The 56,766-nt window shown below is 56.0% G+C and carries 58 protein-coding genes (2 of these 58 only partly in view); 26 read left to right on the forward strand and 32 right to left on the reverse strand.

Translation table 11 applies throughout. The features are described from left to right. A protein-coding gene (locus FA92_RS07570; protein WP_033782969.1) for a methyl-accepting chemotaxis protein crosses the window boundary here: on the forward strand, positions 1-47 show its 3' portion. 1,612 nt of this gene lie to the left of the window's left edge; the window shows 47 of its 1,659 coding nt (coding positions 1,613-1,659); its start codon lies beyond the left edge, outside the window; it ends in the stop codon at positions 45-47. Between the two features lie 99 nt (positions 48-146). On the opposite strand, the gene katE is transcribed toward FA92_RS07570, so the two are convergent. Continuing rightward, on the reverse strand, positions 147-2,411 hold the full coding sequence (gene katE / locus FA92_RS07575; RefSeq protein WP_013357739.1) for a catalase HPII: 2,265 nt from the start codon (positions 2,409-2,411) through the stop codon (positions 147-149). 411 nt (positions 2,412-2,822) lie between these two features. On the opposite strand from katE, the gene zinT reads away from it, so the two are divergent. Continuing rightward, positions 2,823-3,449, forward strand: a complete 627-nt coding sequence (gene zinT / locus FA92_RS07580; protein WP_033782972.1) for a metal-binding protein ZinT — start codon at positions 2,823-2,825, stop codon at positions 3,447-3,449. A 64-nt stretch (positions 3,450-3,513) separates the two neighbouring features. On the opposite strand, the gene FA92_RS07585 is transcribed toward zinT, so the two are convergent. Beyond that, positions 3,514-3,879, reverse strand: a complete 366-nt coding sequence (locus tag FA92_RS07585; RefSeq protein ID WP_013357741.1) for an MmcQ/YjbR family DNA-binding protein — start codon at positions 3,877-3,879, stop codon at positions 3,514-3,516. A 101-nt stretch (positions 3,880-3,980) separates the two neighbouring features. Here FA92_RS07585 and FA92_RS07590 point away from each other — a divergent pair, with 101 nt between their 5' ends. Then, positions 3,981-4,991, forward strand: coding sequence for a UV damage repair endonuclease (locus FA92_RS07590; RefSeq protein ID WP_013357742.1), 1,011 nt, complete (start codon positions 3,981-3,983; stop codon positions 4,989-4,991). Here FA92_RS07590 and FA92_RS07595 read toward each other — a convergent pair. From FA92_RS07595 to FA92_RS07605, 3 genes are all read right to left on the reverse strand, one after another. Then, positions 4,984-5,847: a glucose 1-dehydrogenase gene (locus FA92_RS07595; RefSeq protein ID WP_033782973.1), complete on the reverse strand. Its 864-nt coding sequence runs from the start codon at positions 5,845-5,847 to the stop codon at positions 4,984-4,986. The two genes, FA92_RS07590 and FA92_RS07595, sit on opposite strands and share 8 nt — an antisense overlap. A 65-nt stretch (positions 5,848-5,912) precedes the next feature. Continuing rightward, on the reverse strand, positions 5,913-6,761 hold the full coding sequence (locus tag FA92_RS07600) for a manganese catalase family protein (RefSeq protein WP_033782974.1): 849 nt from the start codon (positions 6,759-6,761) through the stop codon (positions 5,913-5,915). A gap of 289 nt (positions 6,762-7,050) precedes the next feature. Further along, positions 7,051-7,308 (reverse strand): biofilm development regulator YmgB/AriR family protein, encoded by a 258-nt coding sequence (locus FA92_RS07605; RefSeq protein WP_013357745.1) that lies wholly within the window; start codon positions 7,306-7,308, stop codon positions 7,051-7,053. A gap of 551 nt (positions 7,309-7,859) precedes the next feature. On the opposite strand from FA92_RS07605, the gene FA92_RS07610 reads away from it, so the two are divergent. Beyond that, entirely contained in the window at positions 7,860-8,084 is a 225-nt protein-coding gene (locus tag FA92_RS07610; protein WP_033782975.1) for a hypothetical protein, read from the forward strand. A gap of 91 nt (positions 8,085-8,175) precedes the next feature. Here FA92_RS07610 and FA92_RS07615 read toward each other — a convergent pair whose 3' ends face one another. Then, positions 8,176-8,427 (reverse strand): hypothetical protein, encoded by a 252-nt coding sequence (locus FA92_RS07615; RefSeq protein WP_013357747.1) that lies wholly within the window; start codon positions 8,425-8,427, stop codon positions 8,176-8,178. Positions 8,428-8,764: 337 nt separating this feature from the next. Between FA92_RS07615 and umuD the strand changes: the two genes are divergently transcribed. The 5 genes from umuD to FA92_RS07640 all read left to right on the forward strand — a co-directional run bounded on the left by umuD (position 8,765) and on the right by FA92_RS07640 (position 11,989). Then, positions 8,765-9,184: a translesion error-prone DNA polymerase V autoproteolytic subunit gene (umuD, locus tag FA92_RS07620; RefSeq protein ID WP_013357748.1), complete on the forward strand. Its 420-nt coding sequence runs from the start codon at positions 8,765-8,767 to the stop codon at positions 9,182-9,184. Between the two features lie 2 nt (positions 9,185-9,186). Next, positions 9,187-10,455 carry a translesion error-prone DNA polymerase V subunit UmuC gene (gene umuC, locus FA92_RS07625; RefSeq protein ID WP_033782977.1) on the forward strand — a complete coding sequence of 423 codons (1,269 nt, stop codon included), beginning with the start codon at positions 9,187-9,189 and terminating at the stop codon, positions 10,453-10,455. 151 nt (positions 10,456-10,606) lie between these two features. Beyond that, the gene (locus FA92_RS07630; RefSeq protein WP_033782978.1) at positions 10,607-10,882 is read left to right on the forward strand and encodes a hypothetical protein; all 276 of its coding nucleotides are present in this window, start codon (positions 10,607-10,609) and stop codon (positions 10,880-10,882) included. A gap of 197 nt (positions 10,883-11,079) precedes the next feature. Next, positions 11,080-11,700, forward strand: a complete 621-nt coding sequence (locus FA92_RS07635) for a TetR/AcrR family transcriptional regulator (RefSeq protein ID WP_033782979.1) — start codon at positions 11,080-11,082, stop codon at positions 11,698-11,700. A gap of 148 nt (positions 11,701-11,848) precedes the next feature. After that, positions 11,849-11,989, forward strand: a complete 141-nt coding sequence (locus FA92_RS07640; protein ID WP_234366537.1) for a hypothetical protein — start codon at positions 11,849-11,851, stop codon at positions 11,987-11,989. A gap of 30 nt (positions 11,990-12,019) precedes the next feature. On the opposite strand, the gene ycgZ is transcribed toward FA92_RS07640, so the two are convergent. The 5 genes from ycgZ to FA92_RS07665 form a co-directional block, all read right to left on the reverse strand. Then, positions 12,020-12,259 (reverse strand): regulatory protein YcgZ, encoded by a 240-nt coding sequence (gene ycgZ / locus FA92_RS07645; protein WP_033782980.1) that lies wholly within the window; start codon positions 12,257-12,259, stop codon positions 12,020-12,022. 231 nt (positions 12,260-12,490) lie between these two features. After that, entirely contained in the window at positions 12,491-12,763 is a 273-nt protein-coding gene (locus FA92_RS07650; RefSeq protein WP_033782981.1) for a hypothetical protein, read from the reverse strand. A gap of 418 nt (positions 12,764-13,181) precedes the next feature. Next, positions 13,182-13,412 (reverse strand): YgdI/YgdR family lipoprotein, encoded by a 231-nt coding sequence (locus FA92_RS07655; protein ID WP_010245445.1) that lies wholly within the window; start codon positions 13,410-13,412, stop codon positions 13,182-13,184. Between the two features lie 15 nt (positions 13,413-13,427). Beyond that, positions 13,428-13,661 carry a YgdI/YgdR family lipoprotein gene (locus FA92_RS07660; RefSeq protein WP_010245442.1) on the reverse strand — a complete coding sequence of 78 codons (234 nt, stop codon included), beginning with the start codon at positions 13,659-13,661 and terminating at the stop codon, positions 13,428-13,430. Positions 13,662-14,032: 371 nt separating this feature from the next. Beyond that, positions 14,033-14,236, reverse strand: a complete 204-nt coding sequence (locus tag FA92_RS07665; RefSeq protein ID WP_013357757.1) for a hypothetical protein — start codon at positions 14,234-14,236, stop codon at positions 14,033-14,035. Between the two features lie 189 nt (positions 14,237-14,425). On the opposite strand from FA92_RS07665, the gene FA92_RS07670 reads away from it, so the two are divergent. From FA92_RS07670 to pdxY, 4 genes are all read left to right on the forward strand, one after another. After that, positions 14,426-14,740 carry an MliC family protein gene (locus FA92_RS07670; RefSeq protein WP_033782982.1) on the forward strand — a complete coding sequence of 105 codons (315 nt, stop codon included), beginning with the start codon at positions 14,426-14,428 and terminating at the stop codon, positions 14,738-14,740. A gap of 25 nt (positions 14,741-14,765) precedes the next feature. Then, complete coding sequence (gene pdxH / locus FA92_RS07675) at positions 14,766-15,422, forward strand: pyridoxamine 5'-phosphate oxidase (RefSeq protein ID WP_033782984.1); 657 nt, start codon at positions 14,766-14,768, stop codon at positions 15,420-15,422. Positions 15,423-15,562: 140 nt separating this feature from the next. Further along, positions 15,563-16,837 carry a tyrosine--tRNA ligase gene (gene tyrS, locus FA92_RS07680; RefSeq protein ID WP_033782985.1) on the forward strand — a complete coding sequence of 425 codons (1,275 nt, stop codon included), beginning with the start codon at positions 15,563-15,565 and terminating at the stop codon, positions 16,835-16,837. Between the two features lie 56 nt (positions 16,838-16,893). Then, the gene (gene pdxY, locus FA92_RS07685) at positions 16,894-17,754 is read left to right on the forward strand and encodes a pyridoxal kinase PdxY (RefSeq protein ID WP_033782987.1); all 861 of its coding nucleotides are present in this window, start codon (positions 16,894-16,896) and stop codon (positions 17,752-17,754) included. A gap of 32 nt (positions 17,755-17,786) precedes the next feature. Here the strand turns inward: pdxY and gstA are convergent, their stop codons facing one another. Together gstA and dtpA are read right to left on the reverse strand one after the other, a co-directional pair. Beyond that, on the reverse strand, positions 17,787-18,392 hold the full coding sequence (gstA, locus tag FA92_RS07690; RefSeq protein WP_033782988.1) for a glutathione transferase GstA: 606 nt from the start codon (positions 18,390-18,392) through the stop codon (positions 17,787-17,789). Positions 18,393-18,553: 161 nt separating this feature from the next. Continuing rightward, a complete protein-coding gene (dtpA, locus tag FA92_RS07695) occupies positions 18,554-20,035 on the reverse strand; it encodes a dipeptide/tripeptide permease DtpA (protein ID WP_033782990.1) in 1,482 nt (493 codons plus the stop codon). A 302-nt stretch (positions 20,036-20,337) separates the two neighbouring features. Here dtpA and FA92_RS23255 point away from each other — a divergent pair, with 302 nt between their 5' ends. Both FA92_RS23255 and FA92_RS07700 read left to right on the forward strand, forming a co-directional pair. After that, on the forward strand, positions 20,338-20,487 hold the full coding sequence (locus tag FA92_RS23255) for a hypothetical protein (RefSeq protein WP_156105688.1): 150 nt from the start codon (positions 20,338-20,340) through the stop codon (positions 20,485-20,487). A gap of 228 nt (positions 20,488-20,715) precedes the next feature. Further along, entirely contained in the window at positions 20,716-21,411 is a 696-nt protein-coding gene (locus tag FA92_RS07700) for a CTP synthase (protein WP_033782992.1), read from the forward strand. A 40-nt stretch (positions 21,412-21,451) separates the two neighbouring features. Here FA92_RS07700 and FA92_RS07705 read toward each other — a convergent pair whose 3' ends face one another. From FA92_RS07705 to ydgT, 12 genes are all read right to left on the reverse strand, one after another. Then, positions 21,452-22,795: an enolase C-terminal domain-like protein gene (locus FA92_RS07705; RefSeq protein WP_033782993.1), complete on the reverse strand. Its 1,344-nt coding sequence runs from the start codon at positions 22,793-22,795 to the stop codon at positions 21,452-21,454. Then, positions 22,773-24,116: an MFS transporter gene (locus FA92_RS07710; protein WP_013357766.1), complete on the reverse strand. Its 1,344-nt coding sequence runs from the start codon at positions 24,114-24,116 to the stop codon at positions 22,773-22,775. Before FA92_RS07710 ends, FA92_RS07705 begins: the two co-directional genes overlap by 23 nt. 240 nt (positions 24,117-24,356) lie before the next feature. Then, the gene (locus FA92_RS07715) at positions 24,357-25,076 is read right to left on the reverse strand and encodes an HPP family protein (protein ID WP_033782994.1); all 720 of its coding nucleotides are present in this window, start codon (positions 25,074-25,076) and stop codon (positions 24,357-24,359) included. Positions 25,077-25,282: 206 nt separating this feature from the next. Then, positions 25,283-25,915 (reverse strand): endonuclease III, encoded by a 633-nt coding sequence (gene nth, locus FA92_RS07720; protein WP_003849001.1) that lies wholly within the window; start codon positions 25,913-25,915, stop codon positions 25,283-25,285. Further along, positions 25,912-26,616 carry an electron transport complex subunit E gene (locus tag FA92_RS07725; protein WP_033782996.1) on the reverse strand — a complete coding sequence of 235 codons (705 nt, stop codon included), beginning with the start codon at positions 26,614-26,616 and terminating at the stop codon, positions 25,912-25,914. The genes nth and FA92_RS07725 overlap by 4 nt, the downstream gene beginning before the upstream one ends. Further along, entirely contained in the window at positions 26,609-27,241 is a 633-nt protein-coding gene (gene rsxG, locus FA92_RS07730) for an electron transport complex subunit RsxG (RefSeq protein ID WP_013357769.1), read from the reverse strand. Before rsxG ends, FA92_RS07725 begins: the two co-directional genes overlap by 8 nt. A 3-nt stretch (positions 27,242-27,244) precedes the next feature. Further along, positions 27,245-28,303: an electron transport complex subunit RsxD gene (gene rsxD / locus FA92_RS07735; protein ID WP_033782997.1), complete on the reverse strand. Its 1,059-nt coding sequence runs from the start codon at positions 28,301-28,303 to the stop codon at positions 27,245-27,247. Continuing rightward, a complete protein-coding gene (gene rsxC / locus FA92_RS07740) occupies positions 28,304-30,913 on the reverse strand; it encodes an electron transport complex subunit RsxC (protein ID WP_033782998.1) in 2,610 nt (869 codons plus the stop codon). Then, positions 30,906-31,484: an electron transport complex subunit RsxB gene (gene rsxB, locus FA92_RS07745; RefSeq protein ID WP_010245386.1), complete on the reverse strand. Its 579-nt coding sequence runs from the start codon at positions 31,482-31,484 to the stop codon at positions 30,906-30,908. Before rsxB ends, rsxC begins: the two co-directional genes overlap by 8 nt. Then, a complete protein-coding gene (rsxA, locus tag FA92_RS07750) occupies positions 31,484-32,065 on the reverse strand; it encodes an electron transport complex subunit RsxA (RefSeq protein WP_003853423.1) in 582 nt (193 codons plus the stop codon). Before rsxA ends, rsxB begins: the two co-directional genes overlap by 1 nt. Positions 32,066-32,188: 123 nt before the next feature. Next, positions 32,189-32,632 (reverse strand): DUF2569 domain-containing protein, encoded by a 444-nt coding sequence (locus FA92_RS07755; RefSeq protein WP_013357773.1) that lies wholly within the window; start codon positions 32,630-32,632, stop codon positions 32,189-32,191. Positions 32,633-32,742: 110 nt separating this feature from the next. After that, the gene (gene ydgT / locus FA92_RS07760; protein WP_033782999.1) at positions 32,743-32,958 is read right to left on the reverse strand and encodes a transcription modulator YdgT; all 216 of its coding nucleotides are present in this window, start codon (positions 32,956-32,958) and stop codon (positions 32,743-32,745) included. Positions 32,959-33,642: 684 nt separating this feature from the next. Between ydgT and ytfQ the strand changes: the two genes are divergently transcribed. From ytfQ to yjfF, 4 genes are all read left to right on the forward strand, one after another. Further along, entirely contained in the window at positions 33,643-34,599 is a 957-nt protein-coding gene (gene ytfQ / locus FA92_RS07770) for a galactofuranose ABC transporter, galactofuranose-binding protein YtfQ (RefSeq protein ID WP_013357775.1), read from the forward strand. Between the two features lie 76 nt (positions 34,600-34,675). Next, positions 34,676-36,196, forward strand: a complete 1,521-nt coding sequence (locus tag FA92_RS07775) for a sugar ABC transporter ATP-binding protein (RefSeq protein ID WP_033783001.1) — start codon at positions 34,676-34,678, stop codon at positions 36,194-36,196. After that, complete coding sequence (gene ytfT / locus FA92_RS07780) at positions 36,189-37,205, forward strand: galactofuranose ABC transporter, ATP-binding protein YtfT (protein WP_033783002.1); 1,017 nt, start codon at positions 36,189-36,191, stop codon at positions 37,203-37,205. Before FA92_RS07775 ends, ytfT begins: the two co-directional genes overlap by 8 nt. Next, positions 37,202-38,188 carry a galactofuranose ABC transporter, permease protein YjfF gene (yjfF, locus tag FA92_RS07785; protein ID WP_033783003.1) on the forward strand — a complete coding sequence of 329 codons (987 nt, stop codon included), beginning with the start codon at positions 37,202-37,204 and terminating at the stop codon, positions 38,186-38,188. Before ytfT ends, yjfF begins: the two co-directional genes overlap by 4 nt. A gap of 36 nt (positions 38,189-38,224) precedes the next feature. Here the strand turns inward: yjfF and FA92_RS07790 are convergent, their stop codons facing one another. The 3 genes from FA92_RS07790 to FA92_RS07805 form a co-directional block, all read right to left on the reverse strand. Beyond that, positions 38,225-38,692, reverse strand: coding sequence for a GNAT family N-acetyltransferase (locus FA92_RS07790; RefSeq protein WP_033783004.1), 468 nt, complete (start codon positions 38,690-38,692; stop codon positions 38,225-38,227). 681 nt (positions 38,693-39,373) lie between these two features. After that, a complete protein-coding gene (gene araA, locus FA92_RS07800) occupies positions 39,374-40,873 on the reverse strand; it encodes an L-arabinose isomerase (RefSeq protein WP_033783006.1) in 1,500 nt (499 codons plus the stop codon). A gap of 202 nt (positions 40,874-41,075) precedes the next feature. Beyond that, positions 41,076-42,779, reverse strand: coding sequence for a ribulokinase (locus FA92_RS07805; RefSeq protein ID WP_033783008.1), 1,704 nt, complete (start codon positions 42,777-42,779; stop codon positions 41,076-41,078). Positions 42,780-43,144: 365 nt separating this feature from the next. Between FA92_RS07805 and FA92_RS07810 the strand changes: the two genes are divergently transcribed. The 5 genes from FA92_RS07810 to FA92_RS07830 all read left to right on the forward strand — a co-directional run bounded on the left by FA92_RS07810 (position 43,145) and on the right by FA92_RS07830 (position 48,886). Beyond that, positions 43,145-44,128, forward strand: a complete 984-nt coding sequence (locus tag FA92_RS07810; RefSeq protein WP_013357782.1) for an arabinose ABC transporter substrate-binding protein — start codon at positions 43,145-43,147, stop codon at positions 44,126-44,128. A gap of 99 nt (positions 44,129-44,227) precedes the next feature. Next, positions 44,228-45,748: an L-arabinose ABC transporter ATP-binding protein AraG gene (gene araG, locus FA92_RS07815; protein ID WP_033783010.1), complete on the forward strand. Its 1,521-nt coding sequence runs from the start codon at positions 44,228-44,230 to the stop codon at positions 45,746-45,748. A gap of 12 nt (positions 45,749-45,760) precedes the next feature. Next, positions 45,761-46,744, forward strand: a complete 984-nt coding sequence (araH, locus tag FA92_RS07820; RefSeq protein WP_013357784.1) for an L-arabinose ABC transporter permease AraH — start codon at positions 45,761-45,763, stop codon at positions 46,742-46,744. A 76-nt stretch (positions 46,745-46,820) separates the two neighbouring features. Continuing rightward, positions 46,821-47,738, forward strand: a complete 918-nt coding sequence (gene araC / locus FA92_RS07825) for an arabinose operon transcriptional regulator AraC (RefSeq protein WP_033783012.1) — start codon at positions 46,821-46,823, stop codon at positions 47,736-47,738. A 101-nt stretch (positions 47,739-47,839) separates the two neighbouring features. Continuing rightward, positions 47,840-48,886, forward strand: coding sequence for an oxidoreductase (locus FA92_RS07830; protein ID WP_033783014.1), 1,047 nt, complete (start codon positions 47,840-47,842; stop codon positions 48,884-48,886). Between the two features lie 214 nt (positions 48,887-49,100). Here FA92_RS07830 and add read toward each other — a convergent pair whose 3' ends face one another. The 3 genes from add to manA all read right to left on the reverse strand — a co-directional run bounded on the left by add (position 49,101) and on the right by manA (position 53,084). Beyond that, complete coding sequence (add, locus tag FA92_RS07835; RefSeq protein WP_033783015.1) at positions 49,101-50,096, reverse strand: adenosine deaminase; 996 nt, start codon at positions 50,094-50,096, stop codon at positions 49,101-49,103. A 180-nt stretch (positions 50,097-50,276) separates the two neighbouring features. Then, positions 50,277-51,776, reverse strand: a complete 1,500-nt coding sequence (locus FA92_RS07840) for a YdgA family protein (RefSeq protein WP_033783016.1) — start codon at positions 51,774-51,776, stop codon at positions 50,277-50,279. Between the two features lie 132 nt (positions 51,777-51,908). Continuing rightward, positions 51,909-53,084 carry a mannose-6-phosphate isomerase gene (manA, locus tag FA92_RS07845; RefSeq protein ID WP_033783018.1) on the reverse strand — a complete coding sequence of 392 codons (1,176 nt, stop codon included), beginning with the start codon at positions 53,082-53,084 and terminating at the stop codon, positions 51,909-51,911. Positions 53,085-53,279: 195 nt separating this feature from the next. On the opposite strand from manA, the gene fumC reads away from it, so the two are divergent. Then, positions 53,280-54,677, forward strand: coding sequence for a class II fumarate hydratase (fumC, locus tag FA92_RS07850; protein ID WP_033783020.1), 1,398 nt, complete (start codon positions 53,280-53,282; stop codon positions 54,675-54,677). Between the two features lie 41 nt (positions 54,678-54,718). On the opposite strand, the gene tus is transcribed toward fumC, so the two are convergent. Further along, positions 54,719-55,648, reverse strand: a complete 930-nt coding sequence (gene tus, locus FA92_RS07855) for a DNA replication terminus site-binding protein (protein ID WP_033783022.1) — start codon at positions 55,646-55,648, stop codon at positions 54,719-54,721. A 186-nt stretch (positions 55,649-55,834) separates the two neighbouring features. Here tus and FA92_RS07860 point away from each other — a divergent pair, with 186 nt between their 5' ends. Then, positions 55,835-56,766 carry the 5' portion of an MFS transporter gene (locus FA92_RS07860; RefSeq protein ID WP_033783024.1) on the forward strand. Its footprint extends 268 nt past the window's final position, so 932 of the gene's 1,200 nt are visible here — the first part of the coding sequence; its start codon is at positions 55,835-55,837; its stop codon lies off the right edge, out of view.

A 56,766-nucleotide genomic window follows, 5' to 3' on the forward strand; every position in this document is an offset into this window, starting at 1 on the left:
GTCAGCCTGTCGCTGTGACAGACAATGAGAACTGGCAGACCTTCTGATAACGGAACGTCTGACGGATTACCGCGCACGCGACTGTGCTACGCTTTCCGGCATAAAAAAAACCGCCCCTGGAGGCGGTTTTTTATTTACTCAACGCATCAGGCCGGAACGGACTGTGCCTTCTGGCTACGGGACCAGACGCGGTGCGCTTTCATCGCCTGCGTGAAATCCGACATCAGCGCGATCTCAGCGGAGTCGCCCTGCACAATGCCTTCTTCCTGATCGGCATCTTCCAGGCCGAACTGCGCTTTAAAGCGGCGCGCGTCGCCCACCAGACCAATCACCTTGAGGTGTTTATAGGCTTCCAGCAGGAAGTAACGGGCATCGCCGCTTAGCAGCAGGGCATCGATATTGCCATTCGGCACGATGACCGCATCAAAGGTCAGAGAAGGCAGACCGGCAAAGGTGGCATCAACCGGCAGCACTGAGCCGTCATCCGCACGCACCTGGCCCATATGCGGTGCCAGCAGTTTGGTGTGCACACCTTCTGCTTTCAGCGCCTGCAGAATCGCCAGCACATCAGCCGCTTTCACGCCATCGCTCAGCAGCAGTGCCACCTGACGACCTTTGATCTCGCCATCCGGGATGGCATAAAGGCTCAGGCTGTCATCTTTGGTCAGGCCGTTCACTGCCGCCGGCGGCTGGATATTACGCTGCTCATCGGTCAGGGCGAGTCCAAGGTTATCCGCCACGCCCTGCGCCAGCTTAGTATCGATGCGTGCCAGATGATCGACTACGCGCTCACGGATATAGGCGCGACCCACTTTACTCAGCTCAAACGAGTAGGCACCAATGATGTGCTGCTGCTCAACCTCTGTCTGGCTGTTCCAGAACAGACGCGGCTGCGCATAATATTCACCGAACGACGGGCTGCGCTCACGCACTTTATGACCTTCAACCCGCTCCTGATAGCTCTCGAAGCCGCCACCGGTTGCAGCAGGTGGGGTTTCGCGCGGCCAGTTGTCGTTGATCGAGTTCGGCTCGTAGTTTGCCGGATTGGTGTCGATATCCTGACGATGCATGCCCTGACGCTGGAAGTTATGGTATGGGCAGGTCGGACGGTTGATCGGGATCTCATGGAAGTTCGGTCCGCCCAGACGACTGATTTGCGTGTCAGTATAGGAAAAGAGGCGGCCCTGCAGCAGCGGATCGTTGGAGAAATCCAGACCCGGCACGATATGACCTGGGTGGAACGCCACCTGCTCGGTTTCGGCAAAGAAGTTGTCCGGATTACGGTTAAGCACCATCTTGCCGACGATCTCAACCGGCACCAGCGCTTCCGGGATCAGCTTGGTGGCATCCAGAATATCGAAGTCGAATTTGAACTCATCTTCTTCCGGGATCAGCTGCAGACCCAGTTCATATTCCGGGAAATCACCCGCTTCAATCGCTTCCCACAAATCGCGACGATGGAAATCGGGATCGCGACCGGTCAGTTTCTGCGACTCATCCCACAGCAGCGAGGCTTTACCGGCCACCGGCTTCCAGTGGAATCGGACAAAGGTCGCTTTGCCTTCGGCGTTAATCAGGCGGAAGGTGTGGATACCAAAGCCTTCCATGGTGCGATAGCTGCGCGGAATGCCGCGGTCAGACATCGCCCAGATGACGTTATGCATGGTTTCTGGCTGCAGAGAGACGTAATCCCAGAAGGTGTCATGGGCGCTCTGGCCCTGCGGGATTTCGTTGTGCGGCTCTGGCTTTACGGCGTGCACAAAGTCAGGGAATTTGTGCGCATCCTGAATAAAGAACACGGGCGTGTTGTTGCCGACCAGGTCAAACACACCCTCTTCGGTGTAGAACTTGGCGGCGAAACCGCGGATATCACGCACGGTATCGGCAGAACCTGCGCCGCCCTGAACCGTGGAGAAACGCACGAAGACGGGGGTGGTCTGCTCGGGATCGCTGAGGAACTGCGCTTTGGTCAGATCTTTCAGGGAACGATAAGGCTGGAAATAGCCGTGTGCGGCAGAGCCTCGGGCGTGCACGATACGCTCCGGGATACGCTCATGGTCAAAGTGCGTGATCTTCTCACGCATAATAAAGTCTTCCAGCAGCGTCGGACCACGCGAACCGGCACGCAGTGAGTTCTGATCGTTGGCGATGCGTGTGCCCTGGTTGGTGGTCAGAGGGCGGTCGGTGCCGTTTTTGCGGCTGGCTTCAAGCTGATCAAGTTTGGCGTTGTGTGTTTGTGGCGCTTTCAGGCTGCCCGGGGCGGTAGGCTGTTTGCCTGGCGGGGTCGGTTCGGCTGGGGGCTGATGCGAACCATCTTTCGGTGCCAGCGATCCCAGCCCCGGCTCTGATGATTCCGGGCCGGTGGTCGGCGCGCGCTCGCTCAGGGGTTTCTTCTCGGTTTCTTTCGACATTAATCCATGCTCCAGCTGTTATTTTACGTTCGGCGACACTAAATATAGAACAACCTGAACAATGCTGAGGTTAAATCCGCGATTTAAACTACCCCGCAGCGCCTTTTTTATCGGGTTCAAAACGCGCGCTTATCTCTCAGCTCTCATTAGCGCTTCGCTTATTCACGCCTTGTGCCGTCTGGCTTAGCGGCCTCTCAGTCCGCGCCCGCTATAGTGACAACCCGCTTTGATGCCACGGTAGTTCCGCTTATTACCGGTGCGTGGGATATACCAGAAGAGGCCCCTGACCATTAAATAAAATTAATACCGGGAAATGTTCATCAGAGTTGAATTGTGAAATGTTATATCATAGCATTTCTGGCTGTTACATTAATCGGGGATCAGGCTTTGAAAAATCATGCAGGTAAATGGATGGGAATCGTCGGCGCGCTGTTAATGAGTCAGCAGGCGCTGGCACATGGTACGCATGCCCATGGAAAACCATTGTCAGCGATGGAGCAGAAGGCGGCTGAAGGGGTTTTCGCTGACAGCGATGTGAAAGATCGTCCGCTTTCTGACTGGGACGGAATCTGGCAGTCGGTCTATCCGCTGTTGCAGAGCGGCGAACTGGACCCGGTCTGGCAGAAGAAAGCGCAGCAGGACAACAGTAAAACGGCAGAACAGTACAAGGCCTATTATCGCAAAGGCTACGCTACCGACGTCGATACCATTGGGATCGAAAATGGCGTGATGGAGTTCCACGTCGGCGATAAGGTCAGCGCCTGCCACTATCACTATGCAGGCCACAAAATTCTGACTTACACGTCCGGGAAGAAAGGGGTGCGCTACCTGTTCGAGTGCCAGGACGTCAGCAGTCAGGCGCCGAAATATGTGCAGTTCAGCGACCACACCATCGGGCCACGAAAGTCCGCCCATTTCCATATCTTTATGGGCAACCAGTCTCAGCAGGCCCTGCTGGCGGAGATGGACAACTGGCCAACCTATTACCCTTACCAGATGACGAACGCACAGGTGGTGGATGAGATGCTGCACCACTGAGTGCCGGGGCGGGGCTGATGACCCGCTGGTCACAGCGGGTTTTCATTATTACCTTTCGCCGCCTTTATCCCACCCACACCGGGCGTCGTGAGGCGGGGATGCCGCGCACCACCCGCTGATATGACTCTTCAACCAGCTGCTGAATCAGGCCTGGCGAGAGACCGTCGCCGGGATACACCGTAATCCAGTGGCGCTTATTCATATGGTAACCGGCAGTGATCGAGGGATAGATCACCCGGTGCAGCTCTGCCTGCTGCGGTTCGCATTTCAGGGTAATAATCGGTACGCCCCGCAGTTCGGTCAGCAGTAAAAACACTTTTCCACACACTTTATAAACCTGATGTTCCGGCCCGAATGGATAGCCTGATTCGGCGGCGGGCAGCTGTTCAGCCGCGTCGATAGCGATGCGCTGGATCGCGTGACCCTGCATAGTCTCTCTCCCTGTCATTATTCAGTCTGTCGCTGTGGCCCGCGACTGGCTGGTCGCCAGAGGCCTGTTACACTTCTGATAAGCATTAATCAGGAGCAGTCATGAAATTAGGCTTTGCATGTAAATATCTCAATAGCGATGGCAAACAGTTCTTCCCGTTTCGCGCGACGACCCGTAAACGATTTCTGAGTTTACCGCACGCTGAACGTCATCAGCTGGTTCATGAGATCACCGTTACTAATCTCAATAATCTCTACCTGACGCTTGAGCATTTGGCCACGTTACCGCCGCCGCTGCGAATGATGCGTATCGGCAGCGATCTGTTGCCACTTTACACGGTGCCCGAAGCGACGCCGCTGTTTGCGGAATTCCTGCCTGAGCTTTATCCGCTGTTTGCCCGCTGTGGCGAGCTGGCACGGGCACATGATATCCGGCTCTCCTTCCATCCGGGACAATATACCGTGCTGGCTTCCGATAATCCCGATGTGGTGGTGCGCGCACTGGAGGATGTGGAGTATCACACGCTCTGCGCCTGTCTGATGGGCTACGGTAAGACCTTCCAGGATTTTAAAATCAACATTCATATGAATGGTAAGGCGGGCTTCGACGGCTTTAAGCAGTCGTTTAATCAGCTCAGCCCGGAGGCGCGGCTGATGCTGACGGTGGAGAATGATGAGATCTCCTGCTCGCTGGATGATGTGCTGCAGGCGGCACCCCTCTGTCCGGTTGTGCTGGATATCCACCATCACTGGGTGAAAGAGAGCGAGTTTATTCAGCCGGATGACGCGCGTGTGGCCAGGGTAATCGACTCCTGGCGCGGCGTGCGACCGGTGCTGCACTATTCGATTTCTCAGGAGGGGATTATTCCGCAGGAGGGCTGGCCCGATCAGCAGCAACTGGGCGTGAGCAAAAGCAAACTGCGGGCGCACTCTGACTTCTTCTTCAATCCGACGCTGAATGGGTGGGCGCTGTCGTTTCAGGCTTTCGACATCATGTGCGAAGTGAAAATGAAAAATCTGGCGCGGGAACCGCTCTGGCAGTGGGGCGTCGCGCAGAAGCTGCTAAAGGATCCCCTGGCTGAAGGGGCCAGGGAATCGGCAGACGTTAAATAATCGCGACGCCGCCCGTAACGGCAATGGTGGCCCCGGAAATGTAGCTGGCTTCATCACTGGCCAGCATCACATAGGTGGGTGCCAGCTCAGCAGGCTGACCGGCACGCTGCAGCGGTACTTCACTGCCAAAGTTTTTAACCTGTTCAACCGGCATGGTCGATGGGATCAGCGGTGTCCAGATGGGACCAGGTGCGACCGCATTGGCACGGATGCCTTTCTCCGCCAGCAGGGCTGCCAGGCCGCCAGAGAAGTTAACGATGGCGGCTTTAGTCGCGGAATAGGCGAGCAGTTTCGGTTTCGGCTGGTCAGCATTGATCGAGGCCGTATTAATGATCGAGCCGCCTGCAGGCATATGTTTTGTGGCCGCTTTGGTGATGTAAAACATCGCGTACAGGTTAGTCTTCATCGTCCGATCAAACTCGTCGTCGCCGATCTCATCCAGCGATTCGCGCGTCATCTGATACGCCGCGTTATTCACCACAATGTTAATTTCACCAAAGGCTTCAACGGCTTTATCGACCAGCGCGTTGCAGTGTGATGCATCGGTAATGTCACCGGGCACTAAAATCGCTTTCTGACCGGCGGCCTCAACCAGTCTGGCGGTATCCTGCGCATCCTCATGCTCATCAAGATAAGAGATCAGCACGTCAGCCCCTTCCCGGGCAAAAGCAATCGCCACGGCCCGGCCAATGCCGGAATCGCCGCCGGTAATAATCGCTTTTTTACCCGCCAGACGGCCTGAACCCTGATAACTCTTTTCACCATGATCGGGCTGTGGCTGCATCGCGGCGGTACTGCCGGGCCACGTCTGCTGCTGCTCTTCGAAAGGGGGTTGTGGACGCTGAGTGGATGACATGACGTCTCCTCCATAAAAAAGATGGGAAAAACCTGTCAGGGCATCGATCCCTGACAGGCGGGCAATTAAGGTTTCGGTGGCGTAACGCCGTCAATCTGCTCTGACTGCGCACCGGAGCCGGGACGGGCATTGCCGAGCAGCGGCTCATCGCCCAGAATCTCGGGCTGCTGTTTCGCGCTGAACTGACCATGACCATCGTAAGCGGGGCCACTGCTCCAGCGTCCTTCCGGCAGCGATTTATCCAGCGAGGTATTCAGGCAGTAGTAAGAGTGCTCCTGCGCCTCATGTTCCTGCGGGAAGCTGTTCGGGATCGGCAGTGACGCGTTCAGGCCCCCCATCTCTTCGATCACCGCCAGCCACTGCTGCTGGTGCATGGTGTCACGGGCGATCAGGAAGGAGAGGAAATCCTTCATGCCTTTATCTTCGGTCATGTTGTAGAGGCGGGTGGCGAGTACGCGGCCGGTGGCTTCTGCGGTGACGTTAGCCAGCATATCGGCCGCCACGTTGCCAGAGGCGTAGATGTGGCTCATGTCGAACGGCATGCCGTTGGCGTTCACTGGCATTGCCGCCAGACCGGAAGAAAGGATATGGCGCGGATTCATGCCGCCCAGAATCGCATTAACGACCGGATCTTTCGCTGACGCTTCCTGGTAAGAGAGCGGTGCGCCTTCAAGGTTAAGCGCTACGGCGTAGCCCAGCATTTCGATATGGCTCAGCTCTTCGGTGGCGGTAGAGATCAGCAGATCCCGAATCCGCGCATCACCCCGCGCGCCCATCGCCTGGAAAAAGTATTGCATCGCTACACGAATCTCACCCTCGACGCCACCGATGGCCTGCTGTAACAGCATGGCAAACTCTGGATCGGGCTTCTCTACACGAACCGGGAATTGAAGTTTTGATGAATGATGAAACATGATTATTTTCCTCGTCTGTGTTTGCAGTGGATGCAGAAAAAGCCTGGACACAGATATTGGATAAATAAAGCGAGCCGAGAGCAATTAATCGCAATTTAAGGTGAAATAAGCGGCAAAAACGGTAAATAGTAGCGCTATATGTGGTCCGGCAGGGCAGGCAATGCGGGAGGTAAAAAAGAGGCGGGTGATGCAGTGCAGCAGCAATAAAAAAGCCCCTTTAAAAGGGGCCGATTCCGTAATGGAAAAGCATCCGTGCTAATTCGCGTTCCGTCATAACAGACACAGGTTTTTAGCTTTCGCTGGTAGCCGTTGCACGCTGCAGAACATGTTCAAGAGCCTGACGGTAAATATCCTGCTTAACCACGTCGCGCTCACTCTCCAGGTGGTGAATCAGGCCCAGCACGATGTCTTTATCGGAGACATGGGCTTTGGCTCGTGCGAGTTCAGCATGGACCGCGGCGATAACCTGTTTTTCAGTCGTCAGCGCTGTACCAGAGTTCATGAAGTAATCAGAAATCTGAGACTCTGTATTCATCGTTGTTTGCATGTCAGGCCTCATAAGAAATTGGGGAGGAATGCGTCGATTCAGATCCGGTAACCGGCTGACGCAAAAAAAATTGCATCTGAAGGTGGAAATCCACAACACCTTCAGATGCGGTGCAAAGCACACTCGTTACAAGTGATTTAACATCACGAGACAAAGTTATACAAGAACGACAAAGTTGTACAATAAAATTTGACAAAAGATCACTGGTCAGAGGTGTTAAGGGGCAGGCAGACAACGGAGGTGTGTCGGGTTTTCAGGCTTTATCTGAGTTAATTCAGGGTTTTAAAGGATTTTTTTCGCAGGATGATAGCGTCCGCTGGTGCGTAACGCCTCTTTTTTTCCGCCGTGCGAAAACGATACAATAGCCGTTCAGCCAGACATTTCAGCAAAAAACCTGTACAGGCCGTACAGGTTTTTTGCGCAGGAAAAACGGACAACGCAACACGACTGCTGCAATCCTGTCCGCCTGACAGGTCATGCCACATAATTCACTTCCCACGCCTGATGCAGAAGGCTAAGGTTGAGCCCTTATTCATCACAAGGAAATGATCATGGTTCACGACTATTTTGCGATTCCGCCTGCGGGCGTGACTCAGGAACAACATAAACGTTCAGTGGCTGTGGCAGCGGCGCTGTCAGTGGCAAAGGAGTCCGTCAGCGCTTCAACGTCAGCAACCGGCTCAAAAGCCTCCTGGGACCTGCAGGCCGTGGCGAATGAAATTGGTAATCTGGCCGATGCGATTCAGGATGCGCTGGAGAGTGATAACCAGGCGTAAACCCTAACCCTAACCCGGGGACGGGGCAGGTCAGGGGATGGCAGTGTTCAGGAGCCGGTAACGTCCGGTGAGCGGACGCTGCCGGAAAGTCCTATTCCATTGCGGGTGGCTCATATTTAATATACTGGCGCAGAGCGTCATGGATTGCCTGATTGTTGCCTTCCTCCAGACCGCGTTCGGCATATTCTTTTGCCAGGGCGGCCAGCACATCGTCAAACTTCCCTTTGTAGTTGAGATTATTCAGCGCAATTTGCTGACCGAGTATCGCTTTTAATACCGTGGTCTCAACCGTTAACTGCGCAACTGCCTCTTCCAGATGTTTAACTCGATCGTCGTCTGCCATAACCCCTCCAGGCCTTAAAAAAGGCAGAATAACCAGCCTGCTCTGAATATTCAAACCTCAGCGAATGCCACAGAGACGTTGTCAGATTTTCCTTAAGTAAAAATAATCAGCGGGTGAATTTATAAGATTAGTTACTGAAAGAAAAAAACGCTGATATTCCCGTGCTGCGGTAAAAGTAACCTGTTTCCGCTTACTCTCACAGCAGTGAGAAAAAAAAGGGGTAAAAAAGTGCATTGCCATCAACTCCTTTGCTTAAAAATGTTCCGTGTTACTTGATTAAATGGGGGATTAGCTATTACTGTATTTATATACAGTAATCTGAGAAAGGAGTGAAATTATGGAATTCATTAAACCTGCGGACATTCGCGCCGTTATGCCTTTACCGCTTTATATCGAACGTGTGCCGTGTGGATTTCCCTCCCCGGCGCAGGATTATGTCGAACAACGTATCGATCTCAATGCGCTGATGGTGCAGCATCCCAGCGCCACCTATTTTGTCCGCGTCAGCGGCGAGTCGATGATTGAAGCGGGCATTAACGATGGTGACATGCTGGTGGTCGACAGCTCGCTCACCGCCTCACACGGCGATATCGTGGTGGCCGCCGTCGACGGTGAATTTACCGTTAAACGTCTTCAGCTTCACCCCTGCCTGCAACTGATGCCGATGAATACCAAATTTAAACCGATCGCTATCCAGACCGAAGATGCGCTGGAGGTGTTTGGTGTTGTGACCTTTGTTATTAAATCGACACACTGACCATGTTCGCGCTGGTCGATGTGAACTGCTTTTATGCGTCGTGTGAAACCGTTTTCCGGCCGGATCTGAAAGGCAAACCGGTGGTGGTGCTGTCCAACAATGACGGCTGTGTGATTGCGCGCAGCGCCGAGGCAAAGAAAGCCGGCATTAAAATGGGCGCGCCCTATTTTAAAATGCGCGAAGAGCTGACGCGTCACGCGGTACAGGTCTTCAGTTCAAATTATGCGCTCTATGCCGACATGAGCCATCGGGTGATGACCATCCTCGAAGAGATGGCCCCCTCGGTAGAAATCTACTCGATCGACGAGGCGTTTATGGATCTCACCGGCGTGCAGAACTGCATGGCGCTGGAGACCTTTGGCCGTCAGGTCAAAGAACGGATCCGCAAAGAGACCCATCTGACCGTCGGCATCGGTATTGCACAGACCAAAACGCTGGCCAAACTGGCGAATTTTGCGGCCAAAAAGTGGAGCAAAACCGGCGGTATTGTTGATCTGTCGGACCCCGAACGACAGAGAAAGCTGCTGGCACTGATCGATGTGGCTGACGTCTGGGGCGTGGGGCACCGGATCGGCAAACGACTCAACGCCATGGGCGTTATGACGGCGAAAGATCTGGCCGATCAAAGCACCGAATCCATTCGCAAACAGTTCAGCGTGGTGATGGAGCGTACCGTCAGAGAACTGCGTGGCGAATCCTGCCTGGAACTGGAGTCAGTGACACCGGATAAGCAGCAAATCATGTGTTCGCGTTCGTTTGGCAGCCGCATCTCCGATTATGACCAGATGCGCGAAGCCGTCTGTGCCTATGCGGAGCGCGCGGCAGAGAAACTGCGTCGTGAGAACCAGTATTGCCGTCAGATAGGGGTATTTTTGCGCACCAGCCCGCACGCAACTGACGAACCCTTTTATGGCAATCAGTCTATAGAGACGTTGCTGATCCCGACGCAGGACACCCGCGACATCATCAACGTAGCAATGGCGTGTCTGGATAACATCTGGATTAAGGGATATCGCTATATCAAGGCGGGCATCGTGCTGGGGGATTTTTTCAGTCAGGGCGTGGCCCAGCTTGATCTGTTTGATGAGCATCAGCCACGCCGCAACAGCCAGGAGCTGATGCAGCTGATGGATAAAATTAACAAAACCGGCAGCGGAAAGCTGTGGTTTGCCGGGCAGGGAATCAACAAGGCCTGGGCGATGAAGCGCGAGATGCTGTCACCTGCCTATACCACACGGGTAACGGATTTGCCGGTGGCGGCGGTTAAGTAGGCGCGGGCCCGGCCTCCTCTGTTGCTGACGTAGCAGCGTCTGCTAAAAGCTTTTTTTATCACGCGATTAAAGTGACAGGAAGTTATGCTTTGCCTGGCCCGATTGAGTCGTTTTTCATCGGGCATTTTAAAAAAATAACCAGGTAAATATAATGGATTTCAGAGAGTTTGAAGCCAGAGTAATGCTCTGGCCTGCAATACATTTCACAGCAATCATTCAATCCCGCCACCACGACGACTATGAGATTTATGCGGTCGACGACAACAACAATATCAAAACCCGACTCTTTTTATGCTTTGCTGACAATGAGAGCCACGCCAGCCTGCTTATTAAGCAGTTTATGTTATGGCTCATCAAAATAAACGCCCAGCAACGCAGGAAGCAACGGGCAGATCGCCGCAAAGAGACCGCGTTATTATCTGAATGAGTCGTGACCGGTTTGCCCTGTAACCTGTGTCGGGTTGCAGGGCACAACCGGTTATTTCCCTTGATCATCGGGCGACAGAAACGGACATCCGTCAGTGTCAGGTCGCTGGCCGATCGCCGCTATCTATACTTGTTACCCGTGCCTGGGATAGAATCCGGGCTGATTCTGACAGGAACGTACCTCCCAGACCGGTAACAATGATCACGACAGCGACAGCGCATAAAAACAAAGAGCGGGGACGCCCCAGAGAGTTCGATATTGAACAGGCTCTGGATCACGCCATGATCGTTTTCCGCCAAAAAGGGTATCACGCCACATCAATAAGCGATCTGGGTGAGGCGATGAACCTCTCCGCAGGCAGCATCTATAAGGCCTTTAAAGATAAGCGCTCGCTTTTTCTGCTGGTGTTTGAACGTTACCTGTTGCTCAGAAATACCGAGCTGCGCCTTCGTCTGGCACCCTGTATCAGCGGACGGGAAAAAATAACCGAGCTGTTGCAGTTCTATCTCGACTCGGCGCGTGCTATCGAAGGGCGGCGCGGCTGTCTGGTCGTTGCCAGTGCCATTGCCATTGCACTGCAGACGATGGATCAGGCGCTGGCGCAGCGTATTGATGAGGTAGTCCGGCGTAATCAGCGCTTCCTGGTCTCGCTGCTGGAGCTGGGGCAACGGGATGGCTCAATCGATAACACGCTGGACAGTGAAGCGGCAGCCGGTTTAATCCTCTGCATTGCTTACGGTATGCGGGTGGCAGGCAAGGTCAGCGATGTGAGCAACGAACAGCAGACGCTGGCGCTGGCATTAAAAGTACTGGGGTAATCGTTACGGGGCGGGTCAATCAATAAGCCGGCATTTCTCCGCCCGTATTTTGTCGGACAGAGAAAGTCTGCAGTGCGCTTTTCCCGGCGCTGTTTATGTGCCAGGCTTTTACGTTTTATTCTGTAGCGTAATAATTAAGGCCTGCTTCGTGAAAACCGCAATCTTACTGACACTCGTAGCCGCTATTGGCTGCTCTGTTTTTGCTGCCGAGGGGGGATTTGAAACCCGCGCAGCGAAACATCCGCTGCAACAGCAGGTGACGGAAAGCGGAGAACCGCTGACGCACTAACGGAAGTCGCTGGCAGAGAGCGTTTGCTGCCTAACGGCCAAACAGCAGGCTGATAAGAGCACGGTAGTGACGCTCCTCTTCCTGCGTAGACGCTGTTTCCAGCCGACGAAGAAGTTTGGTACAGATCGCTTTACGGTTTACGTTCCCGCCCGCATGCAGAATTTCCACCACTACCTGGCCCAGCGTTTCCTGCTGTGAGGGCAGACTTGCCGCATTAAAATAACGGGCAATATCGTCTGCCGTCCGCGGCAGTCTCTGGTTCGGGTACATGGGTGATTTCCTGTAATAAGGTGATGGAAAAACGATCGCTTCGCGGCAAAGTTATACAAAAAAGGCGAGCCTGTATAGCTATTTCAGCGCAGAAGAGGGGGTTTTTGTGCTATCAGCATAGCGTTTAGCGATAAAACAGAAAAAATGCAAAAACTGGCGTGGTGAGGGAAAGGCGTAATGGCACCAGACGAGGCCTGGCACCCTGAACCAACAGCGCAGTCATTCAGCGCATTAACGATAATCTTTGAGGAAAACCGGCGCCTGTCCGGTCTCGACCAGCCAGTTTAATTCGGCGCGGTCGCGCGTTGAGGCCTCGATAAAGCCTTTGAGCCAGTTGCGTGTATCAGCAATCTGTGCGACGCGCTCATCGCTGCGTTCGTTTTCAGCCATTTCACCCAGCTGGCGAATCAGTGATACCAGTGTAATCTCCTGCTCTTCAAACGCCAGATTGATTGCGGCTTCACCAAGAATCCTATGACCGATTGTTTTATCATGGTAAACCATCAGCGACCTCCTGATTGAATAACGATATGAATAGTCTAGTTAAAGGCAATCCGGACTAAAAGATCGGAAACCGCCGATAAACGCGGTTTAAATTTTAAAAATAAAATGAACCTTTAAGCGAAGCGATAAGTCTCTAATAAAAAACAATAAAAGCAAACATCTGTTTTACGGATAAAGCAGTTTGAGCTATTAAGCTGGTAAAAAAGGATAGTATTGCCTGAAATTCAGATAAGCAACAGGCGGGTGAGTCACGATTATTGCTATGCTGCCTGCCATATTATTGCCAAAGCATGACGGATATTTCTGATTGGAATCGGCAGGTGGCAGAGAAATTCGGTCGCGCCACATGGCGTACTAAGCGCAGGAAAAAATAAAGCCGCCCGTAGGCGGCTTTATTAACTGGACGAGCGTGCCCGGTTTATTTCTTCGGTACTTCAGAGACCGCTTTAACGTCCGCTTTATTAATCTGTTGCTTCACGCCATTGGCGTCAGTGTAGGCCAGCAGGCCAGCATCTGACTCAGAAGGCTTGCCATCACTAATAATGGTGCGTCCATCGTTAGTCTGAATCGCATAACTGGTACGGGTGCAGCCGGTTAATACGGTCATACCAATCAATGCGGCGAGAGGTAAAATCAGCGCTTTTTTCATCTTATTCACCTTATATTAGTTGTCGAGTTCACTCATATTACTGATCTCATTGCGATTGATCTGCTCAGTTTTTCCTGTCTGAGCATCGCGATAAGAAACCAGGCCAGTATCTGAATCGATCTGCGGTTTACCATCAGTCACAATGGTGCGGCCATCAGTGGTCTTAATCGACTGATTCGAGGCGCAGCCCGCCAGCGTACCTAAAGAAAGAGCCAGCAAAGCAATGGCTGACAGGGATTTCATTTTCATTTTTTTTCAACTCCATGAAGTATAACCAGACGTTTACAGCATAGACGGCTTTATAGAGTTTGCTGGTCCTGACACGTTTCGCTGCCGGTTTTTTAGACAAAAAAAGGGGGGTGTAGCGATTATTCTGGGGAATGACGGCAGGGAATAGCATTTATTGCAAATGTGCACGGCTGTTTATGCCGTTTTAGCAGCGGCATTACCGGGCCGGAATAAACGTGACGCCAATGCAGGAAATAAGCACGGCAGCCGAAGCCGATATTCTTTGTTAAAGCCAGAGTCGTCCCAGGGGTAATCGTCTGCACCAGCGTTAACAGCTGATCATGTCCGCAGGCCCGATATCCTGATGACTATCGGGCCAGTGAGGAAAGGGATCAAAGAAGGGAGTCTTCGCCAGCTTTGGCTGCCGCTTTTTCCGCTTTCATAGCGCTGACCGGATCGGATGCGCTCAGCCAGCGGTCAAATTTCTGGTAGGTGTCGATAAAGGTTTTAAAGTAGCTGCTGGCAACGGTGGCATTCTCTTTGTGGTTCATAAACGCCACGGCCAGCTTAAATGCATCTTCGTTATCAAATTTCATGTTTGTTTTCCTCGCTTAAGATCTATAGAGCGTAGCCTGAGAACGCGGCCTGTGCATTCAGACAACCGCCTGAAAATGCGCAATAATTCAGGCTGCCTGACAGCATCCACCAGATTGGTGTGGATTCCCACTTACTTCGCGCCAAATCCTTCTTATAATGCCAGCTTCACTCGTGATGGAGACCCGCTAATGTTGAAAGGATTAACCGTTACCGCGGTGCTGCTGCTCTCGGGCTGTAGCCTGATGCATAAACAGCCACCGTCGCCGCAGACCCTGCACTATCGCTGCGGAACCCTGCCCCTGACCGTGACGCTGGATGAGGCGAAAGAGCAGGTGAGCTTTATTATGGATGGCCAGCCCCTGACGCTGAAGCAGACGGTATCCGCTTCCGGCGCGCGCTACAGCGACAACACCTATGTGTTCTGGTCCAAAGGAAACGGCGCATTTATCGAACGTAATGATAAAATCGTCGTGAACGATTGTGAGCTGCAACCTGCCAGCTGACTCTTTATCTGAATAGGCGAGCATTATGAGCGACAGCGAAACGCTACACACCATTGCCCATCTGCGGCGCGAATATACCCGCGGCGGATTGCGTCGTAAGGATCTGCCGGATAATCCGATAGCCCTGTTTGAACAGTGGCTGAGCCAGGCGTGTGAAGCAAAACTGCCCGATCCCACGGCAATGACCGTGGCCACCGTGGATGAGCAGGGCCAGCCGTGGCAGCGCATCGTGCTGCTGAAACACTTCGATGCGCAGGGCATGGTGTTTTACACCAACCTTGGCAGCCGCAAGGCGCTGCAGCTGGCGCACAATCCGCGCATTTGCCTGCACTTCCCGTGGCACTACCTGGAGCGTCAGGTGATGGTTCTGGGCGAAGTGGAGAAACTGTCGCCGCTGGAGGTGCTGAAATATTTCCACAGCCGTCCGCGCGACAGCCAGATTGGGGCCTGGGTGTCGAAGCAGTCGAGCCGGATTTCGGCCCGTGGCATTCTGGAAGGAAAGTTCCTTGAGCTTAAGCAGAAGTTCCAGCAGGGCGACGTGCCGCTGCCCAGCTTCTGGGGTGGCTACCGGGTGAAATTTCACACCGTGGAGTTCTGGCAGGGAGGCGAACATCGTCTGCACGATCGTTTCATCTATCAGCGCGATGGCGACGGCTGGAAAATCGACCGTCTGGCACCCTGAATCTGCATGATTTCCCCCTATCAGCGCTGGCACAGAAGGCGTCAGCGCTTTATGCTATAGCCCTCATTTTTTTCGATTCCGCAACTCAGCGGAAAGCTGTGTACCAGCATAGGTGCAGTCTGATCAATTTGGAGTCAGTAATGACCAGCAGTAACCTGATACAACAATTGCAGGAGAGGGGCCTTATCGCCCAGGTGACGGATGAAGACGCGTTAACAGAGAAACTGGCGCAGGGGCCAATTTCGCTCTATTGCGGCTTTGACCCCACTGCTGACAGCTTGCATTTGGGCCATCTGGTACCGCTGCTCTGCCTGAAGCGTTTTCAGGATGCCGGCCATCAGCCGGTGGCGCTGGTCGGGGGTGCAACCGGTCTGATTGGCGACCCGAGCTTCAAAGCCGCAGAGCGTAAACTTAATACCAGTGACACCGTCAACGAATGGGTTGAGAAGATCCGCCAGCAGGTGGCGCCATTCCTCGACTTCGATTGCGGCAGCAACAGCGCCATCGCCGCCAATAACTACGACTGGTTTGGCAGCATGAACGTGCTGACCTTCCTGCGTGATATCGGTAAACACTTCTCCGTTAACCAGATGATCAATAAAGAAGCGGTGAAGCAGCGTCTGAACCGTGACGATCAGGGCATCTCCTTTACCGAGTTCTCCTACAATCTGCTGCAGGGCTATGACTTTGCCTGCCTGAACAAGCGTCACGGCGTATCGCTGCAGATTGGCGGTTCCGATCAGTGGGGTAACATCACCTCTGGTATCGACCTGACCCGTCGTCTGCATCAGAACCAGGTCTTTGGCCTGACCGTTCCGCTGATCACTAAGTCTGACGGCACCAAATTCGGCAAAACCGAAGGCGGCGCAGTCTGGCTGGATGCGAAGAAAACCAGCCCGTACAAGTTCTATCAGTTCTGGATTAACACGGCGGATGCTGACGTCTATCGCTTCCTGAAGTTCTTCACTTTCCTGAGCATTGAAGAGATCAACGCGCTGGAAGAAGAGGACAAAAACAGCGGCACCGCGCCACGTGCGCAGTATGTACTGGCTGAGCAGGTAACGCGTCTGGTGCATGGCGAAGCGGGTCTGTCGGCGGCAAAACGTATTACGGCCAGCCTCTTCTCAGGCTCCGTGAGCGACATGACCGAAGCCGATTTTGAACAGCTGGCGCAGGATGGTATGCCCACTATCGTGCTGGGCGCTGACGACGATCTGCAGCAGGCGCTGGTGAAAGCTGAGCTGGTGCCGTCTCGCGGTCAGGCACGCACCATGATCGGCTCCAATGCCGTTTCTCTGAATGGTGAAAAGCAGTCTGATGCGGAATACCGCTTCAGCGACAGCGACAAACTGTTTAACCGCTTTACGCTGCTGCGTCGCGGCAAGAAACATTACTGCCTGATTAACTGGCAGTAAGATTTCAGGGCCGGTTTCCGGCCCTTTTTTATGGCAAGGCAGGACAGGGCAAACAAGTGAAAAATATTTTAGCGATTCAGTCGCACGTTGTTTTTGGTCACGCCGGTAACGCGGCTGCTGAGTTTCCGATGCGCCGCCTGGGGGCAAACGTCTGGCCGCTGAATACCGTACAGTTTTCCAACCATACGCAATATGGCCACTGGACCGGCACGGTGATGCCTGCAACGCATTTAACCGACATCGTTAAAGGTATTGCGGATATTGACCGCCTGAAGACCTGTGACGCGGTGCTGAGCGGCTATCTGGGTTCGGCAGAGCAGGGCGAGCAGATTCTGCAGATTGTTCGGCAGGTCAAAGCAGCTAACCCAAATGCCTGGTACTTCTGCGATCCGGTGATGGGTCACCCCGAGAAAGGCTGCATTGTGGCACCCGGCGTGGCGGAGTTTCACTGCAAAATGGCAATGCCGGCCAGCGACATTATCGCCCCGAATCTGCTTGAACTGGAGATGCTGAGCGAACGCACCGTTACCGACGTCGACGCGGCAGTCGACGCGGCGCGGGCGCTGATTGCCCAGGGACCACGCGTGGTACTGGTGAAGCACCTGGCGCGCGCCGGTCGTCGCAGCGATCGCTTTGAGATGCTGCTGGTAACGGCGGAAGACGCCTGGCACATCAGCCGTCCGCTGGTCGATTTCGGTGTGCGTCAGCCGGTCGGCGTGGGCGATCTCACCAGCGGTCTGCTGCTGGTGAATCTGCTGCACGGCAAATCATTGCAGGATGCGCTGGAGCACGTCACTGCAGCGGTCTATGAGGTGATGCTGAAAACCCACCAGATGGGCGAGTATGAGCTGCAGCTGGTGGCAGCCCAGGATGCCATCGCCAGTCCGACGCAGCATTTCTCGGCAGAAAAGCTGTAAAGCAAAAGGGCCGGTTAACCGGCCCTGTTCACTCAGGCTAAGCCTTCCGCTTTCAGCGCCGCCTGCACCGCAGGACGTTCGGCAACGCGATCAAACCACGCCTCCAGCGCCGTAAAGCCGGACAGATCCAGTCCCAGCGCTTTTGCCCAGCGTGTCACCACAAACAGATAGGCATCCGCCACGCTGAAATGCAGCCCCATCAGCCACTGTCTGCCGCGCAGTGACGCATCGACATAGCAGAATTTCGCTTCCAGCTGGCTGCGCGTCTGTGCTTTCACCTCATCGGAGTAACCGGGACGAAACAGCGGCCCAAAGCTTTTGTGCAGCTCGCTGCCGATGAAGCTGAGCCACTCCACGGTGTGATAACGCGTCAGGCTGCCGACCGGTGCCAGCAGATGGCGATCGGGCTTGAGATCTGCCAGGTACTGCACAATGGCAACACCTTCCGTCAGCACGGAGCCGTCGCTGAGTTGCAGCGCGGGCACCTGGCCTTTAGGGTTAATCTGGCGGAAATCATCGCCCCGTTCAGTGAGTTTTGTGGCCAGATCAACACTCACCTGCGTGAAGTCCAGTCCGCATTCGCGCATAACAATGTGGGGAGAAAGAGAGCAGGCTCCTGCTTTGCAAAACAGTTTCATGACCATGTACTCCTTGTTGCAATGGGATCACAGCATAGTAAAGGCTCAGGGTGGAATTGCCAGTGATAAGGATCAGGGATCGATGAGGGAAAGGGGCAGCAATAAAAAAAGCCGGGCAGAGCCCGGCTGATTCGTGTCACGGCAGCGATGACGCCTGCACGTTATTTCTTCGCGTCAGGATCCTGCGTCATACGGTTCAGCAACGGCGCCGTAATCAGCATGAGCAGAGCGATGACAGCGGTCACGATACCAATCTGCTGGAATACGCGGCTGTAGGTCGCCAGCGAAATCAGCGGGTCGGTCACGTTTTCAGGCACCGCCATCAGATTGGCCACTTTACCGGCAATGACCGCCGCGCCTGCGGTGGTCAGGAACCAGGAGCCCATGATAAAGCCCATCAGACGCTGAGGCACCAGCTGCGCGACCATCGCCAGGCCGAGGCCGGAGATCATCAGCTCACCAATACTCTGCAGCGCATAGCTCAGGATCAGCCAGTTAACAGAAACGATACCGGCATCGCTGGCAAACTTCGCGCCCACCGGCAGCACCAGGAACGCAGCGGAGCAGAGCACCATACCAAAGGCAAACTTGTGCGGCATCGGCAGCTTATCCCCCAGCTTGTTGTAGAGCGCCGCCAGCAGCGGACTGGCCAGCATGATCCAGAACGGGTTCAGCGCCTGGAACTGCTCGGGCGCAAAGGTAATGCCGAGAATTGTGTGCTCAACGTTGCGGATAGCAAAGAAGTTGAGTGACGTTGGCATCTGCATATAGAGCACGAAGAACAGAATCGCTTCGACCATCAGCAGGAAGGCCACAATCATTTTACGACGCGCTGCGCCCTGCAGTGCAAAGGCTTCTTTGGCAAACACCAGCACGATACCCAGCGCAATCACAGCCAGCACCAGGCGTGCAATGACCTGATGATGCAGCATCCAGTTCGCCAGCGCGATCAGCACTACGACGCCAACCAGCGTCATCAGCAGTTTTCCGACCTGCAGCGGTGCAAAGTCGGGCTTAGAACCGTAATCCTTGACCATGCGTTTGCAGAACAGGAAGTTAAACAGGGTGATGATCAGACCGATAACGCACAGCGAGAAGGCAACGCTGTAACCATATTTCGCCGCTAACCACGGTGTGAGCATCATCGAAAACAGTGAACCGATGTTGATCGACATATAGAACATGGTGAAGGCACCATCGATACGCGGATCATCTTTGTCGTAGCAGGTGGAGAGCAGCGAAGAGGGGTTCGCTTTGAACAGCCCGCTGCCCACGGCGATGGTCGCCATACCGATATAGACGATGCTGACGTTATGACCGGAGAATGCTACCAGCGCATAACCCAGTGCCAGTACCAGCACGCCCAGCACAATCACACGTTTGGTGCCCAGCACTTTATCGCCGAGCCAGCCGCCAATGGCGACGAGTCCATAAACCAGCGCGCTGAATGAAGAGAACAGGGTGATGGAGTCTGATTCAGACAATCCCAGTTGCTTCACCAGGTAAACCGCCATAATGGCCTGCAGGCCATAGAAGCCAAAACGTTCCCATAACTCAATCGAGAAGATTAAGTAGAACGCCTTCGGCTGTTTAAACGCATTGAGACTGACAGCCTCATCAGTGTGTTTGTTTGCAGTTGACACATGTACCTCAGTTTTTTCATACCCTGTTTCGGGACAGCAATTAAGTCCGCGTCATGTGAGTTTTTCATGCGCGAGATTGTTATTAGAAGGGAAAAGCGGCGACTAATTTGGCTGATTACGGGCGGCAGGGCAAGAATTTTCTGACAACCGGCCTGAGCTGATAATCCAGGGTTAAAAACCTTATAACAAACTGTTGATCAGATTTTAATTTTGATGACAAAGAGCATATCAGTATAAATCAACTGAATGTGAGCGAGACGCTGGATGGATTTAACATTAACTGCTAATGGAGAATAATTCAGATGAAACGTTTGCTGCAGATTTTATCAGCAGCATTTACAGGAGGTTTCAGGCCATTATCCAGGCAATATGACGAAAAAGTAAACGTTAACGCGTCTCCTTTGGCGGCAAAGCATACAATTGCTGATCGAGAGCACAAACCCGCGATTTAATTCAGAAAGCAAAACAAGAAACCGATTGCGTTGCTGCGCAGGAAGGCTGAAAAGCCTGTCGGCAGCATAAACCGGCAAAAAGTTTCCGCTTAAGAAATGGGGAGCAGGCTCTGGTGAAGGGGTGAGGGTCTCTGTACTGAGTGGCAGCATTATGACGCGGCGTTCAGGATGCTCGACTTGAAATTAACATTCCTGTAACCTTTCAATTTCCCCGAGAAGGATCTGTTTATGTCGTCCCCCCTGCGTTTGTCTCTGGCTGGTGACTACCGCGCTGATGCGGTTGCCCATCAGGCCATTCCTCTTGCTATTGAACGTGCTGCCCGCTGGCTGAACATTACGGTTGAAGCTGAATGGATTGCCAGCGAAAAACTCGCTGAATCCGACCTCAGGCGCAGTGACGCGGTCTGGGTCGTGCCTGGCAGTCCCTACCATAATGATGAGGCCGTTTTTGACACCATTCGCTGGGCACGGGAAAGCGGAAAGCCTTTCCTGGGGTCGTGCGGGGGATTCCAGTATGCGGTCATCGAGTATGCGCGCAATGTACTGGGCTGGCACGATGCGAGTCATGCCGAAACCGACACCGGCGGGCGCATGGTCATAGCTCCGCTGAGCTGCTCGCTGGTGGAGCAGCGCGGCGCGGTCAGGTTCGAACCCGGTTCACGTATTGCTGCGGCCTACGGCACGCTGGGCAGCGATGAAGGCTATCACTGTAACTTTGGCGTCAACCCGGAATTCAGTGCGGCGCTGGGCGATAACACCCTGCGTATTACTGCCTGGGATGAAGCGGGGGACGTACGCGGTGTGGAGCTGCCGGATCATCCTTTCTTTGTTGCCACCCTGTTCCAGTCAGAACGCGCAGCGCTGCAGGAAAAAGAGTCTCCGCTGGTCGTTGCCTGGATGCAGGCGGCGCTGGCGCAGCGCTAAAAAGTGAGCAGCCTGTGACACTGTCACAGGCTGCTTTTCTTCAGCGCAGCAGCGCCGGGCGTTTGGCGTTAAACGACCAGTTCTCAATCAAAAACTGCATGCCCAGCGCATCGTTACGATTTTTATCCGGCAGCGAATTGTAGAGGGCATGTGCCGCTTCGACCCGTTCCATATTCAGGGTGACGCCCAGCCCTGGCCCCTCTGGCAGTTCAAGATGCCCATCCCGAATCTGCGGCGGATGCTGCGTCAGCTGTTGTCCATCCTGCCAGATCCAGTGCGTATCAAAGGCCGTCAGACGATCGCCGGGTGCAGCCGCCCCCAGATGCGCCACCATCGCCAGAGACACATCAAAGTGGTTGTTTGAATGGCAGCCGGTAGTCAGCCCCCATTCCTGACAGAGCTGCGCCACGGTATGTGCATTACGCATCGTCCAGAAGTGCGGATCGGCCAGCGGAATGTCGATAGCATTAAGCTGTAACGCATGCTGCAACTGTCGCCAGTCATTGGCGATCATATTGGTGGCGACCGGAATACCGGTGGCGCGTTTAAACTCGGCCAGCGTTTCCCGGCCGGAGTAGCCCTGTTCCGCGCCACAGGGATCTTCCAGATAGGGAATGCGGCCCGCCAGCTGTTTACCATAATAAATGGCTTCGTCCAGCGACCAGCTGGCGTTAGGGTCGACCGTGACGCGAGCCTGCGGAAAGCATTGCAGCAGGGCGTTGACCGTCTCTACCTCCACTTCGCCGTGGTGTACGCCGCCCTTGAGTTTGAAGTCGCGGAAGCCATAGCGTTCCGCTGCGGCTTCAGCCAGCCGCACGACGCCTTGCGCATCCATCGCTTTTTCATGGCGCAGTTGCAGCCAGGCATCACCGCCAGACTGGCCTGTCTGATAGTTCATGCTGGTCAGGTTGCGGTCGGCGATATAGAACAGATAGCCGAGCACCGGCACCCGATCGCGCTGCCTGCCGCTGGCAAGTAATTCGGCAACCGGCAGATTCAGATGCTGGCCCATCAAATCAAGCAGCGCCGCTTCAATCGCCGCTGTGGCGTTGTAGAACTTCTCCGGGTTCATCTGCGGAATGTGGATGTCATCGGTATGCGCGGTCTGCTGATGGCGTGCATCACTGGCAAACAGTGTGGCGATCGTCGCATTCAGCCGCAGCAGTTCGCTGTCCTCAATCTGCGATCGAAAACGTGCCAGCAGCGCCAGCGTCGAAGCGTGACAGGGACTTTCGCCCACGCCGGTACGGCCTGCGGAATCGGTCAGGATCACCAGGATGCGGGTAAAGTAGCAGTTATGCGCGCCACCAATGTTCAGCAGCATGCTGTCATAACCAGCGACCGGCACCACCCGCATTGTTTTAATGACTGGACTGTCTGACATGGTGATTCTCCATAGGATCAAGGGAAGGCGGGGATGGCCTGCGGCGCAGCAACAGCCACAGCCCGGTCAGCAGCGAAACGCTGGTCAGCGCATAGAGGCCGCCGGTAGTGGAACCGGTCTTCATCTCCAGATAGCCAAACACCGTCGGTGCGAAGAAGCCGCCAAGATTGCCAACAGAATTCACCAGCGCAATGCCCGGTGCGACAATCGAGGCGGGCAGTTCTCCCTGCGGCATCGGCCAGAAAAAGGTGGCGCTGACTTTTGAGCCGATACAGGCCACGATCATCGCAAGGAAACCAAACCACGGGGAACCCAGCGTAGCCATAAAAGTGCCACAGGCGGCGACCAGCATGGCAACGCCCAGCGCTTTATCGAGTCTGTCACGGTGGCGGTCTGAAAAGCGGCTCAGCAGGTTGATGGCGATAATGGCGCACAGCCATGGCACAGCGGTGAGAATCCCGATGCCAAAACTGCTGAACCCCTGTATGCGCTGAATAATCTGCGGCAGCCAGAACACCAGCGTATAACCGGTCATGGTCATGGTGAAGAAGATTGCGCAGAAGAACAGCAGGCTGCGATTGCGTAACAGCGACATTTTGCCCGGCTCGCGATTAAGCGCGTCACGCTGTGCCTCTTCACTGTTCAGCTGCTGCGCCAGTGCCTGTTTCTCTGCATCACTCAGCCAGCGCGCATCAGCAGGACGCGATACCAGCACCCAGGCGGCGAGGATCCCGACCAGCACCGAGGCGCCGCCTTCAAGGAACATCACCCATTTCCAGCCTGCTATCCCCAGAAAGTTGTGCATCATCAGGATGGCACCCGTGATCGGCCCGGAGAAAAGAAAGGCGCCAGCCGTGGCGCTCAGGACCATCGCGGTAGCCCGGCCGCGCCAGGCATTCGGCACCCACTGACGGAAATAGAACAGCACGCCGGGAAAGAAGCCCGCTTCGGCGACGCCGAGTAAGAAACGCAGCAGGTAAAACTGAATGGGTGATGTGACGAATCCGGTCAGGACCACCACCAATCCCCAGGTAATCATGATGCGTGTCAGCCAGACGCGTGCACCAAAGCGCTTCATCATCAGATTGCTCGGCACTTCAAACAGCGCATAACCAATGAAAAAGAGGCCCGCACCCAGACCAAAGGCGGCGGCGCTGATCCCGGCATCGGTACGCAGTTCGGCTTTAATAAAGCCAATGTTGGCGCGGTCGATCTGATTAATAATCAGCATCACCACCAGCATCGGGATGATATGGGTGAAGAATTTTTTGATGGCGGAGGCGATCAGCTCATCGTGCTGCGGGGACAAGGCGCTATCCATCGTTCTTCCTCATGAGAAACGTAAAGAAGAGCAAAGTGTAGGGCGCTGAAAAGGCGGGCTCTATAGGCATCCGCCCAGGACCGGATGGGCGTCCGGCCTGGGGGATTGTGTTATCAGGACGTTACCGGAAAGGCGAGGCGAAGCGGCTGAGCAAAACTGTGGCAGCGATCAACTTTGTGTGTGTCATTCGGCCATACGGAGCGTGCCGGCAGAACGGGACGCGTCAGCAGCAGGCAGGCTTCAGCCGCTAAACTGACGGCGCTGGGCAATCTCTTCCGCACGCAGCAGCAGTGCCTGCAAATCATCTTCGTCAATATCCAGCAGTTCGCCGCCCTGTAAAGCCTGATGCAGATCGGCGCGCGTCAGCGGGACCGGCATGGCGACCGGCTGGGGTTTGACTTCTTCAGGGGCCAGCGGATGCGGATAGCGGCGACCGGCCAGATTGTTAAACAGCAGAGCCAGTAGCGCCAGCGTCAGTGAGTTGAGCAGGACTGGCGTCAGGACAAACTGATAACCCAGCTGCTGTACCGATGGCCCGCCCAGAATAGCGGTCAGCGCCACCGCGCCGCCGGGCGGATGCAGACAGCGCAGCTGGAACATCAGCAGGATCGCCACGCAGGCCGCGACGCCGCAGGCGATGGCCGGATCGGGTATCAGCTGGCTGACGGTGACGCCTGCCAGCGCTGACAGGCTGTTGCCGCCAACGATTGCCCACGGCTGCGCCAGCGGACTGGCAGGCAAACCAAAGAGCAGGACAGCTGATGCGCCAACCGGGGCGACAAACCACAGGTTCAGTTCGCCCAGTATCCAGTGGCTCAGCAGGCTGGTCAGCACCAGGCCAATGCCCGCACCCAGTCCGGCGATCACCACATGCTTTTTACTCACTGCCAGCGGATGCGGCCAGAGGCGCGCCAGAAACAGGCGCAGAGGATGCCTTCCAGCAGAAGGGCTTTTCTTCATTACGTTACTCACCGTGTCATAACATTTTCTTATCGTCAGGGGCGGCGATTTTCCATCATCAACATCAATGTAACAACCCGACAAACTGTGCCGGTATTCCGGCGCGTCAGAAAGCGTGGTGAAAAGGGGGGCGCGCAGAAGACGTCACGCAGCGGGCACAGACAGACAATAAAAAACCCGCCGCAGCGGGTCAGTCATCAGTGGGATCACTCGACTTTGTCGGGATACTCGCAGAGGTCTTCAATCAGGCAGGAGCCGCAGCGCGGTTTACGCGCCACGCAGGTGTAGCGGCCGTGCAGAATCAGCCAGTGGTGGCAGTCGACCTTGTAGGCAGCCGGAACCACCTTCAGCAGCTTCTGTTCCACCTCTTCCACATTCTTACCTGGCGCAAATTTCGTGCGGTTACTGACGCGAAAAATATGGGTATCAACGGCAATCGTCGGCCAGCCAAAGGCAGTATTGAGCACCACATTAGCGGTTTTACGGCCTACACCGGGCAGGGCTTCCAGCGCCGCACGATCTTCCGGCACTTCACCGTTGTGCTGCTCCAGCAGAATGCGGCAGGTCTTAATCACATTTTCCGCTTTACTGTTAAACAGGCCGATGGTTTTGATGTATTCCTTTACGCCATCCACGCCCAGTGCCAGCATCGCAGCGGGCGTATTGGCCACCGGATAAAGCTTTGCGGTGGCCTTGTTCACGCTGACATCGGTCGCCTGCGCCGAGAGCAGTACCGCAATCAGCAGCTCAAACGGCGAGCTGAAGTTCAGCTCGGTGGTCGGGTGCGGATTGTTCTGCTGCAGCCGGTGGAGAATTTCGGTGCGTTTGGTCTGATTCACACCGGCTTCCCGACGGCGTTCTGAGGCGCAGCGGTTTCAGCCGCCTGAGCACGCAGCGCTGCACGCTGTTTCATTTTCTGATCGATCAGGTATTTGCACGCCAGCATCATGCCCAGGCCGATAAACGCGCCAGGCGGCAGCATGGCCAGCAGCATCGGCGAGTCGAAATGAACCACTTCGATACGCAGCGATTTCGCCCACGGGCCAAGCAGCTGATCGGCACCGTTAAACAGTGTGCCGCTGCCGATAATTTCGCGCAGCGAACCCAGCACCACCATGGCACAGGTTGCGCCCATGCCGATGGCAAAGCCATCCAGCGCCGAGAGCGGAATGCTGCTTTTAGAGGCGACGGCTTCAGCACGGCCGACCACGATGCAGTTGGTCACGATCAGCGGGATAAAAATCCCCAGTGACTGATAGAGACCGTAGGCATAGGCGTTGATCAGCATCTGCACGCAGCTCACCACCGAGGCGATGATCATCACATAAATCGGGATACGGATTTCCGACGGCACCCAGCGGCGCGAGGCGGAAATAAAACTGTTGGTCAGGGTCAGCACCAGCGTGGTGGCAAGGCCTAAACCCAGCGCGTTAGTGGCGGTCGCGGTGACCGCCAGCAGCGGGCAGAGACCCAGCAGCTGCACCAGTGCCGAGTTGTTCTTCCACAATCCACCAACCAGCAGACTTTTAGCTTCACTCATTTGTGTCTCCACATGCCGGTAACGAAGAGAGTCTCTCCGGAAGCGTTTTCATCAACAGCGCGGTGCGTTTCGTCGCATTGACCACCGCGCGTGGGGTAATGGTGGCGCCGGTAAACTGATCGAAGTCGCCGCCATCTTTTTTAACCGCAAAGGCTTTGTCAGACGGACCCTGAACCACTTTGCCATTAAAGCTGTTGATCCAGTCAGAGATGCGCAGTTCGATCTTATCGCCCAGGCCAGGCGTTTCATGGTGTTCGATTACGCGCACGCCCAGTACTTTACCCTGGAAATCGGCACCGACCAGCATCTGTATCGCACCAGAATAGCCGTCAGGCGCCGTTGTCTCCAGTGCCGCCGCGACCGGCTTGCCACCTTTACGCGCCAGGAAGAGATGATGGGGCGCACTATTACCCAGCGCTGCATCCGTGACAACGTAACAATCCTGCTGGATGTTGTTGTCATACAGCTCGACAGGTACCACCTGATCCAGCAAATTTTTCTGCTGTAACTGGGTCTGATGCTCTACCGTCGGTTTGGTGACCGTATTCACCACAGCGGTAGCGGCCGTGGTAATCGCGGCGAAAATCGCCAGCGTGACGCCATTTTTGCGAATCGTCTCCAGCATCGCTTAATCCTTCTGATGGCCGTAAACGCGCGGCTGGGTGTAGTAATCAATGAGCGGCACGCAGATGTTGGCAAGCAGCACAGCAAACGCCACGCCGTCAGGATAGCCTCCAAAGCTGCGGATCAGCCAGACCAGCAGGCCGATCAGCGCGCCATAAACCAGACGACCACGATTGGTGGTCGACGCGGTTACCGGATCGGTAGCGATAAAGAACGCGCCCAGCATGGTGGCACCGGAGAAAAGATGAATCAGCGGGCTGTTGAGCGATTCCGGTGAGAAGAACCAGCCCAGCGTGGCGCAGAACGCCAGTGACAGCAGCATGGCGGCAGGGATATGCCAGCGAATCGCACTCTTCCACAGCAGGAACAGGCCGCCCGCCAGATAACCGACGTTCACCCACTGCCAGCCGAGCCCGGCCAGCACGCCGCTGTAAATCGGCTGCGCCAGCAGATGTTCGGCACTGTGACCGGCGCGTAAGCCGGTTTTAAAGGTATCCAGCGGCGTTGCCTGGCTGATGCCATCCACACCCATCTGCAACTGCTGCATGGTGTCACCCGCCAGCGTGTGGCCCTGGAACACCATGCTCAGACTGTCCATCAGGCCGGGTTTAATCGCCTGTAACGTGTCAGGCGGCAGCCAGCTGGTCATCTGCACCGGGAAGGAGATCAGCAGCACTACATAGCCAACCATCGCCGGGTTAAACGGATTCTGGCCGAGTCCGCCATAGAGCTGTTTAGCAATGACCACCGCAAACAGGGTACCAATCACCACCAGCCACCAGGGGGCCAGCGGCGGCAGGCTGATACCGATCAGCATGGCGGTCAGCAATGCCGAATTATCCGCCAGCGTGCTGGCAACCGGTGCTTTACGCAGACGCAGGATCGCCGCCTCGGTCAGCCAGGCGGTAAGGGTCGCCAGTAAGACCTGTAAAACGGTGCCGTAGCCAAAGAAATAACACTGTGTAGCAAAACCTGGCACCGCTGCCAGCACCACCAGCAGCATGATGTTGCCGGTACTGCGGCGGTTATGGGTATAAGGAGAACTTGCGATACGAAAAGCCATTTAATCCTCAAGCGTCGTAGACGACTGCGCTTTACGCGCTTTGGCACGGGCGATGGCGGCAGCAATAGCGGCCTTGCGCGCATCATCGGGTTGATTCAGTTCAGGTGCCTGTTCGGGTTCAGCATTGGCGTTATTTGCCTGCTCCTGCGCCTGTTCCGCTTTCTCTACCGCAAAATGCGCGGCGGTGGCGAGCGCTGCGGCGTCACGGGAAGCGGCATCGGCGTCACTTTCAGCCTGTGCCGCTTTCTTCGCTTTGGCACGGGCGATAGCGGCCTGAACCGCGGCTTTGCGTGGGTCAGTTTCCACGGCGGCGTCCGGTGCAGTTTCAGCCGCAGCGTCCGTCGCGGCGTCAGTCACGCTCTGCGACGCTGTCGTACCAGCGCCTTCAGCCTGTGCCGCTTTCTTCGCTTTGGCACGGGCGATAGCGGCCTGAACCGCGGCTTTGCGTGGGTCGGTTTCCACGGCGGCGTCCGGTGCAGCTTCAGCCGCAGCGTCCGTCGCGGCGTCAGTCACGCTCTGCGACGCTGTCGTATCAGCGCCTTCAGCCTGTGCCGCTTTCTTCGCTTTGGCACGGGCGATAGCGGCCTGAACCGCGGCTTTACGCGGGTCGGTTTCAGCAGTGGTGCCTGGTGCGGCTTCTGAAACACTCTCCGATGCAGCCGGAGCCGTCGCATCAGCGCCTTCAGACTGTGCTGCTTTCTTCGCTTTGGCACGGGCGATAGCGGCCTGAACCGCGGCTTTACGCGGGTCGGTTTCAGCAGTGGCGTCCGGCAAGGCGTCAGTAACACTCTCCGATGCAGCCATAGCCGTCACATCAACGCCTTCCGCCTGAGCCGCTTTCTTCGCTTTGGCGCGCGCTACAGCGGCCTCGACGGCGGCTTTACGCGGATCGACACTGGCGTCAGCAGCCGTATCAGCCGGTGAGACTTTCTTCGCTTTTGCCCTGGCAATCGCGGCTTCAACCGCCGCTTTACGCGGATCGACTGACTGACGCGTTATCGGCTGGGTTTCAGCCTGCGCCTCAGCCTGACGCAGACGCGCCTGCGCATGGCGGGCTTCACGCTGCGCTTCAAGCGTCGCTTCATCCGGTTCAGCGGACTGACGGGCTTTCACCCGCGCTTTAGCTGCTGCCAGCTCACTGGTATCGGTGCGGGCAACTCGCTGTTTTGCCTCTTCATGACGCGCTTCACGGGCCTGTTTTTCACGCTCCAGGCGCGCCTGACGCGCTTCGAAGCGGGCTTTAGCTTCCAGCGTGCGTTTCGCTTCCAGATCGATGGCGCGCAGTTCCGCTTTTTCCTGACGGTAATATTGCACCAGCGGAATATTACTCGGGCAGACATAGGCGCAGGCACCGCATTCGATGCAGTCATCGATATGGTGGGCACGCGCTTTATCGTGATCGCCGCCCTGGCTGTACCAGTAAAGCTGCTGCGGCAGTAGTTTGGCCGGACAGGCATCGGCACAGGCGGAACAGCGAATGCAGGACTGCTCTTCATCATTGTTGCCCATCTCACTGGCAGAGGGCGCAAGAATACAGTTGGTGATCTTCACCACCGGCACATCCAGCGATGGCAGGGTAAAGCCCATCAGCGGACCGCCCATGATCACCATCTGACGCGGCGCAGGCGTAAATCCGACCTGATGCAGCAGATGGCTGATTGGCGTGCCAAGACGACTCCAGATGTTACGCGGCTGGGCAATCGCCTCGCCGGTCAGTGTCACCACGCGTTCGGTGATCGGTTCACCGTTGATGATGGCCCGCTTGACCGCCCAGGCGGTACCGACGTTCTGCATCAGCACGCCGATATCGGTTGAGCGTCCGCCGTGCGGCACTTCCATGCCGGTCAGAATGCGGGTCAGCTGCTTGGCACCGCCAGAAGGATATTTGGTCGGGATCACCCGGATTTGCAGATCGCGCTCGCTACCCAGCGCCTGTTTTAGCGCGGCGATCGCTTCAGGTTTATTATCTTCAATGCCAATCAACACCCGCTCAGCCTGTAACACCCAGGCGAGAATGCGGCTGCCTTCCAGCACTTCGGCGGCGTAGTCCTGCATCAGGCGATCGTCAGCGGTGATGTAAGGTTCACACTCTGCCGCATTGATAATCAGGGTTTTAACCCCGCGCAGGCCGCCTTTCAGTTTGGTGGCGGTCGGGAATCCCGCGCCGCCCAGACCCGCAATGCCCGCATCGTGAATTCGCTGCACGATGTCGGCGCGCGGATGCTGACGGTAGTCTGGCAGCGGATCGAGCGGCATCCAGCGGTCTTCACCATCCGGCGTCAGGAAGATGCAAAGTTCGGACAGGCCCGACGGGTGCGCGGTCATATGCTGACCGATATCCTCAATCACGCCAGAGGTGGGCGCATGGACCGGCAGCATGCGGCCAGTACCAAACGTCAGGGGCTGACCGCGCAGCACTTTCTCGCCGGGCACAACGCAGATCTCCCCTTCATGGCCGATATGCTGTTTCAGCGGGATAATAAAACGGTGCGGCAGCGGCAGTTCGCTGAGCGGCGTGCCGTTGGACTGGGTTTTCATTTCAGGCGGATGGATACCGCCCTGAAAATCCCAGACTTTCTCTTTTTTCAGGAAGTTAAACAGATTAAGCATGAGTTTCTACCGGGATCACCCGTACAGGAATGGTATTCAAATCCCACTTCCAGTTAGCTGGCGTGGTGGCGACCGGACGCATTTCAATACAGTCAGTCGGGCAGGGTGCGACACAGAGATCGCAGCCGGTGCAGACATCGCTCAGCACGGTGTGCATGGCGCGGGTTGCGCCGACAATTGCATCCACCGGACAGGCCTGAATACATTTGGTGCAGCCAATGCAGTTGGCTTCATCGATAAACGCCACGGTGCGCACCGGCTCTTTCGCCGTTTCATCGCCATCAATCGGCTGCGGTTCAACGTTCAGCAGCGCAGCCAGCTTGAGCATGGTCTGTTCACCGCCCGGCGCGCATTTATTGATTGCTTCACCGTTGTTGCCGACCGCATCAGCATAGGGACGGCAGCCAGGGTAGCCGCACTGGCCACACTGGCTCTGCGGCAGAATGGCATCAATCTGCTCAACGATAGGATCTTCTTCCACCTCAAAGCGGCGCGAGGCGTAACCCAGCAGGGCGCCGAACACCAGGCTCAGGGCACTTAATACGGCAACAGCAATCCAGATCGCGGTCATCAGAATTTCACCAGACCGCTGAAGCCCATGAATGCCAGCGCCATCAGGCCCGCGGTAATCAGGGCAATGGAGTTGCCTTTAAACGGGGCAGGCACATTGGCCAGCACCAGACGCTCACGCATCCCGGCGAACAGCACCATCACCAGCGAGAAGCCGATAGAGGCACTGAAACCATACAGCGCGGCCTGCATAAAGGTGTGGTTGAGGTTAACGCTCAGCAGAGGCACGCCCAGCACCGCACAGTTGGTGGTGATCAGCGGCAGGAAGATACCCAGTAAACGATAGAGCGACGGACTGGTTTTACGCACCACCATTTCGGTGAACTGTACGACAACAGCGATCACCAGGATATAGGCCATTGTGCGCAGATAGACCAGATCCAGCGGCAGCAGGATCAGATGGTTGACCAGCCACGCGCAGATAGAGGCCAGCGTAATCACGAATGTTGTAGCGAGGCCCATGCCAATCGCCGTTTCCAGTTTTTTGGAAACGCCCATAAATGGACAGAGGCCGAGAAACTTCACTAATACGAAGTTATTCACCAGCACGGTGCCAACAAAGAGAAGCAGATAATCGGTCATTTTTTCGCCTGGGAGCCGGAAAGCGGCTTATTATCATTGATAGCGCGGCGTATCTCAACACCCGCGCCTCCCGCAAGGCGGCAGACCGCACTCAGAATTAAATTCCTGACATAACTCACAGCGTTACGGCGCGATAAAGGTGGTTTTTACCCGCTTTGAGCGTTTGAAATAGGGCGCAAATATCGCCGCCGCGAGCAGTGACAGCAGTAACGTCTGGAGAGCACGGCTATCGGCAACCGGCGTAAAGGCAAAGGTTTTCAGCGCCAGCAGCACGGTTATCAGCAGCCAGAGCAGATAGTGGCGCGGCAAACGGCGGGAACGCTTAAAGAAAAGCCAGCTGATCCAGAGGCTGTAGGCCCAGACCGCCACGGCGGTAAGCAGCGAAATGGCCCAGTAAGAGAGCAGGGTGCTGCCGTGTGAAAACAGCGCCACACGCCATTCCGGATTAAAGAGGGGGGTCAGATACATCGCCAGCACCAGAACGGTGGTTAACAGGGTCATTATCAGCCAGGCCAGCGGCAGCAAAAGCCAGCCACCAATACGTGGCGCAGCAACCTGTTCATTCATCGTGGTTATTCCTGTCTCGGGGAGTCGAAGCGCAGCAGAATAACATGTCCAGAGGGGCACGCCCATCCGGACAAGGTCAGAGGTAAAGAGAGCGATTAATCAGCCGGAAATCAGACCACGTAGCGCCACACCGTTTTAGGGACACAGCCAAGATCATATAACCGTCCGCCAGAAACCAGTTCGGCACGACGATGATCGGCAGCCCGATACATATTGATGATTTCCATATCATTTGTAAGGGAGTAGTTAAGGTGATCGAAAAGCTTTTCCAGACTGTCTGAATTATTTACTTTGCGGAATTTAAGCAGGTAATCGTGCGCAGTCATCATTGCCATAACAGATAGAAGTACAAAGGAGTGCTCAGTATAGGGGGCAAGCCAGGGCTGTCCAGATCGGGCCGGTTAAAAAAAGCGAAAATCAGACTAAAGCACCTTATTAGCCACTAAAAGTCCAAATCTGCTATTTTTATTGCTGTCTGTGCCAGCCTGCCCGCGCGATGCTTTTAAACAGCGTATCAGCTCACAAATATCCATGCCGGAATACAGCGTTAAACGCGCATCTTAAATATCATTTTTCGTCCCTTCATGCCAGCCGCTGCGTCAATGCCTCCTTTCTGACATTTTCAGGGCAGAAAAATTAATCCTTTTGAAACCACACGCATAGAAACGTTTCGCGCCCAATCTGCACGCGTGAACGACTGTGCGGGCAATCACAAAACCCGTTTTTTGTTCATCGCAGACCGGATAACCCATTTTGTACGCCTGTCTGTAATCGTTTCCAGTGACGTTAAGCATAAGCGATTCTGTTTATTACAATTATTTAACGGGCATTGTTTTATTACTCAGCCGTTTTATCCATAACGCGGCGGCCAGCAAACCCGTCCGGCTGCACGTAACTCCTTTAAATTGCTCTGTTTTGTGAAGTGTGTCGCCATTATGCACGCTTTTTTAGTCCAGTCTAAGCAGGCTCTCTACCCTAAACAGCAAACGCCTTTCAGAGGATTAAAAACTATGTGGAAACGTTTACTTCTGACCACGCTGGTCAGCGCCGCGTTAACCGGCCCGGTGCTCGCTGCAGATATGACGGTCGGCTTCTCGCAGGTCGGTTCGGAATCTGGCTGGCGTTCGGCTGAGACCAGCGTGGCGAAAAGCGAAGCCAAAAAACGCGGAATCACCCTGAAAATCGCCGACGGGCAGCAGAAACAAGAGAATCAGATCAAGGCAGTACGTTCGTTTATTGCCCAGGGCGTTGATGCCATTTTCATCGCGCCAGTCGTACAGACCGGCTGGGAGCCGGTGCTGGAAGAAGCCAAAGACGCCAAAATCCCGGTTTACCTGCTGGACCGCGCTATCGTGGTGAAAGACAAATCGCTCTATCAGGCCGTGGTGACGGCGGACAACGTTCTGGAAGGCAAACTGATTGGCGACTGGCTGGTGAAAACCGTGGGCGACAAGCAGTGTAACGTGGTGGAACTGCAGGGCACCGTCGGGGCCAGCGTGGCAATCGATCGTAAGAAAGGCTTTGCTGAAGCGATCAGCAACCATCCAAACATCAAAGTGATCCGCTCGCAGTCCGGTGACTTTACCCGCAGCAAGGGTAAAGAGGTGATGGAGAGCTTTATCAAGGCTGAGAACAACGGCAAAAACATCTGCATGGTTTACGCACATAACGATGATATGGCGATCGGTGCCATTCAGGCGATTAAAGAAGCGGGCCTGAAACCGGGCAAAGACATACTGACCGGCTCAATTGATGGTGTGCCGGATATCTACAAAGCGATGCTGGCAGGTGAAGCCAACGCCAACGTGGAGCTGACGCCGAACATGGCTGGCCCGGCGTTTGATGCCCTGGAGAAATTCAAAAAAGATGGCACGCTGCCGCCTAAAGTCATCAAGACCGAGTCAAAGCTGTTTCTGCCTGCTGACGCGCAAACGGAGCTGGATAAGAAAAAGGGTATGGGTTACTGATCCACAGACCCGCCCCAGACCAGCCGCAGACCGCCCCCCGGGGCGGTTTTTCATGACGTAAGGCGGAGTGAGCAAAATGATGACGCAAAATGAAATACCGCTGTTATCCATCAGCGGCGTCAGCAAAGGGTTTCCCGGCGTTAAAGCGCTGAGCAATGTTTCCTTTGATATCCGCAAAGGGGAGATTATGGCGCTGCTGGGGGAAAACGGTGCTGGCAAATCGACCCTGATTAAGGTGCTGACCGGGGTTTACAGCCGTGATGCCGGCACGATTACCCTGAATGGTGAGCCGATCACCCCGCATAACACCGCGCAGGCGCAGGAAATGGGCATCGGGACCGTTTATCAGGAGGTGAATATGCTGCCGAACATGTCGGTGGCAGATAACCTCTATATTGGTCGTGAGCCGCGTCGCTTTGGCATGATCGACCGTCGCCGCATGGTGCGTGATGCCGATGCGCTGATGCGGAACTACGGGTTTTCCCTCGACGTGACACGTCCGCTGGGTCACTACTCGGTGGCGATGCAGCAGATTGTTGCCATCTGTCGCGCGGTGGATCTTTCGGCCCAGGTGTTGATCCTCGATGAGCCGACAGCCAGCCTGGATGCCAGCGAAGTCGAAATGCTGTTTACCCTGATGGCGCAGCTGAAAGCCAAAGGGATGAGCCTGATTTTTGTGACCCACTTTCTCGACCAGGTGTACCGCATTACTGACCGGATTACCGTGCTGCGTAACGGGCAGTTTATCGCCACTCGCGATACCGCCACGCTGCCGCAGATTGAACTGATTAAGCTGATGCTGGGTCGTGAACTGCTGGAGACTGCATTACAGCGTCAGGGCAGCACGCTGCGCAGTAATCAGCCGGTGGTGTCGTTTGAAGATTACGGCAGGAAGGGCACTATCGAACCCTTTAACCTGGCGGTGCGTCCCGGTGAAGTCGTCGGCCTGGCCGGTCTGTTGGGTTCGGGCCGCACAGAGACCGCCGAAGTGCTCTTTGGTATTCGTCGGGCCGACCGCGGGACCGCGAAGATCAAAGGGAAAGTGCAGAAGATTACTAATCCGGCGAGAGCCTCGCAGCTCGGCATGGGGTTTTGCCCGGAAGATCGGAAGACGGATGGGATTATCGGCGCGGCCTCCGTTCGCGAAAATATTATTCTGGCCTTGCAGGCGCAGCGCGGCTGGTTACGGCCGATTAAGAAGCGCGAGCAGCAGGCGATTGCCGATCGTTTTATTAAGAGCCTGGGTATTCGCACGCCACACGCCGAGCAGCCGGTAGAGCTGTTATCGGGCGGTAACCAGCAGAAGGTGTTGTTGTCGCGCTGGCTGGTGACTAAACCGCAGTTTTTAATCCTCGACGAACCGACGCGCGGCATTGATGTAGGCGCACACGCCGAGATTATCCGTTTAATTGAATCCCTGTGCGCCGATGGTCTGGCGCTGCTGGTGATCTCCTCTGAACTTGAAGAGCTGGTCGGTTATGCCGATCGGGTGTTGATCATGCGCGATCTGAAGCAGGTGGCAGAAATTCCGCTGGAGCAGCTTTCGGTGGCGTCGATCGTCAATGCTATCGCGGACGGAGGGGCTAAACATGCCTGATTCCTCTATGACAACTGAAAAAATGCCACGTCGTAAGCTGAAGTTCCCGCCAGGGATGCCGCAAATCGCCGCGCTGCTACTGGTGCTGCTGATCGACAGTCTGGTAGCCAGTAACTTTTTTGCCGTGCACCTGCAGGATGGGCGTCTGTTCGGCAGCCCGATCGATATTCTTAACCGTGCGGCCCCGGTTGCTCTGCTGGCGATTGGCATGACGCTGGTGATCGCTACCGGCGGCATCGATCTTTCCGTCGGGGCGGTGATGGCGATAGCGGGCGCGACCGCCGCCACACTGACCGTCGCCGGACACGGTGTGCCGTTTATTATTCTCTGCACGCTGGGAACCGGTTTGGCCTGTGGGTTATGGAATGGGGTGCTGGTGGCGCTGCTGCGTATTCAGCCGTTTGTCGCCACGCTGATTCTGATGGTCGCCGGGCGCGGTATCGCTCAGCTGATTACGCAGGGACAGATTGTGACGTTCGACAGTGACAGCCTTGGCTGGTTTGGTAACGGCTCGCTGTGGATGTTGCCGGTTCCGGTCTGGATCACGCTGGTGGTGGCGCTGGCCATCTGGCTGCTGACGCGCAAGACCGCACTGGGTCTGTTTATCGAAGCGGTGGGGATTAACCTGCGCGCGGCCCGCAACGCGGGGGTGACCGGCTGGCTGGTGGTGATGTCGACTTATGCGATCAGTGGCGTCTGTGCCGCTGTGGCCGGGCTGATTGTCGCGGCGGATATTCGCGGCGCGGATGCCAATAACGCCGGTTTGTGGCTTGAGCTGGATGCGATTCTCGCCGTGGTGATTGGTGGTGCATCGCTGATGGGTGGCCGCTTTAATCTGGTGTTGTCGCTGATTGGTGCGCTGATTATTCAGTCGATGAATACCGGGATTCTACTTTCCGGCTTCCCGCCGGAGCTGAATCAGGTGGTGAAAGCGGTGGTGGTGATGTGTGTGCTGTTGCTGCAGTCACCGCGGTTTATTGCGATGTTGAAACGGAGACGCCCGACATGATTAAACGTCATCTTCCGCTGATGATCACGCTGCTGGTGTTTGTGGCGGGTTACCTGTTTTGTCTGAGTCAGTTTCCGGGCTTTGCCTCAACCCGGGTGATCTGCAATATCCTGACCGATAACGCCTTCCTCGGCATTATCGCCGTCGGCATGACCTTTGTGATTTTGTCGGGTGGTATCGATCTGTCGGTCGGCGCGGTGATCGCCTTTACCGGCGTGTTTCTGGCGCGGGCGATTGGCGATTTCCATGTCGATCCGTTGCTGGCGTTTGCGCTGATTCTGTCACTGGGTGCGCTGTTCGGCGCCATGATGGGCTGGCTGATCGATGCGCTGAAGATCCCGGCCTTTATCATTACGCTGGCGGGGATGTTTTTCCTGCGCGGCTGTTCTTATCTGGTGTCCGAGAATTCGATTCCCATCGATCATCCGTTCTACACCCTGCTGTCCAGTCTGGCGTGGAAAGTGCCGGGCGGAGGGCGTCTCAGTCTGCTGGCGGTGATTATGCTGGTGGTGGTGTTAGGCGGGATTATTCTGGCGCACCGTACGCGGTTTGGTAACCGGGTTTACGCCATCGGCGGCAATATGACGTCGGCTCAGCTGATGGGCGTTTCAACCCGTGCGACTACCATCAAGATTTATATGCTTTCCACCACGCTGGCGACGCTGGCTGGCATCGTGTTCTCGATCTATACCTCGGCAGGATATGCGCTGGCCGGGCTGGGTGTGGAGCTGGATGCGATTGCGTCGGTGGTGATTGGTGGCACGTTGCTGTCGGGGGGTGTTGGGACGGTGCTGGGCACGCTGTTTGGTGTGCTGATTCAGGGGCTGATTCAGACCTGGATTAATTTTGACGGCACGCTGAGTTCGTGGTGGACCAAGATCGCCATCGGGATTCTGCTGTTTGCGTTTATCGCGCTGCAGCGGTTGCTGACGGTAATCTGGGATCGTCAGCAGAACGCGCCGGTTAAACGAATCCCTGGCTGAATAAATGGCTGAATGGCGGCTCTCAGGAGCCGCCATTTATTGTGCCAGATGCAGCACCATCACCGTGACGTCTTCACCCGCTATGTGCCGCTGTTCGACCGCCCGCCATCCTGAACGCTGATAGTACGCCTGTTGATCGGGGGTATAGAGCCAGAGCTCGCCAATCTGCTGGTGTTTTGCCCGGACAATCGCTTGCTGGATCAAGGCTTTCGCCACGCCCTGGCCCCGGAATTTCTTATCCGTCACCACTTCGCCAATCCAGTATTCCCTTGCCGCGATGTCGTCCAGTTCATAACGGATGACGCTACAGGTCGCGATAACCGTTTCGCCGTCCGATGTGGCGACGAGGGTAAATTCCGACGAGCCGGTCTGATTCCGTTTTGTTAAACGCGTAAGGATAGTGGGCTGATCCGACCATGCAGGGAGATGTGACCATTCTGTATGCAGCAGTTGTGCAGTTTGTGAGGCGTAGTCGGGATGCTGGTTCAGATCGGCAATTTGCATGGCGCTTTAACCTTTTTTATCAGGTATGTAGCAATACAGGCTGGTGGAGGAAAGTGCAAGATGGTGAAAGAGTTGAGTTTTAGCAAAGAGACCGGTGTTCTTATGTATTACCGGGAAAACAATCGCTATGGGATTCGGGTGTAAGGTTAGCAAAGGTATGCCTGATCGCAAAGGGTTCCCGCATCCATGCGGATCGGCCGCGCCATCCCTGGCGCGGACGCTTTGCTCTTCAGGCATACCATTCCTTCCCGGTTGGGCTTGATCATTGCTGTAATTAAACGTGCGAACGCAAAGTTGAGATTAAGCAGGCTAAAATCAGCAGTGAAGTAAGGCGTCTGGTACATGAGATTTTTAATTGCTGCCAGGAATGGTTGGATCCTTAAAAAATCGCTTAGGTGCCACAAAAAGGAGGGTATGACGGGCAGTGGAGTAAAGCGTCCGCCGCATGGACAAAAACGCCGGGAGCGTTTTTGAACAACGCGAAGCGTTGGCCCGCTTGCGGGCGAGCCTCATGGATGAGGCGAGTCGTCCGGCGGCCGAGCCTACAGGGATGTATTTACGGCGACTTTACTGAACGCCCGCCATTCCCGACTGAATAGCACTTATTTACTAAAAAACGGCACCTTATCAATCCTGAAGCAGTATCTTTTCAGAACCCCTAAAGCGCCGCTTAATCACCTATTAACGTTTCAACCGGTAATACGCTTCATTCCAGCGCAGCGCGTCTTTAAACGCAGGCAAGGTGGTGTGCTCATCTATCACCAGCACTTCGATATCATTCATCTCACCATACAGATACATATCGTCGAGCGTCAGCGCCTGACTGAACACCGTATGGTGCGCACCGCCGCCCAGAATCCACGCTTCGGAAGCAGTCGCCAGTGATGGCTGCGCTTTCCACAGTGCGCGGGCAACCGGCAACTTCGGCAGCGGTTTCGGCTGCTCGATAGCATCCACCACGTTAACCAGCAGACGGAAACGATCACCCATATCAATTACGCTGGCGTTAACCGCACGGCCCGCTGGCGTGGAGAAAATCATGCGCGCCGGGTCGGCTTTATCGCCAATGCCGAGGAACTGCACATCGATTAATGGCTTCTCTTCAATGGCAATCGACGGACAGACTTCCAGCATGTGCGAGCCGAGCACCAGATCGTTGCCCGGTGAGAAGTGATAGGTGTAATCCTCCATAAATGAGGTGCCACCTTTGCGATCGCCTGCCAGCACTTTGAAAATGCGCAGCAGCGCAGCGGTTTTCCAGTCACCTTCGCCGGCGAAGCCATAACCCTGACCCATCAGACGCTGAACCGCCAGACCGGGCAACTGTGTCATGCCGTGCAGCGTCTGGAAGTTAGTGGTAAAGGCGTGGCAGCCCTCCGCTTCCAGGAAACGCTTCAGACCCAGCTCAATGCGCGCGGCATCCAGCACGTTCTGACGTTTTTCGCCGCCAGATGCAGCAACATCGGTAAAGCGATACAGGCTTTCGTACTCGTCGATCAGCGCATTTACGTCGCCATCGCTGACGCCATTGATCACCTCAACCAGATCGCCTACACCCCAGCCATTCACTGAATAGCCGAACTGAATCTGTGCGGCGACCTTATCGCCTTCGGTCACGGCCACTTCACGCATGTTGTCGCCAAAACGCGCGACTTTCAGCTGCTGGCTAGCCTGTTTTGCCAGCGCTGCACGCATCCAGTTCCCCAGACGCTGCTGACTGGCGCTATCTTTCCAGTGACCGGTCACCACGCTGTGCTGCAGGCCCATGCGCGCGCCGATGAAACCGAACTCACGGCCGCCGTGCGCGGTCTGGTTCAGGTTCATAAAGTCCATGTCCATGCTGTCCCACGGGATCTCCGCATTGAACTGGGTATGGAATTGCAGCAGCGGCTTATTCAGCACGCTCAGGCCGCCAATCCACATCTTGGCTGGAGAGAAAGTATGCAGCCAGGTAATGATCCCGGCGCACTGCTTGTCATAGTTTGCGTCGCGACACAGGGCCAGCGCTTCATCCGGTGACTTCACCAGCGGTTTCAGCTCCAGACGCATGGGTAAACCGGCCTGATTCAACCCCTCAACGACCTGACGTGCATGCTGTTCAACCTGGCGTAACGTCTCCGGCCCGTAGAGGTGCTGCGTGCCGATGACAAACCACACGCTGTAGTTGTTTGACTGTTCCATAAAACCACTCCTTTACTTTGCGCCTACCTTAGTAGGCTAATTTATTTGTCAGTCTGAACCCGGGCAGTGCTCACACAGGCTGCTTTAGCAACCTGAACGCCCTGAAGTGCGGCCCTGAAGGGGCGAGCACAGCGAGTAATCCTCACGTACTCCGTGTACGCTGGCTGTTTCGCGCTGTCCGTGTCCAGACTGCCTGCAACAATTACGCCTGTTGGGCCAGGCTCGTAGCGGAAGCGGGCCGGGCGGCGTATTGCGGTTCTGCCGTCACGCACCATTGTTGATAGCGTTGATAAAGTTGTTGATAGCGGGCGACGCGCGCCGGATCGGGTTGCATCGTCACGGCAATCGGGCTGGCCATGACCTGTTGTGCATCAGGGACGCTGGCGTGAACACCAGCGGCCACGGCGGCGAAAATGGCCGCACCCAGCGCACAGCACTCGTCAGAGGCGACGATATCCAGTGGCCGGTTCATCACATCGCAGCAGGCCTGCATAATCGCCGGAGATTTCCGTGCGATGCCGCCGAGGGTCAGAATGCTCTCGACCGGGATCTGCTGCTGCTCGAAGCACTCCATAATGGCGCGTGCGCCAAACGCGGTGGCCGCGACCAGACCGCCAAACAGCGCGGGGGCATCGGTGCCCAGATTCAGGTCGGTAATTACCCCTTTCAGACGCTGATTGGCGTTTGGCGTGCGGCGACCGTTAAACCAGTCCAGCACCACCGGCAGATGGTCGAGCTGCGGATTGGCGGCCCAGGCTTTGGTCAGATCTTTAATCAGGTTTTTCTGCATCTCAGCCAGCTGAGGCTTCAGCGCCGGATGCTGCTGCGCCGCCAGCTGTAACGGCCAGCCCAGTAAACGGCTGAACCAGGCATAGATATCACCAAAGGCAGACTGACCCGCCTCCAGCCCGATAGCGCCGGGCACGACGCTGCCATCGACCTGACCACAGATGCCTTTAATATCGCGATCGCCAACTTTTTCTGCGTCAGCAATCAGGATGTCGCAGGTGGAGGTGCCGATCACTTTCACCAGCGTATAAGGTTTAGCTCCGCCACCGACTGCGCCCATATGGCAGTCAAATGCGCCACCGGAAAGCGTGACCGTCTGCGTCAGGCCAAGACGCTGCGCCCACTCGGGGCTGAGCGTGCCGACCGGCAGATCCGCGGTCCAGGTCTGTGTGAACAACGGCGAGTCGAGCTGCTGGGTTAACAGCGGGTCGAGTGCATTAAGGAAATCGACATCGGGCAGGCCGTTCCAGTCGCCGTGCCACAGCGCTTTATGACCGGCCGCACAGCGGCCACGGCGCAGCTTATCTGGCGCGGTGGTGCCGCTTAACAGGGCAGGTACCCAGTCGCACAGCTCGACCCAGGAAACGGCGGCCTCACGCACGGCCGCATCTTCACGCGAGACGTGCAGAATCTTCGCCCAGAACCACTCCGAAGAGTAAATGCCGCCGATATAGCGGCTGTAATCCTGGAAGCGGCCGCTGTGGCACAGCTGATTAATCTCTTCGGCTTCTTCTATCGCCGTGTGATCTTTCCACAACACAAACATCGCGTTGGGGTTCTCCGCGAACTCCGGGCGCAGCGCCAGCACGTTGCCGTCGCGGTCGATGGGCGCCGGGGTTGAACCGGTGCTGTCAACGCCAATGCCGGCTACGGCGTTGCGCTGATCGTCGCTCAGTGCATTCAGCACGCCGAGCAGCGCCTGCTCCATGGCGTCAATGTAATCCTGTGGATGGTGACGAAAACGGTTTGTGTGCGGATCGCTGTATAAGCCCTGCTGCCAGCGCGGGTAGCTGCACACCGCACTCTGCAGCTCTTTGCCGCTATGACAATCCACGGCCAGCGCACGCACCGAATCACTACCAAAGTCCAGCCCAAGGGTGATGGCTCCAGCACGCATCGGAATCTCCTGTAGTTAGTTAACTCCTGTATCCTGGGTTCGGCGCGCCGGAACAGTTAGTCATCGCTGGCTGACAATATGCACTTTTCTGTCATCGGCAGTGATTTTGTGATCCATTGCAAAAGTTACGCTCCGGTTAAATTTGCTGAATATATGGATCATTTTGTCGTGATTTTAATGTGTGATACCGCTCTACATTTTTCTTCGCTAATACCGCTAAAACTAGCCCAGCGTCTGGACAGTCTGTCAGCACATGCCAGCCTAACGCACTGATTTATGGCTGTACCCACATAAGAAAATTAACTGGTAGCGTTTACACCGATTCGTTATTAGCAGCGAAAAATAACCTGGTACCGGAGAGCATCATGCATAAATTCACTAAAGCATTCGCGGCCATCGGCCTGGCAGCGGTTATGTCACAATCCGCTATCGCCGAGACCATGAAGCTGGGTTTTTTAGTCAAGCAACCAGAGGAACCCTGGTTCCAGACTGAATGGAAATTCGCCGACAAAGCGGGCAAAGATCTTGGCTTTGATGTCATCAAAATTGCCGTGCCGGATGGTGAAAAAACCCTGAATGCCATCGACAGCCTGGCGGCCAACGGCGCGAAAGGTTTTGTTATCTGTACCCCCGATCCGAAACTCGGATCCGCCATTATGGCGAAGGCACGCGGCTACGGCCTGAAAGTCATCGCCGTGGATGATCAGTTCGTCACCGCCAAAGGCAAGCCAATGGACACCGTGCCGCTGGTGATGATGGCGGCCACCAAAATTGGTGAACGCCAGGGTCAGGAACTCTATAAAGAGATGCAGAAACGCGGCTGGGATGTGAAAACCACCGGCGTGATGGCGATTACCGCGAACGAACTTGATACCGCACGTCGTCGTACCGGCGGCTCAATGGATGCCATCAAAGCTGCGGGCTTCCCGGCAGCCCAGATCTACCAGGTTCCCACCAAATCTAACGATATCCCTGGCGCATTTGACGCCGGTAACTCCCTGCTGGTGCAGCATCCTGAAGTCAAACACTGGCTGGTTGTCGGCATGAACGACAACACCGTGCTGGGCGGCGTGCGTGCCACCGAAGGACAGGGCTTCAAAGCGGCTGACGTCATCGGCATCGGCATCAACGGCGTCGATGCCATCAGTGAACTGTCAAAAGACAAGGCGACCGGCTTCTACGGTTCGCTGCTGCCAAGCCCGGATATCCACGGCTACAAAAGCAGCCAGATGCTCTACAACTGGGTCAGCAAAGGTGAAGAGCCTCCGAAATTCACTGAAGTTACCGATGTGGTGCTGATCACCCGTGACAACTTCAAAACTGAACTGGCGAAAAAAGGACTGATGTAACCCTGAGCCTGTCGGGCTGTTCGTAGCCCGGCATCCTTAATAGCCGATTTCGCGCCGCCCGCCCTGACAGGCCGGTGGCGCGAAAGAGTGAGGACCAACATGAACACTGATTCAGCATTTCTGTCGTTTCATGGCATCAGTAAAACCTTCCCTGGCGTGAAAGCGTTGCAGGATATCTCCTTTGACTGCCGGGGCGGTGAAGTCCATGCGCTGATGGGCGAGAACGGCGCAGGCAAATCGACGCTGTTAAAAATACTCAGCGGCAGTTATCAGCCGAGCGGCGGTGAGATTCGTATTAAAGGCAAGCCGATGAGCTTTCAGCGCACCACAGATGCGCTGGACGCGGGCGTCGCCATTATTTACCAGGAACTGCATCTGGTGCCGGAAATGAGCGTGGCGGAGAACATCTACCTCGGTCAGATTCCGCACAAACATGGGCTGGTCAATCGTAAGCTGATGCGCTTTGAGGCGGGCCTGCAGCTGAAAAATCTCGGCATGGATATCGATCCCGATATGCCGCTGAAATACCTGTCGCTGGGGCAGTGGCAGATGGTGGAGATTGCCAAAGCGCTGGCGCGCAACGCACGCATTATCGCCTTTGATGAGCCAACCAGTTCGCTATCGGCGCGTGAAATCGACAACCTGTTCCGCGTTATCCGTCAGCTCCGCGAGGAGGGCCGGGTGGTGCTCTACGTTTCACACCGCATGGAAGAGATCTTCGCCCTCAGTGACGCCATCACCGTCTTTAAAGATGGCCGCTACGTGCGGACCTTTACTGACATGGCTAACACCCATCACGACGATCTGGTGCAGGCGATGGTGGGCCGTAACCTGGGTGATATCTATGGCTACTCACCACGCGCTAAAGGCGACGTGCGGCTTGAGCTGGACAAGGTGGAAGCGAAGGGCGTGCGGACGCCGATTTCGCTGAAAGTTCATGCCGGTGAAATCGTCGGTCTGTTTGGCCTGGTCGGAGCCGGACGCAGTGAACTGCTGAAAGGATTATTTGGCGGCACGCGTCTGCGTGGCGGTCAGGTGATCCTGGACGGCAAACCGCTGCCGCTGCGTGAACCCATCGACGCTATCCGTGCGGGCATCATGCTTTGCCCGGAAGACCGCAAAGCCGAGGGCATTATTCCGGTGCACTCGGTGCGCGACAACATCAACATCAGCGCCCGTCGTCACAATCTTACCGCCGGTTGCCTGATAAAAAACGGCTGGGAAAACAAAAATGCCGACAGCCATATCCGCTCGCTGAACATCAAAACGCCCAGCGCCGATCAGCTGATCATGAACCTCTCCGGTGGTAACCAGCAGAAGGCGATTCTGGGACGCTGGCTCTCCGAGGATATGAAAGTGATCCTGCTGGATGAGCCCACGCGCGGCATCGATGTCGGTGCCAAACATGAAATTTATAATCTGATTTATCAGCTGGCGAACCGGGGCATTGCGGTGCTGTTCGCCTCCAGCGATTTACCGGAAGTGATGGGCCTGGCCGATCGCATCGTGGTGATGCGTGAAGGTGCCATAGCCGGTGAACTGCTGCACGACGACGCCACGGAGCAGCAGACGCTGAGCCTGGCGATGCCCAAAACCACTCAAGCGGCCGCCGTGGCCTGACAGGAGATCATCATGGCTTCATCCACGACCTCAAATACGCCGCAGCCCGCTTCACGCGGCGGCCTGCAGTTAGGTCGCATCTGGGACAACTTCGGCATGCTGGTGGTCTTTGCGCTGCTGTTTATTGTCTGTGCGATTTTTGTGCCGAATTTTGGCTCGTTTATCAATATGAAAGGCTTAGGGCTGGCGATGTCGATGTCCGGCATGGTCGCCTGCGGCATGCTGTTCTGTCTGGCCTCCGGGGATTTCGATCTGTCGGTCGCCTCGGTGATCGCCTGTGCGGGTGTGGTGACCGCCGTGGTGATCAACATGACCGAAAGCCTGTGGATTGGCGTGGCAGCCGGTCTGGTGCTCGGCATGATCACCGGCTTTATCAATGGCTTTGTGATTGCCCGACTGAAGATCAATGCACTGATCACCACGCTGGCGACCATGCAGATTGTGCGCGGCCTGGCCTATATCTTCTCTGACGGTAAAGCGGTCGGGATCGAAGATGAGCGCTTCTTTGAGCTGGGCTTTGCCAACTGGCTTGGCGTGCCAGCACCCATCTGGCTGACACTGGCGACCATGCTGATCTTCGGCTTCCTGCTTAACAAAACCACCTTTGGCCGTAATACCCTGGCAATTGGCGGCAATGAAGAGGCGGCGCGACTGGCCGGTGTGCCGGTGGTGCGTACCCGCATCATCATCTTCATTCTGTCCGGGCTGGTTTCCGCGGCGGCGGGCATCATCCTGGCGTCACGTATGACCAGCGGTCAGCCAATGACCTCCATCGGCTATGAGCTGGTGGTGATTTCTGCCTGCGTACTGGGCGGTGTGTCGCTGAAGGGCGGCATCGGCAAGATTTCCTACGTGGTTGCAGGGGTATTAATTCTCGGCACCGTCGAGAATGCGATGAATTTATTGAATATCTCGCCATTCTCACAGTATGTGGTGCGCGGTCTGATACTGTTAGCTGCGGTGATTTTTGACCGTTACAAACAGAAAAAAGCCTGACTGATCGAGCCGTTGGCCCGCAGAAGCAGACGCCTCTGCGGGCTATCCGAACACTAACAGACTGAGTGAGGTCGCTATGTATCACCGCGAATTACCGGCCGAGCAGCAAAACCCCTTGTTGCCGGGCTATTCATTCAATGCCTGGCTGGTGGCGGGGCTGACGCCCATCACCACTGATGGTCCGCTCGATTTCTTTATCGATCGCCCGCACGGCATGAAAGGTTACATTCTGAACCTCACCATTAAAGGCAAAGGGCGGGTATTCGACGGCGAGCGGGCATTTGACTGCGAACCAGGCGAAATGCTGCTTTTTCAGCCAAAAACCGCTCACTACTACGGCCGCGCGCCGGACAGCCCGCAGTGGTTCCACCGCTGGGTCTATTTCCGTCCGCGCGCCTACTGGCACGACTGGCTGCGCTGGCAGGATGAGCAGGAGGGCGTGGGACGACTGCTGCTGCCGGAATCGCTGCGTGGCGAGTTCGACCGCCTGTTTGCCAGTATCGAACAGACGCACAACTCGGGCCGCCGTTTTGCGGAAGAGCTGGCGATGAACCTGCTGGAAAGGCTGCTGCTGCGTGCCGTTGAAGAAGATCCGCGCAGCCATCAGTTGATCCGCGACCCGCGCGTCATCGAAGCCTGTCAGTATGTCACCAACCATCTCGCCAGTGAGGTCAAGATTGAAGAGGTGGCGCGTCACGTCTGCCTGTCACCGTCGAGACTGGCGCACCTGTTCCGCGAGCAGATGGGTGTCAACCTGCTGCGCTGGCGTGAAGATCAGCGCGTTATCCGCGCCAAACTGCTGCTCCAGACCACTCAGGAACCGATCGCCTCGGTAGGGCGCGAAGTGGGTTACGACGACCAGCTTTACTTCTCACGGGTATTCCGCAAGCGTGTTGGCGTCAGTCCCAGCGACTTCCGCCGCCGCAATCAGGACGCGCACGACAGCCTGGCGGCGCAGACGGCCTGGCCCCTGGCGCGAAGTGCTATCTCTTAGTTTTTTCGGGGGATTCCGCCTTGTCCTCACCTGGTTAATAGTCTTAAATCAATCAGGTTATCAACTAAGAGCCTGCCAGGCAGGCTCTGAGAGGAATCCAAATGAGCGATAAATTACGTGTTGGTCTGATCGGCTACGGCTTTGCCAGTAAAACGTTTCATGCTCCGCTGATTGCGGGAACGCCGGACGTCGAACTGGCCGCCATTTCCAGTAGCGACGCCAGCAAAGTCCACGCCGACTGGCCCGCCGTGAAGGTGGTGGCCGATCCTCAGGCGCTGCTGGACGATCCGACTCTGCAATTGATTGTCATTCCTACCCCCAACGATACGCATTTCCCGCTGGCTAAAGCGGCGCTGAATGCCGGTAAACATGTGGTGGTCGATAAGCCGTTTACCGTGACGTTGTCACAGGCGCGCGAACTGGATGCGCTGGCAAAAGCTAAAGGGCTGCTGCTATCAGTGTTCCATAATCGCCGCTGGGACAGCGATTTCCTGACGCTTAAATCCCTGCTTGAAGCGGGCTCACTGGGTGAAGTGCGTTACTTCGAATCGCATTTTGACCGTTTCCGTCTGGAAGTGCGTAATCGCTGGCGTGAAATGAAGGGTGCAGGCAGCGGAATCTGGTATGACCTGGGGCCGCATCTGCTGGACCAGGCGCTGCAACTGTTTGGCCCGCCGGTCGCCATTAATGTTGATCTGGCCGAAATGCGTCCGGGCGCGCAGACCACCGACTACTTCCACGCCACGCTGACCTATCCGCAGCGCCGCGTCGTGCTGCACGCCAGCATGCTGGTGGCGGCAGAATCCGCCCGTTATACCGTTCACGGCACGCGCGGCAGTTACGTTAAATATGGTCTGGATCCGCAGGAAGATCGCCTGAAGTCGGGCGACTTCCCGCCGCAGGAGGACTGGGGCTATGACATGCGCGACGGCACGCTGACGCTGGTTGATGGCGACGCCCTGACCGAAACCACACAGCTGACCCAGCCGGGCAACTATCCGGCTTACTACGCGGGCATCCGCGATGCCATTGCCGGACGCGGTAATAATCCGGTGACGGCGGAAGAGGCGATTCAGGTGATGGAGCTGATCGAACTGGGTCTGCAATCCGCCGAGAAACGCCAGACGCTGTCGCTGAAGCGCGTTTAATGGGTGAGTGTAATAATGGTCATTTAATACTTCGGGCAGATGCCTGACAAGCTTAAAAGCGGGCAGAGCATGCCAGGGATGGCGGCTTTTGCGTCTTTCCGATCTGACCCCGTTCCCTGTGTAAGCTCGGTCTTAAAGCCACCTGTCCTTGAGCATTTCCTTACATTAAAACGGGCCGGATATCCGGCCCGTTTTTATGGCTGCAACGAGCAGATTACTGCACGCGGGCGCGGATAGCCGCTTTCTCAGCCTCGCTGAGGAAGGCAATCGTCAGTCCATTCTCCTGCGCCTGACGCATCTGCGCTGCGCTCAGACCGGCAGCCGGTGCGGCGTGCTGATACTCATGAGCAAGCTCAATGCCCTGAACCGCCGGATCATCGGTGTTGATGGTCGCCAGAATGCCATGCTCCAGGAAGGTCTTCAGCGGATGCTGCGCCAGTGAAGGCACGGTGCTGGTCTGGATATTGGAGGTCAGGCAGGATTCAATACCAATATGGTGCTCCGCCAGGAAATCCATCAGCGCGCGATCTTCAATCGCTTTCACGCCGTGACCGATACGCTCAGCGCCCAGCTCACGAATCGCCTGCCAGATGCTCTCCGGACCGGCCGCTTCGCCCGCATGCACGGTAACGCGGAAACCGGCATCGCGCGCCTGGGTAAAGTGACTCAGGAACTCGCTGCCCGGGAAGCCCAGCTCATCACCCGCCAGATCGACCGCGGTGATGTGATCGCGATGGGCCAGTAAACCTTCCAGTTCGGCAAGGCAGGCATCTTCGCCAAAGGTACGGCTCATAATGCCAATCAGACGCACGTCGATATTGTGCTGCTGACGGCCAGCGCGTACGCCGTCAATGACCGCTTCCACCACACCGGCAATCGGCAGGTTGTGGGTCATCGCCATATAACCGGGCGAAAAACGCAGTTCAGCATAATGAATGCCCGCGCGCGCGGCATCTTCGACATTTTCCTGCGCAATGCGGCGGCAGGCATCCAGATCGCCCAGCACTTTCACTCCCCAGTCGAGTTTTTGCAGGAAGCTCACCAGATCAGGTTCATTCTGGCCAACCTGCACATGCGGACGCAGCGTCTCCAGCGTTGAGGCGGGCAGGGCAAGATTAAACTGGCGGCCTAAATCGAGAATGGTTTGTGCACGAATGTTGCCATCAAGGTGGCGGTGAATATCAGTCAGAGGAATTTTAGAATCGATCATGGCGCACTCGCTGAGTTGTCGGTGAAGTGCAGAGCATTATAAAAATATCTTGCGCAACAGCGCCAGCTATTTGCGCAACAGCCGCGCCGGATGCTGCTTAATTACCCATAACCGGCGAGCAAATCAGCGTTCAGGCATAAAAAAAGCGACCCGAAGGTCGCTATAGATGGACGACAGCGCTTACTGCGGCATGCCTTCGCTGGTCGGCATACCCAGCATGTAGCGGGACATAAACTGTTCCAGCGTCATCTTGTCGCCGTTCATGTTCACCTGACCGTTGGTGTACTGCAGGCTGGTCACGATGTTGTTATCCTGCTGCTGAGTCAGGCGGAACATCTGACCCATTGCTGCCAGACCTTTCACCTGCTGATCCGCCAGCTTCTGGGCATCATCCGCCTGATAACCCTCAGCCAGACCCACTTTGTGCATGGTTTCGGTTGCCATCGGCATATTGATCACCAGCTTGCTGTCCAGGCTTTTCAGTACCCGGTCAACCATAGCGCTCAGCGTCTGGGCTTCACCGGTTACGGCAGACGGGTCGTTGAAGCTGGCCGTCAGATTGAAGGTGCTTTCACCTTTGTCATTCTTCCAGCTCAGCGGAGCAATGCTGATGGATGGCGAGCCTTTCAGCAGCATCGGCAGATTGGCCATCAGAATCTGATGCACGCCAGCCTGATAGCGGATAGGATCTTCCGCAACGCCAGGCTGGGTCAGCAGCTCCTGCATCTGCGCGTTGTAACGATCGGAGAAGGCTTTGACCGCCTGCGCATCAAACTGTGACAGCTTCATCTTCAGCGCAGCCTGACCGAAGTCCTGCTTCTGCAGCTGAACGCTTTCCACTTTGTAATCAATATCGCCGCCAATTTTACCGGCGCTGTTATCGAAAGAGGAGGTGCCTTTCATTTTATGCAGCGTCAGGGCGTCCTGACCATTGATGCTGGCATTCACCTTCTCAATGTCCACCGACTGATCGCCGATGCGCACGCCTTCCGGGCTGAGATGCGTGTTACCGCTCAGCTTCAGACCATTGACAGTGAACAGTACTGGCTGGCCCATCTCATTTTTACTGGTCAGCGCGAGGCTATCCACATCGCTGTCCAGCGACACTTTATCGGCTTTATTATCGGCGCTGACGTTGAAGGTGCCGCCATTGGTGGCAAAACGCTCGCCGGTTTGCGCATTCTGATAGTCAACCGGCAGGACACGCAGCGCGGTATCGGTGGCACCGCTGTAACCAATGCGGGTATCTGCGTTAATCAGCGATTTATTGCCGGTCAGCTCAAACAGCTTCTTCACCGCATCGGTGTTAGCCAGCTCGGTATGAACGGATGCCATGCTCGGGATCAGATTGAAATGCTTCAGCTGCGCAAACGGGAAAGGGCCATGATCGATAGTTTCATTCAGGATGATGCTCTGACCCGGCTTCAGCAGCGGGTTATCTTCCGTCTGCGAATTGGCCTGAACCACCAGATTCACCTTGCTGCTGAACACGCCGCGCTGATAGTCCTGATAGCTGATCTTCAGTCGGCTGTTAGGGGCATAAGCGTTCAGCTGTGTATTGGCGTTCTGCACCAGCTCATCCCTGTGGCTTTCAATTTGCTTGCCGGTGAACCACGCCGCGCCAGTCCAGACTACGCCCAGTGCGATGATGACACCTACGGCAACATTGGTCTTTTTCATTGCTGATTCGTCCTTATCCTTGAGTCCGCTTATGCCGCAGGTTTACCCCAGCGACCGAAGAAAAACGCCCGCAAGCGTTTAAAAGCTAATAGGTTGAAATAATAGCAGTTAACAGAGATTCCGTCAGCCGCTCTACCCTAAGTCGTTAAATACCCGCGCCAGCCGGCCCGTACCGGCGACCGTTACCGGCGATTCGCTGGCGGCAATGAAGCAGGATTCACCCGGTTTCAGCGTCAGTTGCTGATCGTCTTTGGCGATAACTGCCTGGCCTTCGATGCAGAACAGCAGGGCGGCGCTCTGCTGCGCCAGCGATTGCGGTTCTGCGTTCAGGCTATGGATGGCAAAGGCAAAATCTTCCACCGGAATCGGAAAGCGCTGCGCATGACCCTGTTGCTCTGGCTCCGTCAGCAGCGAGCTGGCAGGTTTTTCATCAAACTTCAGGTTGGCCATCAGCTCGTTGATATCGATATATTTCGGGGTTAAACCGGCCCGCAATACGTTATCAGAGTTGGCCATCACCTCCAGCGCCACGCCTTTCAGATACGCGTGCGGGGTTTCCGCGTAGAGGAACATCGCCTCGCCGGGCTGCAGGGTGATGACATTCAGCAGCAGCGGTGAAAACAGGCCGCTGTCGTCAGGATATTCAGCCGCAATCATGCGAATAGTTTCCCACGGCTCACCCTGTTGCGCATCAAGCGCGGATTTCAGCACGCCCAGCGCCAGCGATTTCGCTTCACCCTCCAGTGACAGCAGGGTAGAGAACAGCGCAGCAAGCGTCTCCTGATCCGGATGTTGCAAAAAATGGGCAATCTGAGGATGAGCACCTGCAACCGGCTCCAGCAGGGAGACCATCTGCGTCAGCGTGCGAAAGCCATTCATTGCCTGGAACGGCGTCAGCGCATAGACCAGCTCCGGCTTGTGGTTTGCATCTTTATAGTTGCGCTCGGCGGCTGTCAGCGGAATCCCCGCCGCATTCTCACGGGCAAAGCCCACTTCGGCCGCACGTTTGCTGGGATGGACCTGAATCGACAGCGGCTGATCGGCACACAGCACTTTGAACAGGAACGGCAGTTCACCAAAGCGCTGTGCTACCGCGTCACCCAGCATCGCGTCGGGCGCCGCATCAATCACGTCACGTAACGAACGCTCGCTGCCCTGATCCATCACGGTTGAGGGACTTTTCGGATGTGCGCCCATCCACAGCTCTGCCATCGGCAGGTCCTCGGGATTGGCAATCCCATAAAGCTCAGTCAACGCCGTTTTGCTGCCCCATGCGTAATTTTGCAGCGAATTGTTCATTTTTTGCATTGTTTAACCCTTTATCACGGGAAATTATTGCGGCTATTAAAGCAGAAACTACCGGTAAAAATACATATCCAGCGCAAAAGGACGCTAAGCTCTGATAATGTTAAATTATTGTGTATTACTATCCTGACTGTCCGACAGTTGATTGCAACGACCTGGCGGTCATTCTTTTAAAAACAAGGTGAAGGAGACGTATTCATGGCAGGCAACCGCATTGAGAAAGATTCAATGGGCCCCATCGATGTACCGGCAGACAAACTGTGGGGCGCGCAGACGCAACGCTCGCTGGAACACTTCCGTATCTCAACCGAAAAAATGCCGACCGCGCTGGTGCATGCGCTGGCACTGACCAAGCGCGCCGCGGCCAGCGTTAACCGCGATCTGGGACTGCTGCCCGCTGACCGCGCAGATGCAATTGTCAGCGCGGCGGATGAAGTGCTGGCGGATAAGCATGCGGACGAGTTCCCGCTGGCGATCTGGCAGACCGGCTCCGGTACCCAGACCAACATGAACATGAATGAGGTGCTGGCAAACCGCGCGAGTGAAATTCTTGGCGGTGAGCGCGGAATGTCGCGCCTGGTCCATCCCAACGACGATGTGAACAAGAGCCAGAGCTCTAACGACGTCTTCCCGACGGCGATGCATGTTGCCGCCGTTATCGCACTGCGCGAACAGTTAATCCCTCAGATTCAGGTACTGAAAAAGACGCTCAGCCAGAAGTCTGATGCGTTTAAAGACATCGTTAAGATTGGCCGTACCCATCTGCAGGATGCGACGCCGCTGACGCTGGGCCAGGAGATTTCCGGCTGGGTGGCAATGCTGGAGCACAACCTCAAGCATATCGAACAGAGCATTCCGCACGTGGCGGAACTGGCGCTGGGCGGAACCGCGGTGGGCACCGGTCTGAATACCCATCCGGAATATGCGGTGCGCGTGGCGAAGGCGCTGGCCGATCTGACGCAGCAGCCATTTGTCACCGCACCAAACAAGTTTGAGGCACTGGCAACCTGTGATGCGCTGGTGCATGCGCATGGCGCGCTGAAAGGGCTGGCTGCTTCACTGATGAAAATCGCCAACGACGTGCGCTGGCTCTCTTCTGGCCCGCGCTGCGGCATTGGCGAAATCGCCATTCCGGAAAACGAACCTGGCAGCTCCATTATGCCGGGTAAAGTTAACCCAACGCAGTGCGAAGCGATGACCATGCTCTGCTGTCAGGTGATGGGTAACGACGTGGCGATCAACATGGGCGGCGCGTCGGGTAACTTTGAGCTGAACGTCTTCCGTCCGATGGTGATCCATAACTTCCTGCAATCAATTCGCCTGCTGGCGGATGGCATGGACAGCTTTAATCATCACTGCGCCGTCGGCATTGAGCCGGTGCGTGAGCGCATCGATCAACTGCTGAACGAATCGCTGATGCTGGTGACGGCGCTGAACACTCACATCGGTTATGACAAAGCGGCTGAAATTGCCAAGAAGGCGCATAAAGAGGGGCTGACGCTGAAGGGCTCGGCGCTGAAGCTGGGTTATCTCACTGAAGAGGAGTTTGATGCCTGGGTCCGTCCGGAAGAGATGGTCGGCAGCATGAAGTCGTAAGCTCAGCGATGAGCAAGAGGCCAGCGGATGCTGGCCTTTTTTTATATCGGGCAATCGACCCACAGATGCAGTCGGGGTATCAGCAGATTCAGCGGTTCAGCGGCGGGTTTATGCCGATGTGTAATGTTATCGGCGTCGTAATTAAGCAGCTCGCCCAGTACCGGAACCTGACTGCGATCGCGGCAGATCACCAGAATCGGTGACGGGCAGGCCAGCTGGGTCTGTTTTTTTTCGTCCGCGCGCCAGACGCGTGCGACCGGCTGGACTTTCACCGGACGCTTGATTTTCAGCCGTGCCGAGGCGGGCAGGGCGCGCACGCTTGCCAGCTCCTCCTGCACTTTTTCCGCCCACTGTTCACGTGACCACGGTGCCTGCGCGCGTCCCGCCTTCAGGCTTTTTTCCAGCTGGGCGATCACCTCTTCGCGCTTAAGGTTCTTGATAATGTGCTTATTGGCCCAGCCGAAACGCAGGCTGTCAGGGGCGCTGAGCAGGGTGATCGTGCGGTAGGCATTCAGGGTAATCAGACCGCGCAGATGCTGGTGAACGAACTCGAAACGCGCTTCACTCGGCAGGCCCGAGTCCACCGTAATCAGCTGCTCCAGCCGCGCCTTAAGCTGATTAATGAGGTCGACCAGCGAACCGATCTCCGCTTCGCGCTGTTCATCACATTCGATACAGAGCGCCCCAGGCAGGCGCACAGCAGCCTTGGTACTCAGCTGTTCAGACTGATGCTGCATAAACAGGCGGCAGTAGTGGTCGAGCGCCATCTTCAACGCGCTGTCGCCCAGATGCTGCTCGACGTCGATCTGCGTAATCGCTTCATGTTCGCGGCCTTTCACCACCGGCGGCAGGCTGAAGACGCGGGCGATGAGCAAAGGCTGCGCCTCAATCTGCTGACGCAGCTCGCCCAGCGCCAGTTCCAGGTCGTTTACACACTGATGCATATCAGCCACTAAGTCGTAGCGCGCCATGTTGTGCCTCCATAGTTACAACGTCCACAATGTGGCAGATGCCTGTCAGGGATGCAAGTACTTTATAGTTACAACATACTTTAGTTATACCATTAAAAACGTGCGGCCTGCCTGGCTATCCAGTGAAAAGAGCGTCCCGCATTCTGGCTTCTGACAGAACATGCTATAAAAACGGTTCGCCTGCTAATGAAGAGATTGCCTGTGAGTCAGAACAATAAACCCGGTATCGCCGCCATTTTCACCCTGGGTCTGGTGCAGATCCTCTCATGGGGAGGGTCGTTCTACCTGATGGCGGTGATGGCGAACCCGATTGCAGCTGAGACAGGCTGGTCGCAACAGTGGATCTACGGCGCGCTCTCGACGGGGATACTGGTGTCAGGCCTGCTGTCACCGCTGGCCGGCAGGATTATCGCCCGTACCGGCGGTCGTCTGCTGCTGGCGTTGAGCGGTCTGGTGATGGCATTAGGGCTGGTGATGATGGCGGTCAGCGACTCGTTGCCGCTGTTTCTGTTTGCCTGGGTGATCATCGGCATAGGGATGGCGATGGGCCTCTACGATGCCCTGTTTGCCACACTCGGCACCTGCTATGGCGGTCAGGCGCGTTCAGCGATTACCGGTATTACGCTGATTTCAGGCTTCTGCACCACGCTGGTGTGGCCGGGAACGGCGTTACTGATTCATGGATTTGGCTGGCGGGATGCGTCACTGATTATTGCGGCAATGATGGTGGTCTGCGTGCTGCCTGCCTATCTGTTTGCCTTACCGGCGAGCCATGCTAAGCCGCCTGCGAGAAGGGTGGTTAGACAGTCTGCCGCGCCGGAGATTGAACCTGCGCTGTTCTGGCTGCTGTGCGCCATCTTTACCCTCGCGTCGGTGATCATGACGGCGATTTCCGTGCAGCTTATCGCCCTGTTGCAGGCGAGTGGCCATACGCTGACGTCGGCGCTGGCGATCAGCGCGGTGCTCGGCCCGTGTCAGGTAGGCTCGCGCATCGTCGATATTGTTTTCAAACGCAGTCATCCGATCCGCACCACCTTTTTTTCCGTCGGGCTGGTGGCGCTGGGCCTGCTGCTGCTGGCTCTCTTTCCGCAGATGGCGCTGCTGAGCATGGTGCTGTA

It is taken from the genome of Pantoea sp. 9140 (assembly GCF_000745295.1).
GTDB classification, from domain to species: domain Bacteria; phylum Pseudomonadota; class Gammaproteobacteria; order Enterobacterales; family Enterobacteriaceae; genus Pantoea; species Pantoea vagans.

Coding starts and splice junctions, on each gene's coding strand:
- FA92_RS07830 (WP_033783014.1), top strand. CDS start 47,840: ATGAGCGATAAATTACGTGTTGGTCTGATCGGCTACGGCTTTGCCAGT.
- FA92_RS07655 (WP_010245445.1), bottom strand. CDS start 13,412: ATGAAAAAAGCGCTGATTTTACCTCTCGCCGCATTGATTGGTATGACC.
- pdxH (WP_033782984.1), top strand. CDS start 14,766: ATGAGCGACAGCGAAACGCTACACACCATTGCCCATCTGCGGCGCGAA.
- FA92_RS07595 (WP_033782973.1), bottom strand. CDS start 5,847: ATGTCATCCACTCAGCGTCCACAACCCCCTTTCGAAGAGCAGCAGCAG.
- rsxC (WP_033782998.1), bottom strand. CDS start 30,913: ATGCTTAATCTGTTTAACTTCCTGAAAAAAGAGAAAGTCTGGGATTTT.
- FA92_RS07715 (WP_033782994.1), bottom strand. CDS start 25,076: ATGAAGAAAAGCCCTTCTGCTGGAAGGCATCCTCTGCGCCTGTTTCTG.
- FA92_RS07840 (WP_033783016.1), bottom strand. CDS start 51,776: ATGAAAAAGACCAATGTTGCCGTAGGTGTCATCATCGCACTGGGCGTA.
- add (WP_033783015.1), bottom strand. CDS start 50,096: ATGATCGATTCTAAAATTCCTCTGACTGATATTCACCGCCACCTTGAT.
- FA92_RS07790 (WP_033783004.1), bottom strand. CDS start 38,692: ATGCAAATTGCCGATCTGAACCAGCATCCCGACTACGCCTCACAAACT.
- zinT (WP_033782972.1), top strand. CDS start 2,823: ATGGGAATCGTCGGCGCGCTGTTAATGAGTCAGCAGGCGCTGGCACAT.
- FA92_RS07590 (WP_013357742.1), top strand. CDS start 3,981: ATGAAATTAGGCTTTGCATGTAAATATCTCAATAGCGATGGCAAACAG.
- FA92_RS07700 (WP_033782992.1), top strand. CDS start 20,716: ATGTCGTCCCCCCTGCGTTTGTCTCTGGCTGGTGACTACCGCGCTGAT.
- FA92_RS07775 (WP_033783001.1), top strand. CDS start 34,676: ATGATGACGCAAAATGAAATACCGCTGTTATCCATCAGCGGCGTCAGC.
- araC (WP_033783012.1), top strand. CDS start 46,821: ATGTATCACCGCGAATTACCGGCCGAGCAGCAAAACCCCTTGTTGCCG.
- rsxG (WP_013357769.1), bottom strand. CDS start 27,241: ATGCTGGAGACGATTCGCAAAAATGGCGTCACGCTGGCGATTTTCGCC.
- tyrS (WP_033782985.1), top strand. CDS start 15,563: ATGACCAGCAGTAACCTGATACAACAATTGCAGGAGAGGGGCCTTATC.
- umuC (WP_033782977.1), top strand. CDS start 9,187: ATGTTCGCGCTGGTCGATGTGAACTGCTTTTATGCGTCGTGTGAAACC.
- ytfT (WP_033783002.1), top strand. CDS start 36,189: ATGCCTGATTCCTCTATGACAACTGAAAAAATGCCACGTCGTAAGCTG.
- FA92_RS07670 (WP_033782982.1), top strand. CDS start 14,426: ATGTTGAAAGGATTAACCGTTACCGCGGTGCTGCTGCTCTCGGGCTGT.
- ydgT (WP_033782999.1), bottom strand. CDS start 32,958: ATGACTGCGCACGATTACCTGCTTAAATTCCGCAAAGTAAATAATTCA.
- gstA (WP_033782988.1), bottom strand. CDS start 18,392: ATGAAACTGTTTTGCAAAGCAGGAGCCTGCTCTCTTTCTCCCCACATT.
- FA92_RS07630 (WP_033782978.1), top strand. CDS start 10,607: ATGGATTTCAGAGAGTTTGAAGCCAGAGTAATGCTCTGGCCTGCAATA.
- ycgZ (WP_033782980.1), bottom strand. CDS start 12,259: ATGTACCCGAACCAGAGACTGCCGCGGACGGCAGACGATATTGCCCGT.
- rsxA (WP_003853423.1), bottom strand. CDS start 32,065: ATGACCGATTATCTGCTTCTCTTTGTTGGCACCGTGCTGGTGAATAAC.
- FA92_RS23255 (WP_156105688.1), top strand. CDS start 20,338: ATGAAACGTTTGCTGCAGATTTTATCAGCAGCATTTACAGGAGGTTTC.
- ytfQ (WP_013357775.1), top strand. CDS start 33,643: ATGTGGAAACGTTTACTTCTGACCACGCTGGTCAGCGCCGCGTTAACC.
- FA92_RS07810 (WP_013357782.1), top strand. CDS start 43,145: ATGCATAAATTCACTAAAGCATTCGCGGCCATCGGCCTGGCAGCGGTT.
- umuD (WP_013357748.1), top strand. CDS start 8,765: ATGGAATTCATTAAACCTGCGGACATTCGCGCCGTTATGCCTTTACCG.
- yjfF (WP_033783003.1), top strand. CDS start 37,202: ATGATTAAACGTCATCTTCCGCTGATGATCACGCTGCTGGTGTTTGTG.
- araH (WP_013357784.1), top strand. CDS start 45,761: ATGGCTTCATCCACGACCTCAAATACGCCGCAGCCCGCTTCACGCGGC.
- FA92_RS07755 (WP_013357773.1), bottom strand. CDS start 32,632: ATGAATGAACAGGTTGCTGCGCCACGTATTGGTGGCTGGCTTTTGCTG.
- katE (WP_013357739.1), bottom strand. CDS start 2,411: ATGTCGAAAGAAACCGAGAAGAAACCCCTGAGCGAGCGCGCGCCGACC.
- FA92_RS07665 (WP_013357757.1), bottom strand. CDS start 14,236: ATGAAATTTGATAACGAAGATGCATTTAAGCTGGCCGTGGCGTTTATG.
- FA92_RS07705 (WP_033782993.1), bottom strand. CDS start 22,795: ATGTCAGACAGTCCAGTCATTAAAACAATGCGGGTGGTGCCGGTCGCT.
- FA92_RS07610 (WP_033782975.1), top strand. CDS start 7,860: ATGGTTCACGACTATTTTGCGATTCCGCCTGCGGGCGTGACTCAGGAA.
- rsxB (WP_010245386.1), bottom strand. CDS start 31,484: ATGACCGCGATCTGGATTGCTGTTGCCGTATTAAGTGCCCTGAGCCTG.
- FA92_RS07615 (WP_013357747.1), bottom strand. CDS start 8,427: ATGGCAGACGACGATCGAGTTAAACATCTGGAAGAGGCAGTTGCGCAG.
- FA92_RS07605 (WP_013357745.1), bottom strand. CDS start 7,308: ATGCAAACAACGATGAATACAGAGTCTCAGATTTCTGATTACTTCATG.
- manA (WP_033783018.1), bottom strand. CDS start 53,084: ATGCAAAAAATGAACAATTCGCTGCAAAATTACGCATGGGGCAGCAAA.
- rsxD (WP_033782997.1), bottom strand. CDS start 28,303: ATGGCTTTTCGTATCGCAAGTTCTCCTTATACCCATAACCGCCGCAGT.
- FA92_RS07660 (WP_010245442.1), bottom strand. CDS start 13,661: ATGAAAATGAAATCCCTGTCAGCCATTGCTTTGCTGGCTCTTTCTTTA.
- FA92_RS07725 (WP_033782996.1), bottom strand. CDS start 26,616: ATGAGTGAAGCTAAAAGTCTGCTGGTTGGTGGATTGTGGAAGAACAAC.
- FA92_RS07585 (WP_013357741.1), bottom strand. CDS start 3,879: ATGCAGGGTCACGCGATCCAGCGCATCGCTATCGACGCGGCTGAACAG.
- FA92_RS07805 (WP_033783008.1), bottom strand. CDS start 42,779: ATGCGTGCTGGAGCCATCACCCTTGGGCTGGACTTTGGTAGTGATTCG.
- FA92_RS07600 (WP_033782974.1), bottom strand. CDS start 6,761: ATGTTTCATCATTCATCAAAACTTCAATTCCCGGTTCGTGTAGAGAAG.
- araA (WP_033783006.1), bottom strand. CDS start 40,873: ATGGAACAGTCAAACAACTACAGCGTGTGGTTTGTCATCGGCACGCAG.
- fumC (WP_033783020.1), top strand. CDS start 53,280: ATGGCAGGCAACCGCATTGAGAAAGATTCAATGGGCCCCATCGATGTA.
- tus (WP_033783022.1), bottom strand. CDS start 55,648: ATGGCGCGCTACGACTTAGTGGCTGATATGCATCAGTGTGTAAACGAC.
- FA92_RS07635 (WP_033782979.1), top strand. CDS start 11,080: ATGATCACGACAGCGACAGCGCATAAAAACAAAGAGCGGGGACGCCCC.
- FA92_RS07650 (WP_033782981.1), bottom strand. CDS start 12,763: ATGGTTTACCATGATAAAACAATCGGTCATAGGATTCTTGGTGAAGCC.
- FA92_RS07710 (WP_013357766.1), bottom strand. CDS start 24,116: ATGGATAGCGCCTTGTCCCCGCAGCACGATGAGCTGATCGCCTCCGCC.
- araG (WP_033783010.1), top strand. CDS start 44,228: ATGAACACTGATTCAGCATTTCTGTCGTTTCATGGCATCAGTAAAACC.